At 63.4% G+C, this 57,671-nt stretch carries 49 protein-coding genes and 1 tRNA gene; 16 read left to right on the top strand and 34 right to left on the bottom strand.

Annotated elements, in window-relative coordinates:
- Positions 1–261 precede the first annotated feature (261 nt).
- The 4 genes from AC1ECK_RS19290 to AC1ECK_RS19275 form a co-directional block, all read right to left on the bottom strand.
- Positions 262–3,273 (bottom strand): ribonucleoside-diphosphate reductase subunit alpha, encoded by a 3,012-nt coding sequence (locus AC1ECK_RS19290; RefSeq protein WP_480321659.1) that lies wholly within the window; start codon positions 3,271–3,273, stop codon positions 262–264.
- 505 nt (positions 3,274–3,778) lie between these two features.
- Complete coding sequence (ampD, locus tag AC1ECK_RS19285; RefSeq protein ID WP_480321657.1) at positions 3,779–4,378, bottom strand: 1,6-anhydro-N-acetylmuramyl-L-alanine amidase AmpD; 600 nt, start codon at positions 4,376–4,378, stop codon at positions 3,779–3,781.
- Positions 4,375–4,713: a PP0621 family protein gene (locus AC1ECK_RS19280; protein WP_480321655.1), complete on the bottom strand. Its 339-nt coding sequence runs from the start codon at positions 4,711–4,713 to the stop codon at positions 4,375–4,377. The genes ampD and AC1ECK_RS19280 overlap by 4 nt, the downstream gene beginning before the upstream one ends.
- Before the next feature lie 7 nt (positions 4,714–4,720).
- On the bottom strand, positions 4,721–5,638 hold the full coding sequence (locus AC1ECK_RS19275; RefSeq protein WP_480321653.1) for a cytochrome C assembly family protein: 918 nt from the start codon (positions 5,636–5,638) through the stop codon (positions 4,721–4,723).
- Positions 5,639–5,719: 81 nt separating this feature from the next.
- Between AC1ECK_RS19275 and ffh the strand changes: the two genes are divergently transcribed.
- Positions 5,720–7,087: a signal recognition particle protein gene (gene ffh / locus AC1ECK_RS19270; RefSeq protein ID WP_480321651.1), complete on the top strand. Its 1,368-nt coding sequence runs from the start codon at positions 5,720–5,722 to the stop codon at positions 7,085–7,087.
- Positions 7,088–7,221: 134 nt separating this feature from the next.
- Complete coding sequence (locus AC1ECK_RS19265; protein ID WP_480321649.1) at positions 7,222–7,773, top strand: hypoxanthine-guanine phosphoribosyltransferase; 552 nt, start codon at positions 7,222–7,224, stop codon at positions 7,771–7,773.
- A gap of 114 nt (positions 7,774–7,887) precedes the next feature.
- On the opposite strand, the gene AC1ECK_RS19260 is transcribed toward AC1ECK_RS19265, so the two are convergent.
- Positions 7,888–8,487: a MarC family protein gene (locus tag AC1ECK_RS19260; RefSeq protein ID WP_480321647.1), complete on the bottom strand. Its 600-nt coding sequence runs from the start codon at positions 8,485–8,487 to the stop codon at positions 7,888–7,890.
- 12 nt (positions 8,488–8,499) lie between these two features.
- Positions 8,500–10,236, bottom strand: a complete 1,737-nt coding sequence (locus AC1ECK_RS19255; RefSeq protein ID WP_480321645.1) for a proline--tRNA ligase — start codon at positions 10,234–10,236, stop codon at positions 8,500–8,502.
- 295 nt (positions 10,237–10,531) lie between these two features.
- On the opposite strand from AC1ECK_RS19255, the gene AC1ECK_RS19250 reads away from it, so the two are divergent.
- Together AC1ECK_RS19250 and AC1ECK_RS19245 are read left to right on the top strand one after the other, a co-directional pair.
- Positions 10,532–11,191, top strand: a complete 660-nt coding sequence (locus AC1ECK_RS19250) for an RNA pyrophosphohydrolase (protein WP_480321643.1) — start codon at positions 10,532–10,534, stop codon at positions 11,189–11,191.
- 76 nt (positions 11,192–11,267) lie between these two features.
- Positions 11,268–11,825 (top strand): CNP1-like family protein, encoded by a 558-nt coding sequence (locus tag AC1ECK_RS19245; RefSeq protein ID WP_480321641.1) that lies wholly within the window; start codon positions 11,268–11,270, stop codon positions 11,823–11,825.
- A gap of 198 nt (positions 11,826–12,023) precedes the next feature.
- Here the strand turns inward: AC1ECK_RS19245 and proB are convergent, their stop codons facing one another.
- From proB to rplU, 4 genes are all read right to left on the bottom strand, one after another.
- On the bottom strand, positions 12,024–13,142 hold the full coding sequence (proB, locus tag AC1ECK_RS19240; protein WP_480321639.1) for a glutamate 5-kinase: 1,119 nt from the start codon (positions 13,140–13,142) through the stop codon (positions 12,024–12,026).
- Positions 13,143–13,220: 78 nt separating this feature from the next.
- Complete coding sequence (gene cgtA, locus AC1ECK_RS19235) at positions 13,221–14,354, bottom strand: Obg family GTPase CgtA (RefSeq protein WP_480321637.1); 1,134 nt, start codon at positions 14,352–14,354, stop codon at positions 13,221–13,223.
- 181 nt (positions 14,355–14,535) lie between these two features.
- Positions 14,536–14,799, bottom strand: coding sequence for a 50S ribosomal protein L27 (gene rpmA / locus AC1ECK_RS19230; RefSeq protein WP_480321635.1), 264 nt, complete (start codon positions 14,797–14,799; stop codon positions 14,536–14,538).
- Between the two features lie 24 nt (positions 14,800–14,823).
- Positions 14,824–15,135, bottom strand: a complete 312-nt coding sequence (gene rplU, locus AC1ECK_RS19225; protein ID WP_007180329.1) for a 50S ribosomal protein L21 — start codon at positions 15,133–15,135, stop codon at positions 14,824–14,826.
- A 215-nt stretch (positions 15,136–15,350) separates the two neighbouring features.
- On the opposite strand from rplU, the gene AC1ECK_RS19220 reads away from it, so the two are divergent.
- From AC1ECK_RS19220 to yacG, 9 genes are all read left to right on the top strand, one after another.
- Positions 15,351–16,343 (top strand): polyprenyl synthetase family protein, encoded by a 993-nt coding sequence (locus AC1ECK_RS19220; protein ID WP_480321633.1) that lies wholly within the window; start codon positions 15,351–15,353, stop codon positions 16,341–16,343.
- Between the two features lie 50 nt (positions 16,344–16,393).
- Positions 16,394–16,470: transfer RNA gene (locus AC1ECK_RS19215), tRNA-Pro, on the top strand.
- Positions 16,471–16,708: 238 nt separating this feature from the next.
- On the top strand, positions 16,709–18,016 hold the full coding sequence (locus AC1ECK_RS19210; protein ID WP_480321631.1) for an HlyC/CorC family transporter: 1,308 nt from the start codon (positions 16,709–16,711) through the stop codon (positions 18,014–18,016).
- A gap of 113 nt (positions 18,017–18,129) precedes the next feature.
- Positions 18,130–19,539: a GspE/PulE family protein gene (locus tag AC1ECK_RS19205; protein ID WP_480321629.1), complete on the top strand. Its 1,410-nt coding sequence runs from the start codon at positions 18,130–18,132 to the stop codon at positions 19,537–19,539.
- A 2-nt stretch (positions 19,540–19,541) separates the two neighbouring features.
- Positions 19,542–20,768, top strand: coding sequence for a type II secretion system F family protein (locus tag AC1ECK_RS19200; protein WP_480321954.1), 1,227 nt, complete (start codon positions 19,542–19,544; stop codon positions 20,766–20,768).
- 28 nt (positions 20,769–20,796) lie between these two features.
- Entirely contained in the window at positions 20,797–21,726 is a 930-nt protein-coding gene (locus AC1ECK_RS19195; protein ID WP_480321627.1) for a prepilin peptidase, read from the top strand.
- Positions 21,727–21,729: 3 nt separating this feature from the next.
- A complete protein-coding gene (coaE, locus tag AC1ECK_RS19190; protein ID WP_480321625.1) occupies positions 21,730–22,332 on the top strand; it encodes a dephospho-CoA kinase in 603 nt (200 codons plus the stop codon).
- A 226-nt stretch (positions 22,333–22,558) separates the two neighbouring features.
- Positions 22,559–23,314, top strand: coding sequence for a cell division protein ZapD (zapD, locus tag AC1ECK_RS19185; protein WP_480321623.1), 756 nt, complete (start codon positions 22,559–22,561; stop codon positions 23,312–23,314).
- Between the two features lie 98 nt (positions 23,315–23,412).
- On the top strand, positions 23,413–23,610 hold the full coding sequence (gene yacG / locus AC1ECK_RS19180; RefSeq protein WP_480321621.1) for a DNA gyrase inhibitor YacG: 198 nt from the start codon (positions 23,413–23,415) through the stop codon (positions 23,608–23,610).
- 140 nt (positions 23,611–23,750) lie between these two features.
- Here the strand turns inward: yacG and AC1ECK_RS19175 are convergent, their stop codons facing one another.
- The 4 genes from AC1ECK_RS19175 to secA form a co-directional block, all read right to left on the bottom strand.
- Complete coding sequence (locus AC1ECK_RS19175) at positions 23,751–24,179, bottom strand: NUDIX domain-containing protein (RefSeq protein WP_480321619.1); 429 nt, start codon at positions 24,177–24,179, stop codon at positions 23,751–23,753.
- Complete coding sequence (locus AC1ECK_RS19170) at positions 24,176–25,045, bottom strand: ATP-binding protein (protein WP_480321617.1); 870 nt, start codon at positions 25,043–25,045, stop codon at positions 24,176–24,178. Before AC1ECK_RS19170 ends, AC1ECK_RS19175 begins: the two co-directional genes overlap by 4 nt.
- A gap of 38 nt (positions 25,046–25,083) precedes the next feature.
- A complete protein-coding gene (gene argJ / locus AC1ECK_RS19165; RefSeq protein ID WP_480321615.1) occupies positions 25,084–26,325 on the bottom strand; it encodes a bifunctional glutamate N-acetyltransferase/amino-acid acetyltransferase ArgJ in 1,242 nt (413 codons plus the stop codon).
- 153 nt (positions 26,326–26,478) lie between these two features.
- Positions 26,479–29,277, bottom strand: coding sequence for a preprotein translocase subunit SecA (secA, locus tag AC1ECK_RS19160; protein WP_480321952.1), 2,799 nt, complete (start codon positions 29,275–29,277; stop codon positions 26,479–26,481).
- A gap of 278 nt (positions 29,278–29,555) precedes the next feature.
- Here secA and AC1ECK_RS19155 point away from each other — a divergent pair, with 278 nt between their 5' ends.
- Entirely contained in the window at positions 29,556–30,050 is a 495-nt protein-coding gene (locus tag AC1ECK_RS19155) for a DciA family protein (RefSeq protein WP_480321613.1), read from the top strand.
- A 66-nt stretch (positions 30,051–30,116) separates the two neighbouring features.
- On the opposite strand, the gene lpxC is transcribed toward AC1ECK_RS19155, so the two are convergent.
- The 18 genes from lpxC to coq7 all read right to left on the bottom strand — a co-directional run bounded on the left by lpxC (position 30,117) and on the right by coq7 (position 50,512).
- On the bottom strand, positions 30,117–31,034 hold the full coding sequence (lpxC, locus tag AC1ECK_RS19150; protein WP_480321611.1) for a UDP-3-O-acyl-N-acetylglucosamine deacetylase: 918 nt from the start codon (positions 31,032–31,034) through the stop codon (positions 30,117–30,119).
- Positions 31,035–31,310: 276 nt separating this feature from the next.
- On the bottom strand, positions 31,311–31,814 hold the full coding sequence (locus AC1ECK_RS19145) for a redoxin family protein (protein WP_480321609.1): 504 nt from the start codon (positions 31,812–31,814) through the stop codon (positions 31,311–31,313).
- Positions 31,815–32,078: 264 nt separating this feature from the next.
- Positions 32,079–33,275 (bottom strand): cell division protein FtsZ, encoded by a 1,197-nt coding sequence (gene ftsZ / locus AC1ECK_RS19140; protein ID WP_480321607.1) that lies wholly within the window; start codon positions 33,273–33,275, stop codon positions 32,079–32,081.
- A 111-nt stretch (positions 33,276–33,386) separates the two neighbouring features.
- A complete protein-coding gene (ftsA, locus tag AC1ECK_RS19135) occupies positions 33,387–34,619 on the bottom strand; it encodes a cell division protein FtsA (RefSeq protein WP_074262553.1) in 1,233 nt (410 codons plus the stop codon).
- Between the two features lie 27 nt (positions 34,620–34,646).
- Positions 34,647–35,399: a cell division protein FtsQ/DivIB gene (locus AC1ECK_RS19130; RefSeq protein WP_480321605.1), complete on the bottom strand. Its 753-nt coding sequence runs from the start codon at positions 35,397–35,399 to the stop codon at positions 34,647–34,649.
- Between the two features lie 10 nt (positions 35,400–35,409).
- A complete protein-coding gene (locus AC1ECK_RS19125) occupies positions 35,410–36,351 on the bottom strand; it encodes a D-alanine--D-alanine ligase (protein WP_480321603.1) in 942 nt (313 codons plus the stop codon).
- Entirely contained in the window at positions 36,348–37,754 is a 1,407-nt protein-coding gene (murC, locus tag AC1ECK_RS19120; RefSeq protein WP_480321601.1) for a UDP-N-acetylmuramate--L-alanine ligase, read from the bottom strand. The genes AC1ECK_RS19125 and murC overlap by 4 nt, the downstream gene beginning before the upstream one ends.
- Positions 37,751–38,917: an undecaprenyldiphospho-muramoylpentapeptide beta-N-acetylglucosaminyltransferase gene (gene murG / locus AC1ECK_RS19115; protein ID WP_480321599.1), complete on the bottom strand. Its 1,167-nt coding sequence runs from the start codon at positions 38,915–38,917 to the stop codon at positions 37,751–37,753. Before murG ends, murC begins: the two co-directional genes overlap by 4 nt.
- On the bottom strand, positions 38,914–40,176 hold the full coding sequence (gene ftsW / locus AC1ECK_RS19110; RefSeq protein WP_480321597.1) for a putative lipid II flippase FtsW: 1,263 nt from the start codon (positions 40,174–40,176) through the stop codon (positions 38,914–38,916). The genes murG and ftsW overlap by 4 nt, the downstream gene beginning before the upstream one ends.
- A complete protein-coding gene (gene murD, locus AC1ECK_RS19105) occupies positions 40,173–41,687 on the bottom strand; it encodes a UDP-N-acetylmuramoyl-L-alanine--D-glutamate ligase (RefSeq protein WP_480321595.1) in 1,515 nt (504 codons plus the stop codon). The genes ftsW and murD overlap by 4 nt, the downstream gene beginning before the upstream one ends.
- Before the next feature lie 27 nt (positions 41,688–41,714).
- Positions 41,715–42,884, bottom strand: a complete 1,170-nt coding sequence (gene mraY / locus AC1ECK_RS19100) for a phospho-N-acetylmuramoyl-pentapeptide-transferase (protein ID WP_480321593.1) — start codon at positions 42,882–42,884, stop codon at positions 41,715–41,717.
- 17 nt (positions 42,885–42,901) lie between these two features.
- Positions 42,902–44,326, bottom strand: coding sequence for a UDP-N-acetylmuramoyl-tripeptide--D-alanyl-D-alanine ligase (locus AC1ECK_RS19095; protein WP_480321591.1), 1,425 nt, complete (start codon positions 44,324–44,326; stop codon positions 42,902–42,904).
- Positions 44,323–45,882: a UDP-N-acetylmuramoyl-L-alanyl-D-glutamate--2,6-diaminopimelate ligase gene (locus AC1ECK_RS19090; RefSeq protein WP_480321589.1), complete on the bottom strand. Its 1,560-nt coding sequence runs from the start codon at positions 45,880–45,882 to the stop codon at positions 44,323–44,325. Before AC1ECK_RS19090 ends, AC1ECK_RS19095 begins: the two co-directional genes overlap by 4 nt.
- Positions 45,879–47,747 (bottom strand): peptidoglycan D,D-transpeptidase FtsI family protein, encoded by a 1,869-nt coding sequence (locus tag AC1ECK_RS19085; protein ID WP_480321587.1) that lies wholly within the window; start codon positions 47,745–47,747, stop codon positions 45,879–45,881. The genes AC1ECK_RS19090 and AC1ECK_RS19085 overlap by 4 nt, the downstream gene beginning before the upstream one ends.
- A complete protein-coding gene (ftsL, locus tag AC1ECK_RS19080; RefSeq protein ID WP_480321585.1) occupies positions 47,744–48,100 on the bottom strand; it encodes a cell division protein FtsL in 357 nt (118 codons plus the stop codon). The genes AC1ECK_RS19085 and ftsL overlap by 4 nt, the downstream gene beginning before the upstream one ends.
- On the bottom strand, positions 48,097–49,050 hold the full coding sequence (gene rsmH / locus AC1ECK_RS19075) for a 16S rRNA (cytosine(1402)-N(4))-methyltransferase RsmH (RefSeq protein ID WP_480321583.1): 954 nt from the start codon (positions 49,048–49,050) through the stop codon (positions 48,097–48,099). Before rsmH ends, ftsL begins: the two co-directional genes overlap by 4 nt.
- 15 nt (positions 49,051–49,065) lie before the next feature.
- The gene (mraZ, locus tag AC1ECK_RS19070) at positions 49,066–49,494 is read right to left on the bottom strand and encodes a division/cell wall cluster transcriptional repressor MraZ (protein ID WP_090686778.1); all 429 of its coding nucleotides are present in this window, start codon (positions 49,492–49,494) and stop codon (positions 49,066–49,068) included.
- Positions 49,495–49,882: 388 nt separating this feature from the next.
- Entirely contained in the window at positions 49,883–50,512 is a 630-nt protein-coding gene (gene coq7 / locus AC1ECK_RS19065; protein WP_480321580.1) for a 2-polyprenyl-3-methyl-6-methoxy-1,4-benzoquinone monooxygenase, read from the bottom strand.
- Between the two features lie 302 nt (positions 50,513–50,814).
- Here coq7 and AC1ECK_RS19060 point away from each other — a divergent pair, with 302 nt between their 5' ends.
- Positions 50,815–52,011 (top strand): porin, encoded by a 1,197-nt coding sequence (locus AC1ECK_RS19060; protein WP_480321578.1) that lies wholly within the window; start codon positions 50,815–50,817, stop codon positions 52,009–52,011.
- 349 nt (positions 52,012–52,360) lie between these two features.
- Here AC1ECK_RS19060 and AC1ECK_RS19055 read toward each other — a convergent pair whose 3' ends face one another.
- Both AC1ECK_RS19055 and AC1ECK_RS19050 read right to left on the bottom strand, forming a co-directional pair.
- The gene (locus AC1ECK_RS19055; RefSeq protein WP_480321576.1) at positions 52,361–54,034 is read right to left on the bottom strand and encodes a long-chain-fatty-acid--CoA ligase; all 1,674 of its coding nucleotides are present in this window, start codon (positions 54,032–54,034) and stop codon (positions 52,361–52,363) included.
- Positions 54,035–54,192: 158 nt separating this feature from the next.
- Positions 54,193–56,271 carry a molybdopterin-containing oxidoreductase family protein gene (locus tag AC1ECK_RS19050; RefSeq protein WP_480321574.1) on the bottom strand — a complete coding sequence of 693 codons (2,079 nt, stop codon included), beginning with the start codon at positions 56,269–56,271 and terminating at the stop codon, positions 54,193–54,195.
- A gap of 170 nt (positions 56,272–56,441) precedes the next feature.
- Between AC1ECK_RS19050 and AC1ECK_RS19045 the strand changes: the two genes are divergently transcribed.
- A complete protein-coding gene (locus AC1ECK_RS19045; protein WP_480321572.1) occupies positions 56,442–57,635 on the top strand; it encodes a M20 aminoacylase family protein in 1,194 nt (397 codons plus the stop codon).
- Positions 57,636–57,671: the final 36 nt, after the last annotated feature.

Here is a 57,671-nt window from a genome sequence, read left to right as displayed (position 1 = left end):
GAGCGCTTCATGTCGAGCGCTTCGTGTTGCCTGTTACTGCTTTGCTGCTGCTTTGCTACAGCTTCGCTGCGTTTGCTGGTCAAGCGGTGCGGCTGCGTTCCGCGCCGCCACTCCGCTCACCTGCCTGCTCTACATCTTCTTCTCTCGTCCCGCTCTGCCTTGCTTCGTTCGGGTAACTACCCACCGCAAACCAGGCAGAAGCTCGCGAAGGACGAGTGCCCGGTCGATGCCTGACGAATGCCAGGCATCGACGCGTGCGTGTTACTGACAAGCCTCGCACTCTTCGAAACCCGGATCGCCCGGACGCATCATGCACACCGGACCGTCGGCTTCGGGAGCCGCTTCGACCGCGACCGCCGGCGCCGCTGCTGCCGCTTGCAGACCGCCCGACGCTGCGCCGCCGGCCACGCCGAAGCCGCCTGCCGCGCCGCCGCCGATGCCACCCGCGCCACCCGCACCTTCACCGCCGCCCGAGGACACCGCATTCAGCGCGCCGTGCGCTACCGTCGATTTCTCGACGTGGGTCGCCGCCATCGTGCGGAGGTAGTAGGTGGTCTTCAGACCGCGTAGCCATGCGAGCTTGTAGACCTCGTCGAGCTTCTTGCCCGATGCGCCGCCCATATAGATGTTCAGCGACTGCGCCTGGTCGATCCACTTCTGACGACGCGAGGCCGCTTCGACCAGCCACTTCGGATCGACTTCGAACGCCGTGGCGTAGATCGCGCGCAGGTCGGCCGGGATGCGGTCGATGCGCGAAAGCGTGCCGTCGAAGTACTTCAGGTCGGCGACCATCACTTCGTCCCACAGGCCGCGCGCCTTCAGGTCGCGCACCAGGTAGTCGTTGACCACCGTGAATTCGCCCGACAGGTTCGACTTCACATAGAGGTTCTGGAAGGTCGGTTCGATGCAAGCCGACACGCCGATGATGTTGGAGATCGTCGCCGTCGGCGCGATCGCCACGCAGTTGGAGTTGCGCATGCCGTAGGTGGCGATGCGCGAACGCAGCTCCGTCCAGTCGATCGACTCGCTCGCATCCACTTCCACATAGCCGCCGCGCGCTTCGGCGAGCAGCTTCAGCGTGTCCTGCGGGAGGATGCCGCGATCCCACAGCGAGCCGCGGTAGCTCGAGTAACGGCCGCGCTCTTGCGCCAGCTCGGTGGACGCGTAGTAAGCGTAGTAGCAGACCGCTTCCATCGACGTATCCGCGAACTTGACCGCCTCTTCCGACGCGTACGGCGTGCGCAGCAGATGCAGGCAGTCCTGGAAGCCCATGATGCCCAGACCGACCGGGCGGTGCTTCAGGTTCGAGTTACGCGCCTTGGCGACCGCGTAGTAGTTGATGTCGATCACGTTGTCGAGCATGCGCATGGCCACGCTGACGGTGCGCTTCAGCTTGTCGTGGTCGAGCACCAGCGTGCCGTCGGCCTGCTCCTTCAGATGGGCGACCAGGTTCACCGAGCCGAGGTTGCAGACGGCGATTTCGCTGTCGCTCGTGTTCAGCGTGATTTCCGTGCACAGGTTCGACGAGTGAACGACACCCACGTGCTGCTGCGGCGAACGGATGTTGCACGGATCCTTGAACGTGATCCAGGGATGGCCGGTTTCGAACAGCATGCCCAGCATCTTGCGCCACAGTTGCGCCGCCGGGATCTTCTTGAACAGCTTGATCTCGCCGCGCGCGACCTTGTCTTCGTAAGCTGTGTAAGCTGCTTCGAACTCGGCGCCGAACTTGTCGTGCAGATCCGGGCAAGTGGACGGCGAGAACAGCGTCCAGTCGCCGCCTTCGTGCACGCGCTTCATGAACAGGTCGGGAATCCAGTTCGCCGTGTTCATGTCGTGGGTACGGCGACGGTCGTCACCGGTGTTCTTGCGCAGCTCGAGGAATTCTTCGATGTCCAGGTGCCACGATTCCAGGTACGCGCACACCGCGCCCTTGCGCTTGCCGCCCTGGTTCACGGCCACGGCCGTGTCGTTGACCACCTTCAGGAACGGCACGACGCCTTGCGACTTGCCGTTGGTGCCCTTGATGTGCGAACCGAGCGCACGCACGCGCGTCCAGTCGTTGCCCAGACCGCCGGCGAACTTCGACAGCAGCGCGTTTTCCTTCAGCGCTTCGTAGATGCCGTCGAGGTCGTCGTCCACCGTCGTCAGATAGCACGACGACAGTTGCGAGCGGCGCGTGCCCGAGTTGAACAGCGTCGGCGTGGACGACATGAAGTCGAAGCTCGACAGCACGTTGTAGAACTCGATCGCACGCGCTTCGCGGTCGATCTCGTTCAGCGCCAGGCCCATTGCCACACGCATAAAGAATGCCTGCGGCATTTCGATGCGCACGCCGTCGCTATGCAGGAAGTAGCGGTCATACAGCGTCTGCAGGCCGAGGTAGCCGAACTGCAGATCGCGCCCGGCGTCGAGCGCGGCGCCAAGGCGCTTCAGGTCGTACTGTTGCAGCTTCTCGTCGAGCAGCTCGGCTTGCACGCCGCGCTTGATGAAGGTCGGGAAGTACTCGGCGTAGCGCGTGCTCATCTCAGCCTGCGTGACTTCCTCTTCGAGGATCTCGCGGCGGATCGTGTGCAGCAGGATGCGTGCGGTGACCTGGCTGTACGCCGGGTCTTTTTCGATCATCGTGCGCGCGGCGAGGATGGCCGAGTCGTAGACCTGGCTCATCGGCACGCCGTCGTACAGGTTCTTGACCGTTTCCGCGACGATCGGCTCGGCGCTCACGGCGTCGCCCAGGTTGGCGCAGGCCGACTCGATGATGCCGCGCAGCGCCGCCATATCCAGCGGGCGCACGACGCCGCCGTCCGTCACCGTCAGACCCGGCGCGCCGGCCGGCGCGTCAGCCGCGTCATGGCCGCGCTCCTGAGTGCGCTTCTCGCGATACAGCACGTACGCACGAGCGACGTTGTGCTCGCCGCCGCGCATCAGCGCGAGTTCGACCTGATCCTGGATGTCTTCAATATGGAAGGTGCCGCCGTTCGGACGGCTGCGCAGCAGCGCGCGCACCACGCTTTGCGTGAGCTGCTCGACCAGTTCGCGCACGCGTGCCGACGCCGCGCCTTGACCACCGTTGACGGCCAGAAAGGCCTTCGTCACGGCAATGGCGATCTTCGACGGCTCGAACGACACCACGCTGCCGTTGCGGCGGATCACCTTATAGTCGGCGAAGGTCGACTGCGGCGCGAGCGCCTGTGCGCCCGGCGCCTGGCCGCCGAAGTTCTGGCCAGTGGATGCGCCCTCGTAGCGGGTCGACGCGTTATCGGTGGTTTGCATGTGCAAAGCTCCTGGTCCTGGAAGTGTGCGAAGAGAATTCGCGGATTAATACGAACGCTGCGCCGCCGCGAGCGCAAGCGATGGGGTGCAGGAAAAAGGCCGGCTGAGCCGGGTGGCGGGATGCGGCAGCAATGAAGCCTGGTTCGAATCGTTGGTGGTCTTCATTGTCAGTGTCGCGATCACTTGCTAAGCCTCTTTCCTGAATACTGCTGGATGCTGCCGGCTCTCGACCGGCTGCGCCGCAGGAATGTTTTTTCTCGCCGCCTGGAATGCTTGCGGCGCCATGCCCGATGAGCGAAGCGCCGCCTGACAACACAACATATAGTGTTAAATCGAATCTACGGCACCAAGTATAGTGGAGATTCTGGACGGTGCAAATTGATTTATTTGGCCTTGCGGGGTTGACTTTTCACATCACGCCGCATGACGGCGCTGCCCGGAGAACAAGGCTGTGCCTTGCTCTGCGCATATTTCGTGAAAGTAGGCGAGGTGCCGGGCGGGGCCGCTACGGCGTTTTTCTGGAAAACTTGAGATAGGGGAAATACTGATCGGCGAGCGCGCTGTCGCGCTGCAGGCGCGGCCACTCGAAATGCGGCCCGGGATCGGTCTTGCGACCCGGCGCGATGTCCGAGTGACCAGCGAGCGCCTCGACCGGATAGCGCGCCGCCAGCGTCTTCACCAACGCGCCGAGCGTCTCGTATTGCGCCGCTTCGAACGCGGTTGCGTCGCTGCCTTCCAGTTCGATGCCGATAGAGAAATCGTTGCAACGCTCGCGGCCGAAAAAATTCGACGCGCCGGCATGCCACGCGCGCTGCTCACACGAGACAAATTGTTCGAGCGCGCCGTCGCGGTGGATCACGAAATGCGCCGACACGCGCACGCCGCGCAGATGGGTGTCGTAGTACGGGTGCGCATCGCAATCGAGGCGGTTCTGAAACAGCTCGGCAATCGCGGGGCCGCCGAACTCGCCGGGCGGCAGACTGATGTTATGCACCACGATCAGGCTCGGCACCGCGCCTTCGGGACGCGCCTCGAAGTTCGGCGACGGCAGCTTGCGCGCAGCCGTCACCCAACCCTCGGCGTCGACGGTGAAGCCAACGGTCATCGGGCGTTGCGGCCCGTCGGCCGCGCAGCGTGACGTTGCGCGTGAGCCGCGCAGCAGAACGGCTCGCCGGCGACGACCACCGAATCGCTCGCCGGCGCGTGCACGCCGCACTCGACGCAACGGATCATCGGCTCCGGGAGTTGCGGCCCGTTCGCCGCGCGCGCTTGCGCGCCGGCGCCATGACCTGCGGCCGCGCCGTTGCCGGCGGTACGACCGCTGCCGGGGCCACCGGGAGCGCCGGTACGCTGCGCGTTTTGCGCGTCGGCACGACGCAGCGCCTTCACCAGCCATTGGCCGATGACGAACATCAGGATCAGCAGAAAAATTTGTCGCATGGAACGATCACACCACAGGACGGTGCAACAGCACCTCGAATACGAAACGGCTGCCGACGTACGCGAGCAGCAGCGCCACGAACGACGCCAGCACCCAGCGCAACGCCGCGCGGCCGCGCCAGCCCGAAACCTTGCGGGCCGTCAGGAGCGCCCCGAACATCAGCCACGAGAGAATCGCGAACACGGTCTTGTGATCGAGCTGCAGCGCGCGATCAATCAGTTGTTCGCTGAACAGGATCCCCGACAGCAAGGTCAGCGTGAGCAACACGAAACCCGCGCTGATAAGACGGAACAGCAGCTTCTCCAGCGTGAGCAGCGGCGGCAGCGTGTCGAGCCAGCTCGACAGCCAGCCGTTGCCGGCCGCGGCGCCCTGGCGCTGCAGCACGCCGCCGCGCATCGCATGCAAACGGCGCTCCACCAGCAGCATCAGCACCGCATGGAGCGCCGCGATCGCAAACAGGCCGTAGGCGATGTTGGCGATCAGGAAGTGCAGCTTGAACATCGGAGCGGCCGCATATGACAGCACGCGGACACCGCCGAAGCCGAGCGGCAGCAGCGAGGCCACGCAGGCGAGCGGCAACACCAGCAGGCGCAGGCCGTCGAGCGGGAAGAAAAAGCTCTCGATCCAGTAAATGCCGGCGCCAAGCCAGAACATCGCGGAGAGCGCGAACGCGAAACCGAACACCATGGCGTTCTGCGGGAAGATCGTGGTATGCAGCAGCGCGCCGTGTGCGAGCAGCGCGACGAACAGCAGCAGGCGGCCCGGCGTGCCGAAGGCGGCAACGGCCGGAGCGCCGGATGCAGCCGGCAGGGCCGGCACGCTCTCGAGCACCGGCGCCAAGGCCGTGTGCCGGTGCGAACGCCAGCCCGCGACGGCGAGACCGCCGTACAGGAGCGCAGTGAGGGCATACAGTACAATATCCATATTCGAAGTTTACACTAGGCCCCTGCTCCGCGACGTAACCCGCTTCGCGCTCCGCTCCGGCCGCACTGTTCATCGCTCCCCATGCTCGACAATCTGACTCAACGGATGGCGCGCGTCGTCAAGACGCTGCGCGGCGAAGCCCGGCTCACCGAGGCGAACACCCAGGAGATGCTGCGCGAGGTGCGCCTCGCCCTGCTCGAGGCCGACGTAGCGCTGCCCGTCGTGCGCGAATTCATCGCCAAGGTGAAAGAGAAGGCGCTCGGCGAGGAAGTCATCAGCAGCCTCTCGCCTGGCCAGGCGCTGGTCGGCGTGGTGCAGCGCGAGCTGACTGCGATCATCGGCGGCGACTACGAAGGCAAGGCGGTCGAACTCAATCTCGCCGTCACGCCGCCCGCCGTCATCCTGATGGCCGGCCTGCAAGGCGCCGGTAAAACCACCACGGTCGGCAAGCTCGCCAAGCTCTTGCGCGAGAAGTACAAGAAGAAGGTCCTCACCGTCTCTTGCGACGTCTATCGCCCCGCCGCTATCGCGCAATTGAAGACGGTGACCGAGCAGGTCGGCGCCGACTTCTTCCCGTCGGAACCCGATCAGAAACCGGTGGATATCGCCCGCGCGGCGGTCGACTGGGCCAAGCGCCACTATCACGACGTGCTGCTGGTCGACACGGCCGGCCGTCTCGGTATCGACGAAGCGATGATGCAGGAAATCGCCGCGTTGCACAGCGCCTTGAAACCGGCCGAAACATTGTTCGTGGTCGACGCGATGCTCGGCCAGGACGCGGTCAACACAGCCAAGGCGTTTAGCGACGCGCTGCCGCTCACCGGCGTCGTGCTGACCAAGCTCGACGGCGACTCGCGCGGTGGCGCCGCGCTGTCGGTGCGCCATGTCACGGGCAAGCCGATCAAGTTCGTCGGCGTCGCCGAAAAGCTCGACGGCCTGGAGATTTTCTATCCGGACCGGATGGCGAACCGGATTCTGGGCATGGGCGACATTCTCGCCCTCGTCGAGGAAGCGCAGCGCGGCGTCGACGTACAAGCCGCACAGAAGCTCGCCGACAAGGTCAAGAAAGGCGGCGACTTCGACCTCAACGATTTCCGCGCGCAGTTGACCCAGATGAAGAGCATGGGTGGCCTGTCGTCGCTGATGGACAAGCTGCCCGCGCAGTTCCAGCAGGCCGCGGCGGGCGCCAACATGGGCATGGCCGAGTCGCAGATGCGCCGCATGGAAGGCATCATCAATTCGATGACCCCCGCCGAGCGCGCCAAGCCCGAGCTGATCAAGGCCACCCGCAAGCGCCGCATCGCAGCCGGCGCGGGTGTGCAGGTGCAGGAGGTCAACCGGATGCTGAATCAGTACGAGCAGATGCGCACGATGATGAAGAAGCTGAAGGGCGGCAACCTGCAGAAGATGATGCGCGGCATGAAAGGCATGCTGCCCGGCATGCGCTAGATGATCCGGATCTGCCGGGTCATCTCTTACGCTTACGCCCAAGGCGCGCGTTTCGGGACGCGCGGGTATATGCTGTAGCGCGCGCCGTCGTTCTTTCTCACACTAATGTATACAGCTACCGCCCGCCAGACGTCATGAATCGCGAAGAAGCTCTCCACATATTCCGCCACTCCGAAGAAATCGTGTCGGCCCACGACGTCAACGCGTCGATCAGCGGAATGGCCGCGGCCATCGCTGCCGAAATGAGCGAGGAGTTCCCGCTCGTGCTGTCGGTAATGGGCGGCGCGGCCGTGTTCACCGGCATGCTGTTGCCGCACCTCGATTTCCCGCTCGAATTCGACTACATCCACCTGACCCGCTACCGCAACACCACCAAGGGCGGCAGCGAGATGCAGTGGCGCGTGGCGCCGGCCGAATCGGTGAAGGATCGCGTCGTGCTGGTGCTCGACGACATCCTCGACGAAGGCGAAACCATGGCCGCGATCCGCGACCGTATCCTCGAGATGGGCGCGAAGCGCTTCATGAGCGCGGTGCTGTGCGAGAAGATCATTCCGAAGGCCAAGCCGCTGCGCCCGGACTTCTGCGGCTTCGAAGTGCCGGATCGCTACGTGTTCGGTTGCGGGATGGATGCGAAGGGATACTGGCGCAACCTGCCCACGATTCGCGCGTTGACCGACGGGGCTTGAGCGACGGCACTTACTGCGCTTCGAGGCGTTAAAAAAGCGGCCCATGGGCCGCTTTTTGTTTGCCGCAGCGGCGACGCACTTGCGCTGCGGCGGTGGTAAGTCGCTGCGCACGACTCACAGTTGGTGCACGAACGAGCGGATCCCGCCCAGGATCATCTCCACGGAGATCGCCACCAGCACCAACCCCATCAGCCGCTCGAACGCCATCATCGTGCGCTCGCCGAGCCACTTCTGGATGCGCTCCGCCAGCATCAGGACAATCGCGCAGACCAGCATCGTCACCGTCAGCGCGCCCATCCATTCCAGCGTCTTCCCGGGCGCCTGCGAGGTCAGCAGCATGACCGTCGCCAGCGCCGACGGACCAGCCAGCGCGGGAATCGCGAGCGGTACGATCAGCGGCTCGCCGCCGCGCGTGTCGTTGCCGAACGGGCCGTCCGGATGCGGGAAGACCATGCGGATCGCGATCAGAAACAGCACGATCCCGCCGCCGATCCGCAATGACTGGTCGGTGAGATTCATCATCCGCAGAAAGCGGTCGCCGATCACCATGAACACCAGCAGGATCACGAAGGCGATCGCCACCTCACGGAGGATGACGACCGCGCGCCGCTCCGGCGCCACCCCGCGCAGGCAACTGATGAAGAGCGGGATGTTGCCGAGCGGGTCGGTGATCAGAAGGAGCAGGACGGTCGCAGACAGGAAGTTGTACTCCACCGTCCGCTCCGTTTAGTGCGCCAGTGCTGCGCGAACCTTCTCCGTCACCACAAGCGCGGCGCCTTCGACCGGCAGCAGGGTCGCTTCGGTATCGCGGCGGCCCTGATACTCGATCTTGCCTTCCTTCAAGCCGCGATCGCCGATCACCAGACGGTGCGGCACGCCGATCAGCTCCCAGTCGGCGAACATCACGCCCGGGCGCTCGCCGCGATCGTCGAGGATCACGTCGACGCCCGCCGCGACCAGTTCCGCGTACAGCTTGTCGGCCTGTTCGCGCACGGCTTCGCTGCGGTCGTAGCCCATCGGGCACAACACCACTTCGAACGGAGCGATCGCTTCCGGCCAGATGATGCCCTTGTCATCGAAGTTCTGTTCGATCGCCGCGCCGAGAATACGCGTCACGCCGATACCGTAGCAGCCCATTTCCATCGGCTGCGGCTTGCCCGTCTCGTCCAGATACGTGGCGTTCATGGCTTCCGAATACTTCTTGCCGAGCTGGAACACGTGGCCCACTTCGATACCGCGGCAGATGTCGAGCACGCCCTTGCCGTCCGGCGACGGATCGCCCTTCTTGACGTTGCGGATGTCCGCGACGACCGGCTCCGGCAAATCGCGGCCCCAGTTGACGCCGGTGATGTGGTAATCCACCTCGTTCGCGCCGACCACGAAGTCGCTCATGTTCGCGACCGTGCGGTCTGCGACCACCTTGACCGGCTTCTTCGTGTTGATCGGGCCGAGATATCCCGGCGGCGTACCGAAGGTCTCGACGATCTCAGCTTCCGTCGCCATGCGGAACTCGGCGAGACCCGGCAGCTTGCCCGCCTTGATCTCGTTCAGGTCATGGTCGCCGCGCAGCATCAGCAACCAGATGGTCGGCTCGGCGCCTTCGTTTTCCGTGGCGAGCACGATCGACTTGATGGTGCGCTCGAGCGGGATGTTCAGCAGCTCAGCCACCGCCTCGCACTTGGCCTTGCCCGGCGTCGCCGTTTTTTGCATCGGCTCGGCCGCGGCCGCGCGCCCGGCGCTCAGCGGCAACGCTTCGGCCGCTTCGACATTGGCCGCGAAATCCGAAGTCGGGCAATAGGCGATCGCGTCTTCACCGGTGTCGGCGATCACGTGGAACTCATGCGAACCGCTGCCGCCGATCGAGCCGTTGTCCGCCGCCACTGCACGGAAGTCGAGACCGAGGCGCGTGAAGATCCGCACGTAGGCGTCGTACATCTTGCGATACGACTCCTTCAGGCCGTCCTGATCCTTGTCAAACGAGTACGCGTCTTTCATGATGAACTCGCGGCCGCGCATCACGCCGAAACGCGGACGGATCTCGTCGCGGAACTTCGTCTGGATCTGATAGAAGTTCACCGGCATCTGCCGGTAGCTCTTGATCTGGTTGCGGGCGATGTCCGTCACCACTTCTTCGTGCGTCGGTCCGATCACGAAATCAGTCTGCTTGCGGTCCTTGAAGCGCAGCAGTTCCGGCCCGTATTTCTCCCAGCGGCCCGACTCCTGCCATAACTCGGCAGGCTGCACCGCCGGCATCAGCAGTTCGATGCCGCCTGCCCGGTTCATTTCCTCACGCACGATGGCTTCCACCTTGCGGATCGAGCGCAGACCGACCGGCAGGTAGTTATAGATACCGCCGGCCACGCGGCGGATCATGCCGGCGCGCACCATGAGCTTGTGACTGACGATTTCGGCGTCGGCAGGGGCTTCCTTCAGGGTGCCGATAAAGAAACGGGTGGCTTTCATTCAGAATTTTCCAAAAGCGGCGGCGCCGGAGCGACCGCCCGAAAGGTGAAAACGGTGGGGAATTCGACAAAGGCGCGACAAAGACGTCACGAACGCGCGGCAAACCTGCGGAAAAACCCTTAGGCTGAAGCCGTCGCCATACCTGCCACGGCGATGCCGCTACGCCGGATGGCCGACAGGCTACCGCAAACGCGCGCCCTTTGCGGCAAATCGTTCCAATCCGGTGCGATTCGGTGCGTCAGGCCCGTTATCTGTTTATAATCAAAGCAATTTTAAAGGATTCGAAGGTGGTTGTATGCTGGATCGTGAAGGCTTTCGCCCGAACGTCGGCATCATCCTCTTGAACGCGCACAACGAGGTGTTTTGGGGCAAACGGCTCCGTGAACATTCCTGGCAGTTTCCGCAAGGGGGCATCAAGTATGGTGAGACCCCCGTGCAAGCGATGTATCGGGAGTTACACGAAGAAACCGGCTTGCTTCCGGAGCACGTCAAGATCATCGGTCGCACGCGCGACTGGTTGCGCTATGAGGTGCCGGACAAGTTCATCAAGCGTGAAGTACGCGGTCACTACCGCGGCCAGAAACAGATCTGGTTCCTGCTTCGGATGGTTGGGCGCGACTGCGATATTTGCCTGCGCGCCTGCGATCATCCGGAGTTCGATGCATGGCGCTGGAACGAGTACTGGGTGCCGCTCGATTGTGTGATCGAGTTCAAGCGGGATGTGTATCAGTTGGCGTTGACGGAGTTGTCCCGTTTTCTGCGCCGTGCTGCGCCGCGTACGGAAAAACCCGGTGGCCATCACGGGCCTCGCTATCCCCGGATAGCGTCGACCGTGACGGAATTGCAGGAGGTGTCTGCCACGACCGTCACGGTCGAGACTACGATTCGCACGACGATCGAGTCCGACTGCGGGGCCGTCGACAACGCCCTGACCCAGCCGGGTCTGCGCGATTAAACCCGGTGCGGCTTTCAATGCCGCATCTGCCGGAGCGGCTCATGAGGAGCCGCTCCGGCGTTTCGAGGAAATCATATTGAAAGCACTTGCTCTCGTCGTGGCGTGCGCCGCCACCGGCGCCCTGCTGGCTGGTTGTTCGGGCACACCCAAACCTTCCAACAAGGATGACAGCGCGTTTACGTATCTGTTAGACCGCAAACCCAACTGGACGGAAAACAAGGTCGACACGCTGCCCTCGCTGCCGTTGGCCGGCAATCTGATCCCGTTCGATGTCTCGGGCAACACCCCGCTCACGTTCGCAGTCGACGGCAAGTCGCTGAGCGTCGGCGACGACGGCGTGGTGCGCTATACGGTGGTCGTGACGAGCCCGAGCGGCGCGCACAACGTGAACTACGAAGGGATCCGCTGCGATACGTACGAGTGGCGCCAGTACGCGGCCCTCAACGCAGATCACGACGGCTGGGACGACACGGTCGCCACGCCGTTCGCACGGATCGAGAACGGCACACTGAACGCGTACCAGGCATCTCTCTATCAGGACTACTTTTGCGCGAACAAGATTCCGACTGGCACCGCCAAGCAGATCCTGGAGAACTTGCGTTATAAAAAGACTGCCACCTCGCTGATTCGGTGAGCGGGCCTCGCAGACTCGCTGGATATTCTTTCAGCGAGTTTTCTTTGAGTCATTGAGTCTTGCCGCCCGGCGCGTGCCGTTCGGTCGGCGTCAGGTTTAAAAAAAGCCGTTCCAACCTGGGTTGGAACGGCTTTTTTGTCAGTGTCTTTTGCGTTCGTCTTTTGCGTTCGTCTTTTGCGCCCGCGCAGAGCACCCGCCTCAGACCAACACGAGGTTGTCCCGGTGGATCAACTCCGGCTCCAGCATGTAGCCGAGCACGCCTTCAATCTCACCGCTCGGGCGGCGCTGAATCAGCTTGGCTTCGGCGCTGCTGTAGTTCGTCAGGCCGCGCGCGACTTCGCGCCCTGCCGCGCTCAGGCAGGCAATCACCTCACCACGCGCAAACGCACCCTGCACGCCGATCACACCGATCGGCAAAAGGCTCTTGCCGCCTTCTGTCAGCTTCTCGACCGCACCATCGTCGATCACCACGTGGCCGCGCACTTGCAGGTGGTCGGCCATCCACTGCTTGCGCGCCGCCATCCGCGCAGTGCGAGCGATCAATTGCGTGCCGATCGCCTCGCCCGTGGCCAGACGCGCCAGCACGTCGGACTCGCGGCCGCTCGCGATCACGGTGTTGGCGCCGCTATGTGCTGCGCGTTTGGCCGCGAGAATCTTGGTCAGCATGCCGCCGCGACCGAGGCTCGAACCCGCGCCACCGGCCATCGCCTCGAGTTCCGGCGCGCCGGCGTCGGCCTGCTGGACTAGCGTGGCCGATGGGTCCTTGCGCGGATCCGCAGTGAAGAGACCTTGCTGATCGGTAAGGATAATCAGCGCATCGCCTTCGATGAGATTGGCTACTAGCGCGCCCAGTGTGTCGTTATCGCCGAACTTGATTTCGTCCGTGACGACCGTGTCGTTCTCGTTGATGATCGGCACCACACCCAGACGCAGCAACGTCAGCAAGGTGGAGCGGGCGTTCAGGTAACGTTCGCGATCGGCCAGGTCGGCATGGGTCAGCAGGATCTGCGCGGTGCGAATCGAATGCTCGGCAAAGCGGCTCTCATACACCTGCGCGAGCCCCATCTGCCCGACCGCAGCCGCGGCCTGCAACTCGTCGATTTCGCGTGGACGTTTGGTCCAGCCAAGCCGCTGCATGCCTTCGGCAATCGCCCCTGAACTCACCAGCACGACCTCTTTGCCCTGCGCGCGCAACGCGGCGATCTGCGCCGCCCAGCGGCCGATCGCGGCATGATCGAGGCCCCGCCCGTCGTTGGTGACGAGGCTCGACCCGACTTTCACTACCAATCGCCTGGAGTCTGCGATGACGGAACGCATTGTGCGCGGTCTCCCAAGATAATCCGTGATGCCGGCCGGCGGCCCGATGCGGACGCGCCGGCGCTCAAGCCATGCCAGTTATTCCTGCGGCCGGACCGGCTCGCCCTGCTCGCCCGAACCGCTCGAAGCTGCCCCTTGCTGCTTCTCACGGAAGCGCACGTCCGCGGCCAGATCTTCGGCCTCGGCCTGGCGCTGCGCGTCCGAGTGGGCGGCGATATGGTCGTACACCGCGTAGACCAGTGCTTCGCAACCTTGACCCGTCAGGGCCGAGATTTCGAACACCGGGCCGTCCCAGCCGAAGCCCTCGAGGAACGCCGCGACACGCGCTTCACGCTCGTCTTCGGGGACCATGTCGAGCTTGTTCAGGACCAGCCAGCGGGTTTTCTCGAACAGCAGCTCGTCGTACTTGCGCAGCTCGTTGACGATCGCCCTCGCTTCGGCCACCGGATCGACCGCCTCGTCAAACGGCGCGATATCGACGATGTGCAGCAACAGGCCCGTACGCTGCAAATGGCGCAGGAACTGGTGCCCGAGGCCCGCGCCTTCTGCGGCGCCTTCGATCAGGCCAGGAATGTCGGCGATCACGAAGCTGCGGCTCGGGCCCACGCGCACCACACCCAGATTGGGCGCGAGTGTGGTGAACGGGTAGTCGGCAATCTTCGGCTTCGCGTTCGAAACCGAGGAAATGAAGGTGGACTTGCCCGCGTTCGGCATGCCGAGCAGTCCGACATCGGCCAGCACCTTCAGTTCGAGACGCACCATGCGGCGCTCGCCTGGCTTGCCGTCGGTCTTCTGACGCGGCGCGCGGTTCGTACTGGACTTGAAATGCAGATTACCAAGACCGCCCGCGCCGCCCTGGGCGATCTGGACGCTCTGGTTGTGCTCGGTCAGATCGGCGATCAACTCGCCGGTTTCCATGTCCGAAATGATCGTGCCGACCGGCATGCGCAGCGTCACGTCATCGCCGCCCTTGCCGTAGCAATCCGCGCCGCGGCCGTTTTCGCCGTTGCGCGCCATATGCTTCTTCGCGTAGCGGTAGTCAATCAGCGTGTTGATGTTGCGGTCCGCCACAGCGTAGACGCTACCGCCGCGGCCGCCATCGCCACCATCCGGACCCCCGAACGGGACGAATTTCTCGCGGCGCATCGACGCGCTGCCATCCCCTCCGTCGCCGGCGATGACTTCAATCCTCGCTTCGTCAATGAACTTCATGCGTAACTCCGTCCCGTGTTTTATCGCTATTTTGCCGTGCCCGCTGTGCGTTGGCCAATCGACCGATCGGCTATCCGCGCGGGCTCACGGCAACAATTTCAGCCATGAATCTGCAATGAAAAAGGCCCCGCCAACTTCGCGGGGCCTTTGTTCCGGTCCTGAAGCCCGTGCCTGGATAGACTCAGACTGCTGCCGGGACAACGTTGACCATGTGCTTCTTTGCTGCGCCCTTGGTCGAGAACTGGACGTGGCCGTCCGTCAGCGCGAACAAGGTGTGATCCTTGCCGATGCCGACGTTCTCACCCGGGTGCATACGCGTGCCGCGTTGACGCACGATGATGCCGCCAGCGTTGATGGCTTGACCGCCGTAAACCTTCACGCCGAGACGCTTCGACTCGGAGTCGCGGCCGTTACGTGACGATCCGCCTGCCTTTTTGTGTGCCATTTGATAGCTCCTTAACCGGTGCGCTTACGCGTTGATCGCGTCAATGCGCAGTTCGGTGTAGTTCTGGCGGTGGCCGCCATGCTTCTGGTAGTGCTTCCGGCGACGCATCTTGAAGATAGTCACTTTTGCGTGACGACCTTGCGACACGACGGTAGCCTTGACGGAAGCCCCACTGACCAGCGGCGTACCGAACTTAATCGATTCGCCTTCGCCCACTGCGAGAACCTGGTCGAGCGTGATTTCAGCGTCAATGTCTGCCGGTATCTGTTCTACTTTAAGTTTTTCGCCGACGGCAACTTTATACTGCTTGCCACCGGTTTTTATGACCGCGTACATTGAGAACCTCACTCTGTGTTCATTTTCCCCACGCACCACGCGCGGAAACCCGTGATTATACATAGAGTTAGCTGCGCGGTCAAAACTCATTGACAGGCGCGGCGAGTCCTCGTAGAGCCCCGCCAGACGGGCGGCCGCGCCTCGATCCCGCAGCCTGCGGCCCGGAACTGTCGCGATTCGCCTTATAATTCGCGGCACTACCCAATTCAGCCATCATGTCGTCGACTGCCACCCCCTCTCCCAACGCCGCCAGCCTGCTCGCTCCAATTGCCGAAGACATGGAGCAGGTGAATCGCGTCATCCGGCACCGCCTGGCGTCCGAGGTGATGCTGATCAACCAGATTTCCGAGTACATCATCAGCGCCGGCGGCAAACGCCTGCGTCCCGCGCTGCTGTTGCTGGTGGCCGGTGCGCTGGGCGAAACCACCGGGCACCGGCACGAACTGGCTGCCGTGGTCGAATTCATCCACACGGCCACCCTCCTGCACGACGACGTGGTCGACGAATCCGACCTGCGGCGCGGCCGGCAGACCGCGAACGCCCTGTTCGGCAACGCGGCGAGCGTGCTGGTGGGCGATTTCCTGTACTCGCGCTCGTTCCAGATGATGGTCGGGGTCGGCAAGATGCGGGTGATGGAAATTCTGTCCGAAGCGACCAACATCATCTCCGAGGGCGAAGTCCTGCAGTTGCTGAACATGCATGACGCCGACGTGGACGAAGCCCGCTACATGCAGGTGATCCGCTACAAGACGGCCAAGCTGTTCGAGGCGGCAGCCCAGCTCGGCGCGGTGCTGGCGGGGGTCGACGCGACCACCGAAGCCGCTGCGGCGGAATTCGGCCGGCGCATCGGCACGGCCTTCCAGATCATGGACGACTGGCTCGACTACACCGGCACGGCGGAATCCATGGGCAAGAACGCCGGCGACGACCTGCGTGAAGGCAAGCCCACGCTGCCGCTTATCTATCTGATCGAACGCGGCACGCCGGAGCAGTCGGCGCTCGCCCGCGAGGCCATCGAGCAAGGCGGCACGGACCGTTTCGAAACGATTTTCGAGGCGATCACCCGCTCCGGCGCGCTGGATCACACGCTGGAGTGCGCGAAACAGGAAGCGCAGGCAGCGGCCGCTGCAATTTCTTCGTTTCCTGATTCCATTTTCAAAGATAGCCTGCTAGAATTATGTTCTTACTCGACGGCGAGACAGTCTTGAACGGGACTGAAACGCCGGATTAGTCTGAATCGAGTCACTGCAGTACAAATCGGGGTGTAGCTTAGCCTGGTAGAGCGCTACGTTCGGGACGTAGAGGCCGGAGGTTCGAATCCTCTCACCCCGACCAGATTTTGAAAAACCGCGCAGCGTTGTGCGGTTTTTTTTCGCCCGTCGTTTTTGTACTCGTTGTCCGGTTGCGTTATCCCGTTTTGGCCGTCCCGCTGTTTTTCTGAGTCGCCCCAGTTCGCAGCACTGACGCACCGATGTACCGTGAACCGGAACCGCCCTAAGCCTTTTGGCCAGGCGGGCGCTCGCGGCCCCCTCTGCTATATTCTCCCCATCCGGCCCCTACCAGTTCGCGACACGTGGAACAACTACCCTTATGGGCGCAGATAGGCGCCGTCTTCCTGCTGCTTATCTGCTCCAGTTTCTTTTCTATTTCCGAAACGGCGATGATGGCGCTCAACCGCCACCGCCTGAAGCATCTCTCCAACCAGGGCGCACTCGGCGCCAAGACCACGCAAGGACTGCTCGCGCGCACCGACGAGTTGCTGAGCGTGATCCTGATCGGCAACAACCTGTTCAACACGATCATCCCGGTGCTGACGACCTCGGTGGCGCTGCATACGTTCGGCCGCAACAATCTGGTGCTGTCGATCGCCACAGGCATTGTCGCGTTCCTGATCATCGTGTTTGCGGAGATCACGCCGAAGATCGTCGGCGCCACCTTTCCGGAAAAAATCGCGCTGCCGGCCAGCCTGCTGATCGCACCGCTGATGCGCGCGACCAAGCCGATCGTCTGGTTCGTCAACCTGTTCGCCAACGGCATCCTGCGCATCCTGCGCATCAATACAAAGGGGGGCGCACACGACCAGCGCCTTTCGACTGAGGAGCTGCGCACCATCGTGCTGGAGTCCGGCAGCTTCATGCCGACCAAGCACCGCAGCATCCTGTTGAACCTGTTCGATCTGGAGAACATCTCGGTCGACGACGTGATGATTCCGCGCCGCCGGATCGAGGCGCTCGATTTCGATGCGCCGTTCGAGCAGATCCTGCATCAGCTCGAAACCTGCTACCACAACAAGCTGATCGTGTATCAAGGCGACATCGACCGCGTGCTCGGGGTCTTGCATGTGCGCAAGACGCTCTCGGCACTGCACAACCAGGAACTCGAGCGGGAGACGCTGCGTGAGCTGCTCGCCGAACCCTACTTCGTGCCGAGCGGCACGCCCGTGTTTCAACAGTTGCAGTACTTCCAGGAGAGCCGCCACCGTACGGCGCTGGTCGTCAACGAATACGGCGAGCTGCAGGGGCTGGTGACGCCGGAAGACATCATCGAGGAGCTGATCGGTGAGTTCACCACGTCGATCCCGCGAGGCGCGAATTCCCGCGGCGGCTGGAATGAAGACGGCGAGTGCATCGTCGCCGGCAGCATGCCGCTGCGCGAACTGAACCGGTGGCTGCAGCTCACGCTGCCGACCGATGGACCGAAGACGCTCAATGGGCTGATCCTCGAAGTGCTCGAAGAGATTCCAGATGGCGACGTGTGCGTGCAGATCGGCGAGATCAAACTCGAGGTGATGCGCAGTGACGATCAGGCGGTTCGGACCGTCAAGGTTTTCAAGCCGGGTTCGCGCTCGGGAACGAAGAGCAGCAAGGCACTGCGGAGTTGACGAGGCGGGCGCCCTGCGCAGCAGACCAGGCCATCCGGCCGAATAGCGCTGGCAGCCGGCGTGACGGATGATGGAGTCGTCATGTTCTACAGGCGGCTCCTGGCCGGTTTCCGATGTCATCCTCCCGCCGTTACACGCCGGCCGCTCCCGCGCAGCACCTCGCAGATCCAGTCACCCCGGGGCGTACAGCGTATCGCGCTAGCGCAGTTGAAGCCGACGTAGTTGAGTCCGGGCTGACCGCTACACCAACTCCATCGGCACCATCATCTGCCGCATCCTCAATCAGCCCATTTGCCGGTGCAATCCGCGACGATCTGTCCGGGCGCAACGCCGCGCCCGGCCTCGCCGACGCCGACAACACACCCGCCGTCCGTCTGCTCAGCGATACGCTGCGCGAAGCCACCCGCCGCAACGCATCGGATCTGCATATCGAACCCGCGGAGCAGGGCTGGCGCATGCGTCTGCGCATCGATGGCGTACTGCATGCCATCGCCCAACCGCCCGCTCATCTGCGCGACGCCTTCATCACGCGCGTAAAAGTGCTGGCACGCATGGACATCGCCGAGCGGCGCGTACCGCAAGACGGCCGCCTGCGCATTGCGACCGGCCCCGGACACTTCGAGGACTATCGCGTCAACTCGCTGCCCACACTGTTCGGCGAAAAGCTGGTGCTACGTCGGCTCGATGCGCTGCCCGCCACGCTCTCACTCGATTCACTCGGTCTCGACCCCGTTCAACGCGCCGCGCTCGAGGCAGCCATCGCCGCGCCACACGGACTTGTGCTCGTGACAGGCCCGACGGGCAGCGGCAAGACGCTGTCGCTGTACTGCTTCCTGCAGATGCTGAATGCCGAGTCGCGCAATGTCTGCTCGGTCGAAGACCCGGCGGAAATCCAGTTGGCCGGCATCAACCAGGTCAGCGTGCGCGAGAAGGCCGGTCTTACCTTTGCGGTGGCGCTCCGCGCGTTCCTGCGCCAGGATCCGGACGTGATCATGGTAGGCGAGATTCGCGATGAAGAGACCGCCGACGTCGCCGTCAAAGCAGCGCAGACCGGCCACCTGGTTCTCTCTACGCTGCACACCAACGATGCGCCCGCAGCCATCGCCCGGCTGATCGACATCGGCGTCGAGCCCTACAACCTCGCCGCGGCGTTACGCATGGTGACGGCGCAACGGCTCGTGCGGCGACTCTGCCTGGCGTGCCGAACCCCGGCGCCGCAATCGGTAGCCGTGCTGCGTTCAGCCGGCTTCGCCGAGGACCAGCTCGAAGGCTGGCAACCGTACCAGGCGGCGGGCTGCGAGGCGTGCCACGGCATCGGTTTTCGCGGGCGGGTCGGCATTCACCAGGTGATGCCGGTCTCGGACGCGATGCGCGAGCTGATCGTCGCGAGCGCAGGTACCCATGAGCTCGCCCGTCTCGCGCAAGCCGAGCAGGTGATCACCCTGCGCGATGCCGCACTGGCGCGGGTACGTGACGGCACGACCAGCCTCGCCGAAGCGCTGAGCGCCACAGAGGTCGCATGACCATGACGCTTCGTGCAACCGGAACCGAAGCGCCCGAGCTGCGCTTCGCGTGGCGCGGCGTCGATGCGGCAGGCACGCCACGCAGCGGCACGCTCATTGCCCCCGATGCCAATACCGTGCGGGCCGTGCTCAAGCGCGACAAACTATTCGTCGCCGAACTCACGGTGCGCGGGGCGGCGCCACGTCCTCAGGCACGCGCGGCCGAGGTGACGCGCTTCACGCGTCAGTTGGCCAGCCTGCTGCGCGCCGGATTGCCGCTCGCGCCCTCGCTGGAGCTGCTGGCGCAAGCCCCGGCGCCGCGCCGGCAGGGCATGTCGCGCATCGTCGCCGCCTTGGCGCGCGACATTACCGGCGGTCTGAGCTTCTCGGCGGCAATGGCGCGGCATCCCGCCCAATTCAATGCGCTGTATTGCCAGCTTGTCGCGGTCGGCGAGGCGGCCGGCGCACTGCCGGCGGTGCTGGCCCGCATCGCCGACGACCGCGAGCGGAGCGCCGCACAACGCGCCAAGGTGAAGGCCGCGCTCACCTATCCGGTTGCCATTCTGCTGCTGGCGCTCGGCATCACCGCGGCGCTGCTGGTCTGGGTGGTGCCGACGTTCAAACAGATCTTCGATGGCTTCGGCGCGCGCTTGCCGGCGCCGACCCAGCTCGTCATGGCGCTGTCCGCCGCCACTGCGCGATGGAGCGTACCGGCGCTCGCGCTGGCGGTAGTGGCCGGGTTCGCGCTGAGCTATCTGCTGCGGCATTCGGACAAGGCACGCGTGGCAATGGCGCATCTGTCGCTGCGCGTGCCGATCGCCGGCCCGCTGCTCGCTACCTTGTGTGCCGCCCGCTGGAGCCGCGCGCTCGGCACGCTGCTTTCAGCCGGCACACCGCTCGCCGACGCCTTCGACTCGCTGACTCACGCTACAGGCAACGCCTACTTCGACCGTGCGACCGGCGACATCGCCGCCCGCCTGCGGCGCGGCGAGCGCCTTGCCGCGGCGATGCGCGCCGTGCATTGTTTTCCCGCCGAAGTGGTTCAGCCTGTCGCCGTCGCAGAGGAGTCCGGTGCATTGGATACCATGCTGATCGACGTGGCGTCGCTCAGCGATCGTCAGGTTGACGAAAAGATCGGCACGCTTGCGAGCCTGTGCGAGCCGCTGGTGATCATCGTATTGGGGACGCTGGTCGGCGGCCTCGTTGTTGCGATGTATCTTCCCATCATTCAACTCGGCAACGTGGTGTAGCATCGCAGCCGAATCCCACTCATTCGCCATGCCGGCTAACTACGCAACCGTGTCAGAAACTTCCTTCAGCGCGCTTCATGGCAACTTTGCGGCCAGCCTTGGCGCCACCTTTGGCGCCTTGCCGGCGGGCGTGCAACTCACGTTTGCAATCGTCTTCGGCCTGGTCATCGGCAGCTTTCTGAGCGTGGTCGCCCACCGCTTGCCCATCATGCTCGAACGGGCCTGGCGCGAAGAAGTCTGCGATGCCACCGGCCAAACGCTCGAGGACGACGGCCTGCCGATCCGTTATAACCTGTGGCTGCCGCGCAGCGCATGCCCGCACTGTGGCCACGTGCTGCGGTCGTGGGAAAACATTCCGCTGGTGAGCTACCTGTTACTGCGCGGGCAGTGCTCCGCATGCAAGGCTCGCGTATCGGCCCGCTATCCGTTGCTCGAGATCGCCAGTGCCGCCTGCGCCGCGGGTGCGCTTGCCGTGTTCGGCCCTGACGCCATGGCGCTCGCCGCATTCGGCCTGTGTGCGGCCTTGCTCGCCATGAGCGCCATCGACATCGACACGCACCTGCTGCCCGACTCGCTGACCCTGCCGCTGCTGTGGGCCGGCCTGATCGTCAATTTCAACGGCATGTTTGCGAGCCTGCACGCTGCGGTGGCGGGCGCGATTGCCGGCTATCTTGTACTGTGGGTGGTCCACTGGCTGTTCAAGCTCGTGCGCGGCGTCGAAGGCATGGGTTACGGCGACTTCAAGCTGCTCGCCGCGCTCGGCGCCTGGCTCGGCTGGGCGGCGTTACCGCAGATCGTATTGATCGCGGCGGTGGCCGGCGCGGTCGTGGGACTCGCGGCAACGTGGCGCGGCCGCATGCGCTTCGAAGAGCCGCTGCCGTTCGGTCCGTTCCTTGCGGCCGGCGGCGCGCTCACCCTGTTTCTCGGCACCCCGCTCTATCTGGCATTCGGAGGCTGACGCATGTTTGCTGTGGGACTGACGGGCGGTATCGGCAGCGGCAAATCGACCGTCGCCGATCTGTTTGCCGCGCACGGTGTGGCGATCGTCGACACCGACCTGATCGCCCATCGGATCACCGCTCCCCACGGTGCGGCAATGGCGCAGATCGCCGGCGAATTCGGTGCTGCGTTCGTTGCAGCAGACGGTTCGCTGGACCGCGCTCGCATGCGCACGCTGATCTTCAGTGACGAAGACGCGCGCCGGCGTCTTGAAGCGATCACGCACCCGTTGATCCGAACCGAGACCGAACGCGCGAGGCGGGACGCAACCGGCCCATACGTGATGCTGGTGGTGCCGCTGCTAGTCGAATCAGGCACATGGAAAACACGCGTGGACCGGGTATTGGCCGTGGACTGCAGCGTCGAAACGCAGATCGAGCGGGTCATGCGCCGCAACGCCTTCAGCCGCGAGCAGGTGCTGGCGATCATTGCACGTCAGGCGACCCGCGAGGCGCGTCTGGCCGCCGCCGACGACGTCATCGTCAACGACAACACCTCGCTGGAAGAACTCAGCGCGCAGGTAGAGACCCAGCATCGTCTCTACCTGTCGCTGGCGGGCGCATGAGCGCTGAGCGTGGCGAGGGTGCGGCAAACGAAGCGCCACAATCCGTAGCGCCAACGCAGCGCGCCCAAGCTGTCACAATCAAGAATGGAGAGCACACTCAAACAGCCGCAAAACACGCGGAAAAACGTGCAGAAGCACGCCCAAAAAGTGTGTGATTGCTAGGGTAGTCTCACGGCATTAGAATGTTCTGCATTCCCGTCACCGACCACGCCCGAGGCGAGCCCGCTTGATCCTTTACGAGTATCCCTTCAACGAGCGAATCCGGACGCTATTGCGCCTCGAAGACCTCTTCGAGCGCTTCACGTTCTTTCTGACTCAGGAAGATCCCAGGGAACATCATGTCGCGCTGACGACGTTGTTCGAAATCTCTGAGGTCGCCGGTCGCGCGGATCTGAAGTCGGATCTGATGAAGGAACTGGAGCGGCAACGTCAAACGCTTGCGCCGTTCCGCGGCAATCCGGGCATCGAGCAGAACGCGCTCGAGGCAGTGCTAGGCGAAATCGAGCAAACGCTCGCAGGGCTCTCGCAGATGCAGGGCAAGACTGGCCAGCATCTTGCAGACAATGAGTGGCTGGCCAGCATCCGCAGCCGCGCCATCATCCCGGGCGGCACCTGCAAGTTCGACCTGCCGTCTTACTATGCCTGGCAGCAAACGCATCCTGATCAACGCCGCCAGGACATCGCCAAATGGGTCACGCCCCTGCTGCCATTGCGCGACGCCGCAACCATCGTGTTGCGTCTGGCGCGCGAGTCGGGTCAAGCCTCGAAGGTCATGGCCATGCAGGGAAGCTACCAGCAGATGCTGTCGGGCCGCTCGTATCAGTTGATGCAGGTGCGTGTCGCGCCGGAGTTGCGGGTCATTCCCGAGGCGAGCGCCAACAAGTACATGCTGTGGGTCCGGTTCACGGTGCAGGACGGCGACTTGCGGCCGCGCGCGGTAGATGTGGATGTGCCGTTCCAGCTCACCCTGTGCAGCCTGTAACGCCACATTCGCGCCTTGTGCCGCGGGGGCGCCTTTCATGCAGCGAAAATGCCCCTATATTAGAGACTTGTCCCGTTTTCGATTGAACGCCTGACCGAATGATCACTGTCGTTAAATGCCCAACCTGCGCGAAGGAAGTCCGCTGGACGCCTGAAAACCGCTTCCGCCCCTTCTGCTCCGAACGCTGCAAGCAGATCGACCTCGGTGCATGGGCCGCTGAGAAGTACAAGATCGGCAGCACAGATGAGGAAGCGCCGTCAGACGACGAGCCGACGGGCGACTACAACCCGCACTAAACGTAGCTCGCGAGCCGTGTGGCTCGGCTGACGCGCCGCGCGAGTTCCGGCAGCTTGCTGCACTGTCAGCCGCGCCCGCACCACCACTCAAGCGCTCAAGGCGCGGCCTCAGGCCGCACCCCGCTCAACCTTGTTCGCCGCTATTCCGCGGCCAGCCACTCAAGCACCGGAATCGTTGCCGGCAACAACGGCGACACGTCCGCAGGCAATGACTGCCAGACAAACGCCTGGCCTTCCCGCCCGTGCGGCTCGCCGGTCCAGCGCGTGACCTTGCAGAAGTAGAGCCGCACGTAGGCATGCGGATAATCGTGCTCGAGCGTATGCCAACGGTGGCTCGCCGTGACCTCGATGCCCAGTTCCTCATGCAGTTCCCGAGCCAGCGCCGCCTCGACCGATTCACCCGGCTCCAGCTTGCCGCCCGGAAACTCCCAATATCCCTCATAAGGCTTACCGGCCGGCCGCTGGGCCAGCAGGTAACGCCCGTCCGGCTGCACGAGCACGCCGACGGCCACTTCCGTGACCGGCCGGCCCTGAGGGTTGACAGTAGCCGCGTGGGTCGTGTCCGTCATGCCTGCGCCTTCCGGCCGGACCAGTCGCGGGCAAACTGCCATGCCACGCGTCCCGAGCGCGAACCGCGTTCGAGCGCCCATACGAGCGCATCGCCGCGAGCCGATTCGATTTCCGCAGCGTCGCAGCCGAAGTGCTGCAGCCAGTGCGCGACGATCGACAGATAGTCGTCCTGCTTGAACGGATAGAAGCTGACCCACAGCCCGAAGCGCTCGGACAGCGAGATCTTTTCTTCGACCACCTCTCCCGGATGAATCTCGCCATCGGACGTATGTTTGTACGTCTCGTTGTCGCTCATGTATTCGGGCAGCAGATGGCGCCGGTTCGAAGTAGCGTAGATCAGCACGTTATCGGACTGCGCCGCCACCGAGCCGTCGAGCGCCACTTTCAGCGCCTTGTAACCGGACTCGCCTTCTTCGAACGAAAGATCGTCGCAGAACACCACGAAGCGCTCCGGACGCTGCGAGATCAGGTCGACGATGTCGCCCAGATCGTGCAGGTCGTCCTTGTCCACTTCGATCAAACGCAGGCCGTCTTTGGCGTACGCGTTCAGACACGCCTTGATCAGCGAAGACTTGCCGGTGCCGCGTGCGCCCGTCAGGAGCACGTTGTTGGCGGGTTGCTTGAGGACGAATTGACGAGTGTTCTGCTCGATCAGCCCTTTCTGGCGATCGATGTTCTGCAGGTCGTCGAGTGTGATGTCCGAGATGGCCGGCACCGGTTGCAGGTAGCCGCGCCCCTGGCGTTTGCGCCAGCGGAACGCCACCGCCGCCGACCAGTCCACCTCCGGCGTCGCAGGCGGAAGCACGGCTTCCAGGCGGCCGAGCAATGCTTCGGCGCGGGTCAGAAACTGTTCGAGTTTATCCATGACGAAAAATAAGAGCGAAGCGGCAGGTCGGGGGACGCTTACGAACGATAGTCGGCGTTGATGCTCACGTATTCGTGCGACAGATCGCACGTCCAGATCGTAGCTTGCGCGTCGCCACGGCCCAACACGACGCGAATCAGGATTTCCGCCTTTTTCATCACGCGCTGTCCGTCTTCCTCACGGTACTCCGGATTGCGGCCGCCGGCCTTCGCCACCAGCACGTCGTCCAGATACAGGTCGATCTTGCCGACATCGAGATCCGTCACGCCGGCATAACCAATCGCCGCGAGAATCCGGCCGAGGTTGGGGTCCGAAGCGTAGAACGCCGTCTTGACCAGCGGCGAATGGCCGATCGCATAGGCGATCTGGCGGCATTCGGCCACATTCGAGCCGCCTTCCACCTGCACCGTCATGAACTTGGTGGCGCCTTCGCCATCACGGATGATCAACTGCGCGAGCGTCTGCGCAAGCTCGGTCACCGCATCGCGCAGCGCCGCGTAGGCGGGCGAATCGGTGGACGTCACGGCCGGCAGGCTCGACTTGCCCGAGGCGATCAGGATGAACGAGTCGTTGGTCGAGGTATCGCCGTCGATCGTGATGCAGTTGAACGAGCGGTCCGCGACATGCTTGACCAGCGCATCGAGCACCGGCTGCGAAACCGCTGCATCGAAGGCGAGGAAACCGAGCATGGTTGCCATGTTCGGCTTGATCATGCCCGCGCCCTTGCTGATGCCGGTCATCGTCACCATGTGGCCGTCGATCGTCACCTGACGCGAGGCTGCTTTAGGCAGCGTGTCGGTGGTCATGATCGCCTGCGCGGCGTCGTACCAGTGCGCGGCCTGGCGGTTCTCCAGCGCAGCGGGCAGGCCAGCCTTCAGACGGTCGACGGGCAGCGGCTCGAGAATCACGCCGGTCGAGAACGGCAGCACCTGTTCGGCTGCGATACCGGCCAGACGCGCCAGCTCGACACAGGTTTCGCGCGCGTGCGCGAGGCCCGGCTCACCGGTGCCCGCGTTGGCGTTGCCGGTATTCACCACCAGCGCGCGAATTGCCTTGCCGCCGGTGCGAACGTGCTCGAGATGCTCACGGCAGACGGTCACGGGCGCCGCACAAAACCGGTTCGACGTGAACACGCCACTGACCGTCGCGCCTTCTTCGACGGAAATGACCAGCACGTCCTTGCGGTTCGGCTTACGAATGTTCGCCTCAGCCCAGCCTAGCGTAACGCCGGCGACGGGGTGAAGTTGGGTGGGATCGATCGAGGGGAAATTGACAGCCATGGTCGCGACCTGTCTAAGTTGAAAATGCCGGCATGGAGCCGGCATCGGGAAATCACAAGAGGGTGGGACGGCGCACGCCCCACCACCGGGGAATCACCAGCAGACGCTGGGTAAAACGACGCGGCGCGCTTGACGCGCGCCGCTGGTTCAATCTCAAGCAATCTTGCCGTGGCACTGCTTGTACTTCTTGCCGCTGCCGCACGGGCAAGGGTCGTTGCGGCCCACCTTCGGCACGCCGTCGCCAAGCGGCTCGACCGGCGCATGCGCACCGTGGCTCATCGCGTCGCCGATCATCGCGGCCGCCGCTGCCTCGGCCGTCACCGGAGCCGCAGCCTCGGCAAATTCGGCGTGGCGGAACTCGACATGCTCGAGATGGCTGCCCTGCTCCTCATATTCCTCGGCCGCCTGCTCGAGCTGCTCCGGCGACTGGATCTGCACGTTCATCACCACCCGCGTGACTTCGAGCTTCACCGCATCGAGCATGGCCGCGAACAGTTCGAACGCCTCGCGCTTGTACTCCTGCTTCGGGTTCTTCTGCGCATAACCGCGCAGGTGAATGCCCTGGCGCAGGTGGTCGAGCGCGGCGAGATGTTCGCGCCAGCTACGGTCCAGCGTCTGCAGCATGATCGAGCGTTCGAAGCCGCTGAAGTTTTCGCGGCCGACCTGCGCCACCTTCGACTCGTATGCTTCGTCCGAAGCGGCGATCACCGCTTCGAGGATTTCGTCGACGCTGATCGACGACGACTCGTTGATCATTTCCTGAATCGCCAGATCGAGCTGCCATTCGTTGCGCAGCACTTCTTCCAGCTCAGGCACGTCCCACTGCTCTTCGATACTGCCCACCGGCACGAACTGGTGAACGATGTCCGTAATCACGCCATGACGCATCGCGCCGATGGTTTCCGTGATGTCATTCGCCTCGAGCAATTCATTGCGCTGCTGATAGATCACCTTGCGCTGATCGTTCGACACGTCGTCGTATTCGAGCAATTGCTTACGAATATCGAAGTTGCGCGCCTCGACCTTGCGTTGCGCCGATTCGATCGAACGCGTGACGATGCCCGCTTCGATCGCCTCGCCTTCCGGCATCTTCAGGCGGTCCATGATGGAGCGGACGCGGTCGCCCGCGAAAATGCGCAGCAGCGGATCTTCCAGTGACAAATAGAAGCGCGACGAACCGGGGTCGCCCTGACGGCCCGCACGGCCGCGCAACTGGTTGTCGATCCGGCGCGATTCGTGGCGCTCGGTGCCGATGATGTGCAGCCCGCCCGCAGCCTTCACCTGATCGTGCAGCGCCTGCCATTCGTCATGCAGCTTCTGGATACGGCGTTGCTTTTCTTCCTCCGGAATCGCCGGATCGGCTTCGACGAACGCCGCCTGCTTCTCGGCGTTGCCGCCCAGCACGATGTCGGTACCGCGGCCGGCCATGTTGGTCGCGATCGTCACGCGCTTCGGACGGCCCGCTTCCGCCACGATCTCCGCTTCACGTGCGTGCTGCTTGGCGTTCAGCACTTCGTGCGGCAGACCGGCCTGCTTGAGAAGATGCGACAGCAACTCGGAATTTTCGATCGAAGTCGTACCCACCAGCACCGGCTGGCCACGGTCGTGACAGTCGCGGATATCGCGAATCACCGCGTCGTAGCGTTCCTTCGCCGTCTTGTAGATCTGATCCTGCTTGTCGATCCGCTTCGGCGGACGGTTGGTCGGGATCACGACCGTTTCCAGCCCGTAGATCTCGTTGAATTCGTACGCTTCCGTATCCGCCGTACCGGTCATGCCGGACAGCTTCGCGTACATGCGGAAGTAGTTCTGGAACGTGATCGACGCGAGCGTCTGGTTTTCGCTCTGGATCTTGACGTGTTCCTTCGCCTCGACAGCCTGGTGCAGGCCGTCCGACCAGCGGCGGCCCGACATCAGGCGGCCGGTGAATTCGTCGACGATCACGACTTCGTTGTTCTGCACCACATAGTGCTGGTCTTTGTAGAACAGCGTGTGTGCGCGCAAGGCGGCGTACACGTGGTGCATCAGCGTGATGTTCTGCGGCGCGTACAGGCTTTCGCCCTCGCCGATCAGGCCCCACTCCGAGAGCAGGCGCTCGGCCTTTTCGTGCCCGGATTCCGTCAGGAACACCTGACGACCCTTTTCGTCCAGCGTGTAGTCACCCGGCTTTTCAACGCCCGTGCCGTCGGCTTTTTCCTCGCCGATCTGGCGCTCTAGCAGCGGCGGCAGCGCATTCATGCGCACGTACAGTTCGGTGTGGTCTTCGGCCTGGCCCGAGATGATCAGCGGCGTACGCGCTTCGTCGATCAGGATGGAGTCCACTTCGTCGACGACCGCGAAATTCAGCGACCGCTGCACCCGCGCGTCGGTCTCGTAGACCATGTTGTCGCGCAGGTAATCGAAGCCGAATTCGTTGTTGGTGCCGTAGGTGATGTCCGACGCGTACGCCTGCTGCTTCATGGCGTGGTCCATCTGCGACAGGTTGATGCCGACCGACAGACCGAGGAAGTTATACAGACGCGCCATCCATTCGGCGTCGCGTTGTGCGAGGTAATCGTTCACCGTCACGACATGCACGCCGCGCCCGGCCAGCGCGTTCAGATACACCGGCAGCGTGGCGACCAGCGTCTTGCCTTCGCCGGTGCGCATTTCGGCGATCTTGCCGTAATGCAGCACCATCCCGCCGATCAGCTGGACGTCGAAGTGGCGCATCTTCAGGACGCGCTTGCTGGCCTCCCGGCAGACCGCGAAGGCCTCCGGCAGCAGCTTGTCGAGCGACTCGCCGCTGGCAATGCGCTGGCGGAATTCACCCGTTTTGGCGCGCAGTTGGTCATCCGTCAATTGCTCGATCTGCGGCTCGAGCGCATTGATCGCCGTGACGGTCTTTTGATATTGCTTGACTAGCCGCTGGTTGCGGCTGCCAAAAATCTTTTGTAGAAAACCGGTGGTCATCGGATCGGTGTCTGCGTCGCGGCTTCGGCTGGTTCTCGGCATGCGGTCTGGCCACATGCGGATGCGGAGTCGGAAGTGCCTCGGCGGCTTAGTCCAAGAGTGAATTCGAATCAGGGATTTTAGCACGCGCCCCAGCGCGCGCCTGTGACACAGGCGCGACGCAGCGGCGCCGCGCTCAGCCCCGGCCGCCGCCCATCGGAGCCGGCCGGAAGCAGATCCCGCGCGGTACAATCCCGGCGTGAGTGCGCATTGGGTGCACTCACGCCCTACTATCCTACATGAGCCGCTCCCCGTCGTTTTCAAGGCCGCCGCAGCAGTTCAAGGCGCGCCGTCCGCAGCCGCTCGCCGAGGTGCTCAACCGCACCGATGCGTTTGCCGCCCTGCGTGCCGGCGTGGAGCAGATCGCCGCGCTCGAGCGGGACCTGCGTCAGTTGCTGCCCGACTACCTGGCCTCAAGCGTGGAACCTGGATTCATCAAGGACGGCGTACTGGCACTATTTGCTGCGCACAACGCGCTGGCGGCCCGCTTGCGTCATCTGGAACCGCGTCTGCTGGCCGATTTGCAGCAGCGCGGCTGGCCGGTCAACTCATTGCGCATCCGGGTGCGGCCGCAAGCGGTGAAAGAACCGCCCCCCACCAAGCAGGCGCGCATGACGCCGGCGGGCGCCGACGCGTTGCACGCGCTGAGCGAATCGCTCGCGCCTTCGCCCTTGCAGGCGGCGCTCGCGAGGATGGCCGCACGGCACCTGCGCAATCGCGAACCCAAAAAATAAACGGCCCCGCAGGGCCGTTTATTTTTCATACATCTGAAGCATGCGCCACGCGGCGCGCCCCAAGAATCAGGCAAACGCCGTTTGCGTGTCGAACGCGAAACCGCGCGGGGCTTTCTGCTTGTCTTCGAAGGTCACGATTTCGTAAGCGTCCTCGTGCTTCAACAGCTCGCGCAGCAGCGCGTTGTTGAGCCCGTGGCCCGACTTGTACGCCGTGTACGAGGCGAGCAGCGGATGGCCGATCACGTACAGGTCGCCGATCGCGTCGAGCATCTTGTGCTTCACGAACTCGTCGTCGTAGCGCAGGCCGTCGTTGTTCAAGATGCGGTACTCGTCCAGGGCGATGGCATTGTCCAGGCTGGCGCCGCGGGCGAGACCCAGTTCGCGCAGCATTTCCACTTCATGCGCATAGCCGAACGTGCGGGCCCGGGCGATATCGCGCACGTAGGAAGTATGCGCAAAGTCCACTTCCAGCGCCTGGCCGGTCTTGTCGACTGCCGGGTGACGGAAATCGATCGTGAACTTCAGCTTGAAGCCGAAAAACGGCTCCAGGCGGGCGAACTTGTCGCCTTCGCGGATTTCGACCGCCTTCTTGACCTTGATGAACTTCTTCGCCGCGTTCTGTTCCTCGACGCCCACCGACTGGATCAGGAACACAAACGTAGCGGCGCTGCCGTCCATGATCGGAATTTCTTCGGCGGTGACATCGACGTACAGGTTGTCGATGCCGAGGCCCGCGCAGGCCGACATCAAATGCTCGATGGTCGAAACGCGCACGCCGTCCTTCTGGAGCACGGAGGCAAGGCGCGTGTCGCCAATCGACGTCGTAGCCGCAAGAATATCCACCGGCGTCGGCAGGTCCACTCGCGTGAACACGATTCCCGTGTCAGGACCGGCCGGGCGAAGCGTCAACTCAACCTTGCGGCCCGAGTGCACGCCGATACCGACAGTCTTGACAATCGATTTGATAGTGCGCTGCTTCAACATGGTGATCTTCTATTCGATTGAAAATCCCAATCGGGACTTTTTATTCCATAGCGCGGAGTATACTCCATTACCCTAAGAAGCGTCGTTGCACGGAAGGTATCAATCTGTTTCGCTGCATTACCCAATTTTCCGAATGGGCAAAGCGTGACGGGCCGATGCCCGGAATGGAGGCGTTTCCGGTCATCAGCCCGCGTTACGGCTTGTCACACGAATGCCTTCTGGCCGTTGCCCTGGCACAACGAAACACCGGGAAAAGGGCCGTTCAGCACTCCAGAACTAGCTCAACGTAGCGAGGATACTCCCTGCATCGCTGACTTCGAACTTGCCGGGCGCCTCGACGTGCAGCGTCTTGACCACGCCGTCGTCGACCACCATCGCGTAGCGCTGGGAACGAATCCCCATGCCGCGCGCCGACAGATCCTGCTCCAGACCGAGCGCCCGCGTGAAAGCCGCACTGCCGTCCGCCATCATGCGCACCTTGCCCGAGGTGTGCTGATCGCGTCCCCACGCGCCCATCACGAACGCGTCGTTGACGGACACGCACCAGATTTCGTCGATGCCGGCAGCGCGCAACTGCTCGGCGTGTCCGACATAACCCGGCACATGTTTGGCCGAACAGGTTGGGGTGAACGCGCCCGGCAATCCGAAGATCACCACGCGTTTGCCCGCCGTCTGTTCGCGCACGTCGAAGCTGTTTGGTCCGATCGTGCAGCCCGCACGCTCGTCCTCGATCAATTCGAAGACGCTTGCGTCGGGTAGCTTGTCACCCACCTTGATCATGCTCAGTCCTTCACATCGATGCGGAGCGTGCCCGCACGTTGTCGTGCCGCAGTGGATCGTGCAGTCGCGCATCCACCCCAACTTTTTGCGCTATCTGCCGGCGACAGCCACCCCTTCCGCTTCGCGAATCCGAAGAGGGCACCTGTCCTTGCCGCATTTCCGACGAAAATACGGCCTGCCTGGTCGTTCCACCCGCCACGCTCGTGCACTTCCCTGCTGGCACGCAGCCATTGCCGTGCCGCAGCGAAAGCCTGCTCGTGCGCGTCAGTCCGCCTGCTTGCGCAGGAATGCCGGAATATCGTACGTGTCGACGCCCTTTTCCTGCAGCGCCTGCACGTGCGAAGCCGCCGTGTCACGCGAAGTGCGCCACACTGCCGGCGTATCCAGCGCGCCGTAGTCTGCCGTGCTTGCGTGATGTTGCGGAGCGTACGCGTGTTGCATTGCGCCGATCGGCTGGTTGTCCGTGCCGGTACGCAGCAGCGTCATCGGTGCCGATTGCTGCTTCTTCGCCGCACGGCCCAGACCCGTTGCCACCACCGTCACGCGCAGCGCGTCGCCCATTGCATCATCGTATACCGCGCCGAAAATCACAGTTGCGTCTTCCGCCGCGTAGCTCTTGATGGTGTTCATCACTTCGCGGGTTTCCGACAGACGCAGCGAGCGACTCGACGTGATGTTGACCAGCACGCCACGTGCGCCCGACAGATCCACGCCTTCCAGCAGCGGGCTGGCCACAGCCTGCTCGGCGGCCAGACGCGCGCGATCGACGCCGGCAACCGTCGCCGTGCCCATCATCGCCTTGCCCTGCTCGCCCATCACCGTCTTCACGTCTTCAAAGTCGACGTTCACCAGACCGTCGACGTTGATGATTTCGGCGATGCCTGCAACTGCGTTGTTCAGAACGTCGTCTGCGCACTGGAAGCACTTGTCCATCTCGGCGTCATCGCCCATCACCTCGAACAGCTTGTCGTTCAGAACGACGATCAGCGAGTCGACGTGATCCTCCAGTTGCTGCGAACCGGCTTCTGCCACACGCATGCGCTTGCCGCCTTCGAATTCGAACGGCTTGCTGACCACGCCAACAGTCAGGATACCCATTTCCTTGGCGATCTGCGCCACGACCGGAGCTGCCCCCGTGCCGGTGCCGCCGCCCATGCCTGCGGTGATGAACACCATGTGCGCGCCGCGCAGTGCGTCTGCGATGCGCTCACGTGCTTCTTCTGCTGCCGCGCGGCCCATTTCCGGCTTGGCGCCAGCACCGAGACCGGTGTTGCCGAGCTGGATCACCGCGGAAGCGCGCGAACGCGACAGAGCCTGCGCGTCCGTGTTCATCACGATGAAGTCGACGCCTTGCACGCCTTTGTTGATCATGTGCTGAACGGCATTGCCGCCAGCGCCACCGACTCCGATCACCTTGATGATGGTGCCGTTGGTTTCGGTTTCCAGCATCTGGAATTCCATGTTGCCTCCGTCAAGATAAAAAATTGCAGCCACTCGGCCGTTATTCGGCAGGAGATCGGGCAACCCCCTGTCGCGCGCCAGCCGCCGGCACCAGCGCGTATTTCGAAATCGTTAGAAGTTGCCGAGAAACCAGTCCTTCATGCGGGTGAAGACCTGGCCCATCGAACCGGATTGCACCGCCACCTTGCGGCCGCGCATCCGTTGCGAACGTCCTTCCACCAAGAGGCCCATCGCCGTCGAGTAGCGCGGGTTGCGCACCACGTCCGCGAGACCGCCCGCGTACTCGGGTACGCCGATGCGCACCGGCTTCAGGAAGATGTCCTCACCGAGCTCGACCATGCCGATCATCATCGACGCACCGCCGGTCAAGACCACGCCGGAGCTCAGCAGTTCCTCGTAACCCGACTCGCGCACCACCTGCTGCACGAGCGAAAACAGTTCTTCGACGCGCGGCTCGATCACCGCCGCCAGCGCCTGGCGCGACAGCGTGCGCGGACCGCGCTCGCCCAGCCCCGGCACTTCGATCATCTCGTCCGGATCGGCCAGGGCCTGCTTGGCGATGCCGTAGTCGACCTTGATGTCTTCCGCGTCCGGTGTCGGCGTGCGCAGCGCCATGGCGATATCGCTCGTGATCTGGTCGCCGGCAATCGGAATCACCGCGGTATGGCGGATTGCGCCTTCGCTGAAAATCGCGATGTCCGTCGTGCCGCCGCCGATGTCGACCAGCACCACGCCGAGTTCCTTCTCGTCCTCGGTCAGCACCGCCAGCGACGACGCCAGCGGCTGCAGGATCAGGTCGTTCACTTCGAGCCCGCAGCGGCGCACGCACTTGACGATGTTCTGCGCCGCACTCACCGCGCCCGTCACGATATGCACCTTCACTTCGAGGCGGATGCCGCTCATGCCGATCGGCTCGCGCACGTCTTCCTGGCCGTCGATGATGAATTCCTGAGTCAGGATGTGCAGCACCTGCTGATCGGTCGGGATGTTGATCGCCTTGGCCGTCTCGATCACGCGCGCGACGTCCGCCTGCGTGACTTCCTTTTCCTTGATCGCCACCATCCCGCTCGAATTGAACGAGCGGATATGGCTGCCGGCGATTCCGGTAAACACGTTCGTGATCTTGCAGTCGGCCATCAACTCGGCTTCTTCGAGCGCGCGCTGAATGGACTGCACGGTGGCCTCGATGTTCACCACCACACCTTTCTTGAGCCCCTTCGATTCGCTCTGGCCGAGGCCGATCACCTCGTAGTGACCTTCGCCTTTCAGCTCGGCGACGATGGCCACGACCTTCGACGTCCCAATGTCGAGGGCGACCAGCAGATCTTTGTAGTCTTTACTCATAGCGTGCTCATTGCGTGTGATGTTCCGTTACTTCTTGCCTTTGTCGGGTTCGCTGATAAAGCGCATACCTGCTGCGCGAATCGCGAAACCGTTCGGATAGCGCAAGTCCGCATACTCGATATCCTTCCCCCAACGTTGCGTCACTGCTGCCCACGCCGCCGTCAGGCGCCGGCTGCGATCGAACAGCGTTTGCTGGTTGCGCTCGCGCCCCAGTTCCACCTGCATCCCGTTCGACAGCTTCACCGTCCAGGCGTAACGCGGCGACAGCGTCACTTCTTCCGGCGTCGCGCCCAGCGGCGCAAACCACTTCTTGAAATCGCGATAGCGCGCGACCACTTCCTGCGCCGTGCCGTCGGGACCGTCGAAGGCCGGCAGATCCTCTTCGAGTTCACCCTGGTTCGCCGTGAACAGCTCGCCGTCCACGCTCACCAGTTGATCGCTGCCCCACGTTCCAAGCGGTTTGTACTCTTCCAGCGTGACAGCCAGCGCATTCGGCCAGACGCGCCGCACACTCGCGTGACGCACCCACGGCATCTGCTCGAAGGCCTGGCGCGCCGCGTCCAGATCCACGGTGAAAAAATTGCCCTTCAGGCGGCCCACGACCCCGGCGCGCACCGTCGGCGAGTTGATGTGCTCGGTGTCGCCGTCAATGCGGATTTCGCGCAACGCAAAGTTCGGCCGCTGCACCACCCAGATACCGCCTGCCGCCAGCAGCACGAGCACCAGCAACGCATGCAGCGCGTTGGCGGCGAAATTGAGCTGGCGAACGTTGTTCCACATAGCGATAACGTCAGTCCTTCAGCGTGAGCGCCAACACGCTCACGACCAGTTCTTTGTAGCTGATGCCGACCGCGCGCGCCGCCTTCGGCGGCAGCGAGTGATCGGTCATGCCCGGCGCCGTATTCACTTCGAGGAAATACGGGTTGCCGTCCGCGTCCAGCATGAAGTCGGCACGGCCCCAGTCGGTACAGCCGAGCACGTCGAAGGCGCGGCGCGCCAGCGCCTTCAGGCGGGCTTCTTCGGCCGGCGCCACGCCGCACGGAATCAGATACTGGGTGTCGTTGGCGACGTACTTCGCGTGGTAGTCGTAGAACTCGCCCGCCGGCACGATACGGATCACCGGCAGATCCAGCTCGCCCGCGATGCACGCGGTGTACTCGCCACCGCCTTCGATGCTCTTTTCCACCACCACGATCTTGTCGAACTTCGCGGCTTCTTCGAGCGCGGCCGGCAAGGCGTCGGCGCGCTTCACCTTGATGACCGCGACGCTCGAGCCTTCGCTCGCCGGCTTCACAAAGAGCGGCAAGCCGAGCTTGGCGACGATCTCCGCCGCACGCGCCGCATAGTCGTCACCGCGCAGCACCGCTTCGAACGGCGGCGTCGGCACACCGAGTTGCTGCCACACGAGCTTGGTGCGGAACTTGTCCAGACCGAGCGCCGAGCCCAGCACGCCGCTGCCGGTGTAGCGAATGCCGTAAAAGTCGAGCGCACCCTGGATCTGGCCGTTCTCGCCGTAGCCGCCGTGCAGCGCGTTGAACGCGCGCACAAAACCCTCTTCTTTCAACGCCGCGAGCGGACGCTCAGCGGGATCGAACGGATGAGCGTCGATGCCGGCTTCGCGCAGCCCTTGCAGCACGAGGCGTCCCGAGTTGAGCGACACTTCGCGCTCGGCGGATTCACCGCCGAGCAGGACTGCCACTTTGCCGAACATTTTCGGATCGATACTGCTCATTTCGCACCTTCGTTTTGCGCGAGACGACCCGGCACACCGCCGATCGAACCCGCACCCATCGTGATCACCACGTCGCCTTCGCGCACGAGCGCCGCGAGCGCGTCCGGCACTTCGTCCACCGTTTCGACAAACACCGGCTCGGTCTTGCCCGCCACGCGGATTGCGCGGGCGAGCGCCCGGCCGTCGGCGGCGACGATCGGCGCTTCGCCCGCCGAATAGACTTCCGTCAACACCAGCGCATCGACGGTGGACAGCACCTTCACAAAATCTTCGAAACAGTCGCGCGTACGCGTGAAGCGGTGCGGCTGGAACGCCAGCACCAGACGCCGGCCGGGGAATGCGCCGCGTGCGGCGGCAATCGTCGCGGCCATTTCCACCGGGTGATGACCGTAGTCGTCGACCAGCGTGTACGTACCGGCCGCTTTACCCTCCGCTACGACCGGCACCTCGCCGTAGCGCTGGAAGCGCCGGCCTACGCCGTTGAAATCCGCCAGCGCTCGCTGGATATCGGCATCTTTCACTTCAAGTTCAGTCGCAATCGCAATCGCGGCCAACGCGTTCTGCACGTTGTGCGTGCCAGGCAGGTTCAAGACAATGTCGATCGGCGCCGCGTCTTCGCGCATCGCCGTGAAATGCATCTTGCCGTCGCGGGCTTCCACGTTCACCGCGCGCACCTGTGCATCCGGCGCAAAACCGTAGCGGATGATCGGCTTCGAGACGAACGGCAGGATCTCCTTGACGTTCGGATCGTCGACGCACAGCACCGCGATGCCGTAGAACGGCAGACGGTGCGTGAACTCGATGAACGCCTGCTTGAGCCGCGCAAAGTCGTGGCCGTAGGTGTCCATGTGATCGGCGTCGATGTTCGTGATGACTTCGATCACCGGGAACAGATTCAGGAACGACGCGTCCGATTCGTCCGCCTCGGCGACGATGAAGTCACCGGTGCCAAGGCGCGCGTTCGCGCCGGCGCTGATCAGCCGGCCGCCGATCACGAAGGTCGGATCGAGCCCGCCCGCGGCGAGCACGCTCGCCACCAGCGAGGTGGTCGTGGTCTTGCCGTGGGTGCCGGCAATCGCGATGCCCTGCTTCAGGCGCATCAGTTCCGCGAGCATCACCGCGCGCGGCACGATCGGAATGCGGCGATGGCGCGCGGCCAGCACTTCCGGGTTATCGCTGCGCACGGCCGTCGAGACGACCACGGCGTTCGCGCCTTCGATGTTGCCGGCATCGTGACCGATCGCGATGCGCGCGCCGAGCGCGGCAAGCCGGTCGGTCACGGCGTTCTTCGCCAGGTCCGAGCCGCTCACCTGATAGCCGAGGTTCACCAGCACTTCGGCGATGCCGCTCATCCCTGCGCCGCCGATACCGACGAAATGAATATGTTTGACGATGTGTTTCATTGTTGCCTTCCTTCTGTGCTCGGGCTCCGGCTCGGGACTACGCCTGCCACGTTCGCGCAGATCTGCGCGACCTGTTCCGTGGCATCGGGTTTCGCGAGCGAGCGCGAACGCTCTGCCATGTCCGCGAGGCTCTCGCGGGTCTGGCTGCGCAACCAGGCGGCGAGACCATCCGCCGTCAGTTCGCGTTGCTGCACGACCAGCGCCGCGCCGTGCTCGGCGAGGAACGCTGCGTTGGTGGTCTGGTGATCGTCGACCGCGTGTGGGAACGGCACGAACAGCGCCGCCACGCCCACTGCCGCAATCTCGGCGACGGTCATCGCGCCCGAACGGCAGATCACCAGATCCGCGTTCGCGTAGGCGCTCTTCATGTCGTCGATGAACGGCACGAGTTGCACGTTCGCTTCTGCGCTCTGTTCATTCGCTGCGCCCGTTTCACCATCGACGCCCAGCAAACCCGCTTCCGCGTAGTTCGCTTTCAGCGCATCGATATGCTTCGCGCCGGCCTGATGCACCACGTGCGGACGTTCCTGCGGTTTCAGCAAAGCCAGCGCACGCGGCACGACTTCGTTCAAAGCTGCGGCCCCCAAACTGCCGCCTACAACCAGCAGATTCAACGGACCGCTGCGTTGGGCGTAGCGTGCTTTGGGTGGCAATGTGCGCGCAAGTTCCTCACGAATCGGATTTCCGGTCCATTCGGCGTGCGGCAACGCGTTCGGGAATGCCACGAGCACACGCTTGGCGACTTTCGCCAGCACCTTGTTCGCGAGGCCGGCGATCGAATTCTGTTCATGCAGCACGAGCGGACGGCCGCTCAACGCGGTCATCAAACCAGCCGGGAACGTGATGTAACCGCCCATGCCGAGCACGACGTCGGGCTTCACGCGCCGCAGCACGCTCAAGCTCTGGGCGCAGGCACGCAGCAGATTGACCGGCAGCATTAGCTTGGTCTTCAGCCCCTTGCCGCGCAGACCGCCAAAGCGCACGTACTCCATAGGAATGCCGTGTTTGGCGACAAGCGAAGCTTCCATGCCCGCGGGATTGCCGAGCCACACGACTTTCCAGCCCCACGCCTGCATCAGGTGGGCGACCGCGAGCCCCGGGAACACGTGTCCCCCGGTGCCGCCGGCCATCACCATCAGCGTGCGCTGTTGCGTGGGCGTCATACTTTCCCTCCACGCATCAAGACCCGGTTCTCGTAATCCACGCGCATCAGCACCGCGACGGCCACGCAGTTCAGCAAGATGCCCGAGCCGCCGTAGCTGACGAGCGGCAACGTCAAACCCTTGGTCGGCAGCAAGCCGAGGTTCACGCCCATATTGATGAAGGTCTGCGCGCCGAACCACAGGCCCATGCCCTTCGCCACCAGGCCCGCAAACGTGCGATCCAGCGCCAGTGCCTGACGGCCGATTTCGAACGAGCGGCGCACGATCCAGTAAAACATCAGGATCACCACCAGCACGCCCACAAAACCCAGTTCCTCGCCGATCACGGCAAGAATGAAGTCGGTATGCGCTTCCGGCAGGTAGTTGAGCTTTTCGACGCTGCCGCCAAGGCCCACGCCAAACCACTCGCCGCGCCCGAAGGCGATCAGCGAGTGCGTCAATTGATACGCCTTGCCCTGCGCGTAACGGTCGTCCCACGGATCGAGGTAGGCGAAGATCCGCTCACGACGCCACGGCGAGGCCCACACGAGCAGGCTGAAGGTGCCGACCGCAGTCGCCACGAGGCCGCCGAACAGCTTGCCGTTCACGCCGCCGAGGAACAGCACGCCCATCGCGATCGCGGCAATCACCATGAACGCGCCCATGTCGGGCTCGAGCAGCAGCAGCGCGCCGACCACGCCCACGGCAAAGGCCATCGGCAAAAAGCCCTTGGCGAAGCTATGCATGTATTCCTGCTTGCGCACCGTGTAGTTCGCCGCGTAGATCGTCACGGCGAGCTTCATGATTTCCGACGGCTGCATGTTCGTGATGCCGAGCGGAATCCAGCGGCGCGCGCCGTTCACACCCTTGCCGATGTGCGGAATCAGCACGATCACGAGACTCAGCAAGGCCAGCAGAAACAGCTTTGGCGCGTACTTGTCCCACGTCGAAACCGGAATCCGGAACGCGATCACGCCGACCACCGAGCCCATGACCACGAAGATGATCTGGCGCACGAGAAACGCCCAGTCGCGATACGACGAGTACTTCGGCGAGTCCGGCATCGCAATCGACGCCGAGTACACCATCACGATGCCGAGGCCGAGCAGCGCGATCACCACCCACAGCAGCGAGTGGTCGTAATCGAGCATGCGCGAGCGCAGCGGACGCACGCCGTTGACGGCGCTCGCGAGGCCGCTCGTGGTGCGGCCCGCGCTGGCATTACCGACTGAGCCGCGCTGTCTGGCGAGGCGCGAACCGAAGCGTTCCGACCAGCTCATATCATCGTCCCCCGTTCGGCAGCGATGTCTTCGACCGTGCTGCGGAACACCGCGGCACGATGCGCGTAACCCTTGAACATGTCGAAACTCGCACAGGCCGGCGACAGCAGCACCACGTCGCCCGGCTGCGCAAGCGCCGCCGCGGCGCGCGTGGCTTCTTCGAGCGTGACGTGATCGGTCATGGCGATGCCGGTGTCGGCGAGCGCGGCACGAATCAGCGGCGCATCGCGGCCGATCAGCATGACCGCACGGCACCAGCGCATCACCGGTGCGGCGAGCGGTTCGAATTCCTGGCCCTTGCCGTCACCGCCCGCAATCAGCACCGCGCGCTGCGCGAGGCCGTCGAGCGCCGCGACGGTCGCGCCGACGTTGGTGCCCTTGCTGTCGTCCACATAGTCGATGCCGTCGATCGAGGCAATCAGTTCCACGCGATGCGGCTCGCCGCGGTACTCGCGCAAGCCGTGCAGCAGCGGTGCGCCCGGCAGGTCGATGGCCCGCGCCAGTGCATACGCGGCGAGCGCATTGGCGGCATTGTGCAGGCCGCGGATGCGCAACGCGTCAGCCGGCATCAGGCGCTTGAGGGCGATGTTTTGCGGCGCGGCCGTCTCGTGCTTGCGACGGCGGGTCGGCGCGGGTTCGTCAGTGGCGTCACGGTCATGCGCTTCGACGAGCCAGATAATGCCGTTGTCGCGCATCAGGCCGTAGTCGCCCGGGCGGGTCGGCTCGGTGACGCCGAAGGTGACGATCGGTACCGTCGCGTCGCCCGCGGGCGCGAGCGCCATCACGCGAGCGTCGTCGCGGTTCAGCACACGCACGGTCTGTGCTCCGAAGATCCGGCCCTTCGCCGCAGCGTAAGCGTCGAGACCACCATGCCAATCGAGATGGTCCTGCGTGATATTGAGAACGACCGCCGCGTCCGGTGCAAACGTATGCGCCGTTTCCAACTGGAAGCTCGACAGTTCGAGCACCCAGACATCGGGCAGTGCGGTGTTGTCGATGGCTTCCGTGAGTTTGTCGAGCGCGGCCGGGCTGATGTTGCCCGCCACCGCGACCTTCTTGCCGGCGCGTTCGCACAGCAGGCCAGTCAGGCTCGTCGTGGTGGTCTTGCCGTTGGTGCCGGTGATCGCAATAACCTTCGGCGCATAGCCGCTCTCGCCGAGCGTCTTCAGCGCCTGGGCGAAAAATTCGAGCTCGCCCCACACCGGGATGTCCTTTTCGCGCGCTTCGGCGATCAGCGGCAGCAGGTCGGCGGCGAGCGGCGACAGGCCGGGGCTGATCGCCACCAGTTCGACACCGTCGAGGAGCACAGGCGAAAACGGCCCGCCGACAAACTCGGCATCGATGCCATGCGCTTCCAGCCCGGACAGGTTCGGCGGCACCTCGCGCGTGTCAGCCACGCGCAGCCGACACCCGTGCCGCGCGCACCAGCGCGCCATCGCGAGACCCGATTCACCGAGTCCCAGCACAAGCACCATCGGCTTTTGCCGATCCCGAAACTTCTCGCCAAACATTGCTTTCCCTTTTACTTCGTCAACGGCTTAACGCAACTTGAGCGTGGACAAACCGAACAGACACAGCATCAACGTGATGATCCAGAAACGCACGACAACTTGCGTCTCCTTCCAGCCGGACAACTCGAAATGGTGATGCAGCGGCGCCATCTTGAAGAGGCGCCGGCCTTCGCCGTAACGGCGCTTGGTGAACTTGAACCAGGTCACCTGCAGCATCACGGAGAGCGTCTCCGCCACGAAGATGCCGCCCATGATGAAGAGCACGATTTCCTGGCGCACGATCACCGCGACCGTGCCGAGCGCGCCGCCCAGCGCGAGTGCGCCGACGTCGCCCATGAACATCTGCGCAGGGTGCGTGTTGAACCACAGGAACGCGAGCCCCGCCCCGCCCATCGCGGAACAGAAAATCAGCAGTTCGCCGGCGCCGGCGATATGCGGAAACAGCAGGTATTTCGAGTACACCGAGCTGCCCATCACATACGCGAACACACCGAGCGAAGCGCCCACCAGCACGACCGGCATGATCACCAGACCGTCGAGGCCGTCGGTCAGATTCACGGCGTTGCTGGCGCCGACGATCACCAGATACGTCAGCACGATGAAGCCCCACACGCCGAGCGGATAGCTGATCGACTTGAAGAACGGCAGCATCAGGTCGGCGTGCGGGGGCAGGCCCATCGACAGGCCGCTGCGCACCCACGCCATGAACAGGTCGAACACGCGCACATTGCTCGCTTCGGACACGCTGAAGGCGAGATAGACAGCGGCGAACAGACCGATCACCGATTGCCAGAAATATTTTTCACGCGACGACATGCCGCGCGGGTCCTTGTAGACCACCTTGCGGTAATCGTCGACCCAGCCGATCACGCCGAAACCGAACGTCACGAGGATCACGATCCAGATGAAGCGGTTGGTCAGGTCGGCCCACAGCAGCGTCGACACCGCGATGCCGAGCAGGATCAGCACGCCGCCCATGGTCGGGGTGCCGGATTTGACGAGGTGGGTTTGCGGACCGTCTTTGCGAACGGCCTGCCCCACCTTCATGGCAGTCAGCTTGCGGATCACCGCCGGGCCGCAGACGAGCCCGATCAACAGCGCGGTGATGGTCGCCGCGACAGCCCGGAAAGTCAGATAACTGAACACGCGCAAGAAGCTTGCGTCATTCTGCAGCCATTGCGCCAGCGCCAGTAGCATGCTTCGGTCCTTCTATTTCAATGTGCGCCGGGCGCTGCGCCCGGTGCGATGGGTTGTGGACTCGTTACGGCGTCCACCACGCGTTCCATTTTCATGAAGCGCGAGCCTTTCACGAGAAGCGTTGCCGCAGCGCCGTTTCCGGATAACGGCACGGCCTGCAGCAGTTGTGCGACGAGCGTGGCGACGTCGTCGACGTGATGCGCGTCCGCGCCATAGGCGGTGCAGGCATCGCGCGACGCATCGCCGAGCGCGTACAGCGCGTCGATGCCGCGCTCTTTGGCGTAGGCACCGATTTCGCGGTGAAACGCCGGACCGTTGTCGCCGACTTCGCCCATGTCGCCCATCACCAGCACGCGCGGGGACGGCCGGGAGGCGAGCACGTCGATCGCGGCACGCATCGAATCGGGATTGGCGTTGTAGGTGTCGTCGATCACCGTGGCGCCGGCAAGCGCGCCGAGCACCGCGCGCTTGACCTGCAGACGGCCTTTCACCGCACCGAACGATTCGAGGCCGCGCCGGATGGCGTCGAACGACACGCCGGCGGCGAGCGCGGCCGAAGTGGCCGCCAGCGCGTTGTGCGCGTTGTGGTCGCCGAGCACCTGCAGCGTGACATCGAGATGGCCTTGCGGCGTATCGATGCTCAGCAGGTTGCCGGTGAAGGTGCCCGTCACGGCGGCTTCGGTCACGCGGTCCGCGGCATTCAGTGCGAAGTCGACGATGCGGTTGCCGGTTGCCGCGACGCGCCAGATGCCTGCGTAGGCGTCGTCAGCCGGAAACACCGCGACACCGTCCGGTGACAGCGCGTGGATCACGCTCGCGTGTTCCAGCGCGACGGCTTCCACGGTCGCCATGAATTCCTGGTGTTCGCGCTGCGCGTTGTTCACCACGGCCACCGTCGGCTCGGCGATCTTGCCGAGCAACGCGGTTTCGCCGGGATGATTCATGCCCAGCTCGACCACCGCAAGCTGATGCGCGGCGGTGAGACGGAACAGCGTCAACGGCAGACCGATGTCGTTGTTGAAGTTGCCGGCGGTAGCCAGCCGGGCGTCCGCACCGACCGCCGCGGCAAAGATCGACGCGATCATTTCCTTGACCGTCGTCTTGCCGTTGCTGCCCGTCACGGCGACGAGCGGCATCGCGAAGCGGCGGCGCCAGCCGCGTGCGAGCGCGCCGAGTGCGGCCCGCGTGTCGGCCACCTTCAAGGCGGGCACTTGCCAGTCAGCCGGCAAGCGCGTGACCAGTGCCGCTGCGATGTTGCGGGTGGCCACCTCGGGCAGGAAGTCGTGCGCGTCGAAACGCTCACCTTTGAGCGCCACGAACAGATCGCCCGGGCCGGCGTTGCGGCTATCGGTCGAGACGCGCTCGAACCCGACGCTGTCGTCGCCCAAAACGGTCGCGCCCGGAATCAGCGCGGCGGCTTCGCGCAGGGAAAACATCGTCATTCGCCACCTCCGCGAGCGTGCGTCGCACGGGCGGCCAGCGCCAGACGTGCGTGATCCTGGTCGGAGAAAGCGCGTTTCTTGCCCATGATTTCCTGGGTTGCTTCGTGCCCCTTGCCGGCCAGTACGATCACGTCTTCACGCGCCGCGCTGCGGATCGCCTGCAGGATGGCGCTCGCGCGATCTTCAATGCGGCGGACCTTCGATGCGTCTTTCATGCCGGCGGCAATCTGGTCGAGAATCTTCTGCGGGTCTTCGCTGCGCGGGTTGTCGCTCGTCACGACCACGCTGTCCGCCAGTTTTTCCGCAATTGCCCCCATCAGCGGACGCTTGGTCGCATCGCGATCGCCGCCGCAGCCGAACATGCAGATCAGCTCGCCGCCGCGTGCCTCCGCCATTGGACGCAGCGCCAGGAGAGTCTTTTCCAGCGCGTCCGGCGTGTGAGCGTAGTCGATCACGACGAGCGGTTCGTCGTTCTGCAAGCGGCCGCCCAGGCGTTGCATGCGGCCGTTGACCGGCTCGAGCTTCGCCAGTTCGGCCAGCGCCGCGTCGAACGGCACGTCGGCGGCGAGCAGCGCGCCGAGCACGCCCAGCAGGTTGCTGACGTTGAAGGCGCCAAGCGTCTGGACTTCGACTTCGGCGTCGCCCCAGTCGGAAGTGGTCAGATAAAACGCCGTGCCGGTGGCGGTCGCGCGCACATCGGTTGCGTGCAGCCAGGCGTCGGCTTGCGGCGCGGCGGTGTCCGGCGCCTCGGTGCGTGTGCCGAGACCGTAGGCGATGGTGCGGGCATGGCCCTGGGTGCTGGCAAGCAGTCGCTGCCCGGCTGGGTCGTCGTGATTGATCACCGCGCAACGCAGTTCCGGCCATGCGAACAGGCGCGCCTTGGCGGCCTCGTACGCGGCGAAGGTGCCGTGGTAGTCGAGGTGGTCCTGGGTGAGATTGGTGAACACGGCGATCTCGAACGCCGTGCCGTTCACGCGTCCCTGGTGCAGCGCATGCGACGACACTTCCATCGCCACTGCTCTCGCGCCCGCATCGTGTAGCTGCGCGAGACTGCGCTGCAATTGCGGCGCGTCCGGCGTCGTGAAGCCGGTGTGCACAAGGTGACCAGGCATGCCGCTGCCGAGCGTGCCGATGATCGCGCAGGGCGTACCGAGCGCGCTCAGCGCGGCGGCAATCCACTGGCTGCACGAGGTCTTGCCATTGGTGCCCGTGACGCCAACCATCCGCATCGCGTCGCTCGGGTCGCCGTACCAGCTACTGGCGATCGAACCCGCCAGCTCGTTCAGCGCGGGCACGGCGAGCGCCATTGCGGGATCCGGCGAGCCCGTGAAATTTTCAGGCTGGAACAGCACCGCGGCCGCGCCGCGTTCGATCGCGCTGTCGATAAACGGGCGGTTATCGGCACCGTCGACGGCATAGGCGAGAAACACGTCACCCGCCGCGAGCGAGCGCGTATCGGCGTGCAGATGAGCGCCTGGCTGCACGCGAGCGCGCAGCCAGGTGAGTGCGTCGGCGATTTGCCGGTGCGCTGGATGCTTCGAACGTAGCGCACTCATCGAACGACTCCCGGATGGCTTTTCGCGTTGGCCGCGATGGTCAATTTTTTGGCGCCGCCACCTGTAGCCAGTTTCCTGGCGGCCGCCGGCGGCAGGGTCGGAGCGGCGGGCGCGACCGGCGCCGAATCATCCGATACCACCATCTGCTTGACCGGCATGTCCGGCGGGATATTGAGCGAGCGCAGCGTGTCGCCCGCGATTGCCGAGAACACGGGACCCGACACCTGACCGCCGAAGTGGCTGCCGGCGGTCGGCTCATCCACCGAGACGGCGACCACGATGCGCGGATTGGGCATCGGCGCCATACCGACGAACGAAGCGCGGTACTTCGATTTGTCGTAGCCGTGCGCGCCGTGCTTGTACGCGGTGCCGCTCTTGCCGCCTACGCGGTAACCGGGCACGGCCGCATCCGGCGAGGTGCCGCCGGGCGCGACCACGGTTTCGAGCATCGCGCGCACTTCGCGGGCGGTAACCGGCGAGAAAATCTGCGGCCCGTTGACCGGCTGATCGCCCGGGTTGCGGAAAATCGTCACCGGCAGGATTTCGCCGTCGTGAGCGATGGCGGTGTACGCGCGCGCCAACTGGAACAGCGAGGCCGACAGGCCGTAGCCGTACGACATCGTCGCCTGCTCGATGCGGCGCCAGCTCTTCCACGGCCGCAAATGCCCCGCGGTCGCGCCGGGGAAGCCGATTTTCGGCGCCTGGCCAAGACCGATGCTGGTATACATATTCCACATCTCTTCGGGCTTGAGCGTCATCGCGATCTTCGTCGCGCCGATGTTGCTCGATTTCTGAATCACGCCGCCGACCGTCAGCACGCCGAACGCGCTGTCGTCGGTGATCGTCGCGCCATCGAGACTAAAGTGGCCCGGCCCCGTGTCTACCAGTGTAGTCGGCGCCACGCGATGCAGATCGAGCGCGAGCGAGATCGTAAACGGCTTCATGATCGAGCCCGGCTCGAACTCGTCGGTCAGCACGCGGTTGCGCAACTGGTCGCCGGTCAGGTGCGAGCGGTCGTTCGGGTTGAAGGTCGGATAATTGACGAGCGCCAGCACTTCGCCGGTACGCACGTCGATCACCATGGCCGCGCCCGCCTTGGCCTTGAATTTTTCGACCGCGGCTTTCAGGTTCGTATACGCGATGTACTGGATCTTGCTGTCGATCGCCAGATCCACGTCCTGGCCGTTGTGCGGCACGACCTGTTCGTCGACGTCCTCGATAATGTGCCCCATCCGGTCCTTGATGACGCGGCGGATGCCCGGCATGCCCTCGAGCTGCTTCTGGTCGCCGAGCTCGACGCCTTCCTGGCCCTCGTCCTCGACGTTGGTGAAGCCGATCAGGTGGGCTGCAATTTCGCCTTCCGGATAGAAGCGCTTGTATTCGTCACGCTGATAGATACCGGGAATGTCGAGAGCCGCCACCTGCGCGGCGACGTCGACCGGCACCTGGCGTTTCACATAGACGAAGTTCTTGTCTTCGGAAAGCTTGGCGCGCAGTTCCGTATTCGTCATACCGAGCAGCTTGCCGAGCGCGGCCAGCTTGTCTGCGCCGAGATCGTCGGGCACGGCTTCAGGAATCGCCCAGATGGCGCGCACCGGCAAGCTCGTGGCGAGCACGAGACCGTTGCGGTCGAGAATCTTGCCGCGCGTAGCCGGCAACTCCAGCGTACGCTGGTAGCGGCTTTCGCCCTGCTTCTGATAGAAGGCGTTGCCCGGACCCTGAATCCAGAAGGCGCGTCCGGCGAGCGCGACGAACGCCATGAACAGCATGAACACGACGAGCTTCGAGCGCCACATCGGCAGGCGCACAGACAGAATCGGGTTCGAGGCGAACGGGACGCTCTTGCGACTCGACGTCTTTTTCATCGCGCGCCCCCATGACGGTTGGTGAGCGGGGTCGATGCCGGAACCGGCGCCGAAGTGGGCACCGGGGCGTCTTCAGCCGTGGCGGCGCCCGGGTCGAGCGTCAGGTACTGGGTGCGGCCGGTCGTAACGGCCTGCATTTTCAGCGAATCCGTCGCAATCTGCTCGATGCGCGAGGTCTTCGACAGCGCGCTCTGCTGATATTGAAGCTGCGAGTAGTCCTGCTGCAGTTGGCGCTCCTGAGATTGCGCCCGCTGCAACTGGATGAAGATCTGACGCTGCTGATTTGTGGCGTTGACTACAGACAATGCACAACCCATTACAACAATCAGCAGAAAGATATTGAGGCGGCTCATGGCGCGATACGCTCCGCCACGCGCATCACAGCAGAACGGGCGCGCGGGTTGGCGGCGACTTCTGCGTCACTCGCGAACACGCGGCCAATGATCTTGAGCGGCGGGCTGGGCAGATCGACCGCACGGATCGGCAGGCGACGGTCGACCGCGGGCGTACTGGCGTGCGCCTGCATGAACCGTTTGACGATCCGATCCTCGAGCGAATGAAAGCTGATCACCACCAGCCGCCCCCCTTGCTCCAGCAGCGCTAACGCTGCTTCTAAAACGACTTGCAGCTCCGCAAGCTCTTGATTGATGTGAATCCGTATAGCCTGAAAGGTGCGGGTTGCCGGATCCTTGCCCTTCTCACGGGTCTTGACGACGTTAGCCACGATTTGGGCAAGCTCGCCCGTGCTGACGAGAGGCCCAAGACGGTCGGACTCTGCCCGGCGAGCAACAAGCGCCTTTGCAATCTGAAAAGCAAACCGTTCTTCCCCATAATCTCGTATTACCTCCGTCAGTTCCTGCACCGTGGCCCGCGCCAGCCAGTCAGCGGCAGACTCGCCGCGCGTCGGGTCCATCCGCATGTCGAGCGGGCCGTCGGCGCGGAAACTGAAGCCCCGCTCCGGATCGTCGACTTGCGGCGACGACACGCCCAGATCCAGCAACACCCCCGACACCCGCCCTACCCCGCGCTCCGCAATCGCGTCGCGCAGTGAAGCAAAACTCTCGTGCACGATCTCAAAGCGCGGATCGACGATCTTCTGGGCCGTGGCGATGGCGAGCGGGTCTTTGTCGAACGCGATCAGCCGTCCCGACTCAGCCAGCTTGCCCAACACCGCACGGCTATGACCGCCGCGCCCGAACGTGCCGTCCACATAAACACCGTCCGGGCGCTTGACCAACGCCTCGACCGCTTCTTCCAGCAGCACCGTGCGATGCTGCAATTCGTTTCCCATCGCAGGTGCCATATATGTAAACCGCGATCAGAACGTGAAATTCTTCAACGCATCCGGCATGCCCTGCGCCATCGCCGCCTGTTCCTTGGCTGCGTAGGTTTGTGCATCCCACAACTCGAAGTGACTACCCATACCCAACAACATCACTTCCTTTTCCAGCGAAGCCGCCATCCGCAATTCAGGAGAGACCAGCACGCGGCCGGCGCCGTCAAGATCGACATCCGAAGCATTGCCAAGGAAAATCCGGCGCCACCAGTGCGCGTCCATCGGCAAGGCGGCGATCTTGGTGCGGAAGACTTCCCATTCCGGGCGCGGAAACAGCAACAGGCAGCCGTCCGGGTGCTTGGTGATCGTCACCCGGCCCTCTGCCTGTCCTTGCAGCGCATCCCGATAGCGAGCCGGGACGGACATCCGCCCCTTCGCATCGAGTGTCAGCGCCGACGCCCCTTGGAACACTTCCGCTCTCCCCTGTTACGGCGCGACGCGCCGCTCGCCTGTTCTCGAAAATTTACCCGAATACCCCTCGGGAATCACACAAAAATACACTTTCTCACACTGTCTCCCACTTTAGAGGAAGGCCAAACGGGGGTCAAGGGAGAAGCGCGGATTTTTAACGAAATTTGTTTGTTAGAACAAGGACTTAGCGCGACTCCTTCACGTCAGACCTAAAACGGAAAACCGTTATAAATGAATGCACTAGTGCAACTTGTGAAGGTGATACGTGAAAAGTCCGGGCGAAAGGCGTGGAATCTAAGCGATCTGCGGCGGGGGATCAGACGAATCAGCGGAGGGTTTGAGGCGATTAAGCGGACGGCACGCGCGGCGCCGTCCCACTTCGGAGCAATTAGACGTAGTAAGCAGTGCGGGTCATGATTTTCGACGCGGCGCGCATGAGCGCACGCGCGGGAAACGGCAGCTCGACTCCGCCGGCGTCAAGCGCGGCTTTGCCATGCGCGGCTTCATCAGCACGCATCTGTTCGACGATGGCGCGCGACTCGAGATCCGCCTCAGGCAGCTTCTCCAGATGGCCGTCGAGATGCTGCTCGACCTGACGTTCGGTTTCCGCCATGAAGCCGAGGCTCACCCGGTCGCCAAAACGGCCGGCTACCAAACCCACTGCGAGGGCGCCCGCGTACCACAGAGGATTCAGCAGGCTCGGCCGTGAGTCCAGTGCTGCGAGACGACGCGCGGTCCACGCCAGGTGATCTTCCTCTTCGCGGGCCGCATGCTCGAATGCCTCTTTCAGCGTGGGTGAACGGGTGGCGAGCTTTTGCGCCTGGTAGAGCGCTTGTGCGCAGACCTCGCCGACGTGGTTGACCCGCATCAGGCCAGCCGCATGCTCGCGCTCCGCCGGCGACAGTTCCGGCGCCTCGGCCGACCCAGGCGGCACCGGCACCGGACGGCTCATCCGCGACACACCCGTCATCGAGCGTAAACCCCGATCCAGCTCGGTAATCAATTCATCCAAAACCATCCAGCCCTCCCGGTTCGACACACCAGCCCGGATCCCCCAAAGCTCCGTGTGGCGCGCGTTTGCGGTGCAAAATCGCGCGCCGGGAACCCCGGTTAAGGGCTGATTTCATGGCCAATTTTCAATTTTAGACCATGTTGCGTAAACGAAACAGGAGCGTTCGAAGCAACCTGCTTTTTCTTTGTGCACGGTATGCCTTTTGTTACATTACCTGCAACTTCTCGCGAAGTTAGATAACAAGGCCCCGGAAGCACCAAAAATATTCGCCTTGTACAAAAAATTCGCATTTCCTTGGAGATCATTCGATGAAAAAGTCGCTTCTCGCTCTCGCAGCATTGGGCGCGTTTGCTGGTGTCGCTCATGCGCAGAGCAGCGTGACCTTGTACGGCATCATTGACGAAGGTTTCAACGTCAACACGAACTCGGGTGGCAAGCACCTGTACAACCTGTCGGCTGGTGTACTGCAAGGTAGCCGTTGGGGCCTGCGTGGCACTGAAGACCTCGGCGGTGGCCTGAAGGCAATCTTCGTGCTGGAAAACGGTTTTGACGAGAACACCGGCAAGCTGAATCAAGGCGGTCTCGAGTTCGGCCGTCAAGCTTATGTCGGTCTGTCGAGCGGCTACGGCACGGTTACCGCAGGTCGTCAGTACGACTCCGTGGTTGACTATGTCGGCCCGCTGGAAGTCGGTGATCAGTGGGGCGGCTACATCGCCGCTCACCCGGGCGACATCGACAACTTCAACAACTCGTACCGCACCAACAACACCATCAAGTACACGAGCGCGAACTACAACGGCCTGACGTTCGGCGGCACGTATAGCTTCGGTGGCATCGCGGGCAACATCTCGTCGAACCAGATCTGGTCGTTGGGCGCTGGCTACAACAACGGTCCTCTCATTCTCGGCGTCGGTTACCTGAACGCACGCACCCCGGCAGCGTCGGGCGGCCTGTTCAACGACGGCGGCACGATCGCAACCAACACGCCGAAGACGGCTACGGCAGCTGCTAACTATGCAGTGACTTCGACGGTTTACAGCGGCTTCGCATCGGCTAACACGTACCAGGTGATCGGTGCGGGTGGTGCATACACGTTCGGCGCAGCAACGATCGGCGCAACGTACTCGAACATCCGTTTCGGCAACCTGGGCAAGACGTTCTCGTCGCCGTACACTGGCCAGTCGGCTACGTTCAACAATGCGGAACTCAACTTCAAGTATCAGTTGACCCCGGCACTGCTGATCGGCGCTGCATATGACTACACGCGCGGCGTCCAGATCGGTAACGCCTCGCGTGCTCAGTACCACCAAGGCGCACTGGGCGTGGACTACTTCCTGTCCAAGCGCACCGACGTGTACCTGACGGGTGTGTATCAACATGCTTTGGGCGAAACGCTGAATTCGTCGGGCGCTACGGTCGCAGCAACGGCAGACATCAACGGCCTGTCGGCTTCGTCGAACCAGAACCAGTTCACGGCTCGCATCGGTATCCGTCACAAGTTCTAATAAGTCGTAATAAAGCAGTACGCCTCAAAGGCGCCTTCGGGCGCTTTTTTCTTGGCTGTAGCCTTTGGCTGCCGCGTGAGTGGCACGTGCGACGGCTGCCCAGAACCGGCGACCCGGCTCCACGGTGCTCGGCCCGCAGCCCGAATCCGGACCGCAAAACGACAAAAAGCCCAACAGGCGTGATCCTGTTGGGCTTTTTTACAGATCGCTCCGGCTTGGCGGAACCTTACTTGCGGCGGCTCGCAGCCAGGCGACTCAGCGTGGGCCTCACGCGACTAATTCGGCTTCGCCGCTATCAACCTGGCAGCTACGTCAATCAACCCGATGTTCCCGCAAGGGCGGGCTCGAGCTACACCCGGCCGTCGCGCAATTCCCGTCGCAAGATCTTGCCAACGTTGCTCTTTGGCAGTTCGGTGCGAAACTCGATAATCTTGGGCCGCTTGTAACCGGTGAGCTGCTCCTTGCAAAACGCGAAGATGTCCGCATCGGTCAGCGCCTGATCCTTCTTGACCACGAAGAGCTTCACCGCTTCGCCCGAATGCTGGTCAGGCACGCCGACCGCCGCGACTTCGAACACGCCCGGCAGCTTGGCAACCACATCCTCGACCTCGTTCGGATACACGTTGAAGCCGGACACCAGAATCATGTCCTTCTTGCGATCGACAATCTTTACATATCCAGCGTCGCTCACAATGCCGACGTCGCCCGACTTGAAGAAGCCATCCGGCGTCATCACCTTGGCGGTTTCATCCGGCCGGTTCCAGTAGCCGGCCATCACCTGCGGACCGCGAATGCAGATTTCGCCTGGCTGGCCGAGCGGCACCTCGTTGTTGTCGTCGTCGCGAATCGAGATTTCGGTCGACGGCAGCGGCAGGCCGATCGTACCGCTGTATGAGGTGACTGTCACCGGGTTGCAGGTCACGCACGGCGAAGTCTCGGACATCCCGTAACCTTCGACGATCGGGGTATGGGTCTTTTCATACCAGCGCTTGGCCACCGCTTCCTGCACCGCCATCCCGCCGCCGTTCGCGACAAGCAGATTCGAGAAGTTGAGCTTGTCGAAATCAGGATGGTTGAGCATCGCGTTATAGAGCGTGTTGACCGCGGGAATGGTGGTGATCGCGTAACCCTGCAGTTCCTTGATCATGCCGCCGATGTCGCGCGGGTTCGGAATCAATACGCCGAGACCACCGGTGCGAACGGTCAGCAGGCCGCAAACCGTCAACGCGAAGATGTGATACAGCGGCAGCGCGACAACCGTGATGAACTGGTCGATGTCGCCTCGTCCCGCGCGAGCCGGATCAAGCCATATTTGCGACTGCAAGACGTTGGCGATCAAATTGCGATGCGTCAGGGTTGCGCCTTTCGCAACGCCGGTCGTGCCGCCCGTATACTGCAGGAACGCCACGTCCTCCGGTCCTTGCTTGACCGGCCTGAATTCGTGATGCACACCTTCAGCAATCGCGGCGTTGAACTTGATGTGGCCGGGCAAGCTCCACGCCGGCACCATCTTTTTCACGCGGCGCACGACGAAGTTGACGATGAGCCCTTTCGCGCCCATCAGATCGCCCATTGCGGCGACGATCACGTGCTTGATCGCCGTATTGCGCACGACCGCCTGCAGCGTCACCGCGAAATTCTCGAGCAGGATGATCGCTTCGGCGCCGCTGTCCTTGAGCTGATGTTCGAGCTCGCGCGGTGTGTACAGCGGGTTCACGTTCACCACCACGTAGCCGGCACGCAGAATCGCCGCAATCGCGACCGGATACTGCAGCACGTTTGGCATCATGATGGCGATGCGAGCGCCGCGTGCAAGGCCCTTCGACTGGAACCAGGCCGCGAGCTTGCGCGACAAGGTGTCGAGCCCACCATACGTGATCTGCTTGCCCATGCAGACGAACGCCGGCTTGGCGCGATATTCACGGAAGCTTTCTTCGAACAGGTCTGCAACGGACGAGTACTGACTCGTATCGATCTCTGCTGGAACGCCGGGCGGATATGATTTCAGCCAGATTTTTTCCATGCGGCGTCTCCTCCTTTATTTTCGAATGGTCGTGCTAAAAACGCATCGTAGCATGCGACTCACTCCACTATCCGCGAAATGGGCATGGGTTAGACGCCCCCCTCGAACGCGGTTCGCACTGGATGGCGCGCGGTCTGCGCGGTAAGTGAGCGGGGGTTTCAAATGCGCTCGACTTCGACGAGGCAGTCATAAAAAGTAGCCGAGCCGCCCAGGTCGGTCAGCGCCTGGCTCGTCACCTGGTTCGCATTGCGACCGTCGGGCGCAAGTTTCTTCCACCAGATGGACAAGCCAACCACGAGACCTTCGCGCGCCTTGTCGGTGACGCGCGCGCGTGCCTGCATCGAACCGCGATCGTTAAAGATACGGACAAGATCGCCGTCCATCACGTCACGAAGCTGCGCATCGGCGGGATGAATGTCGAGATGAGGTTCGCCTTCCGTCGAGCGCAAACTTTCGACGTTGACGAACGTGCTGTTCAGGAAGTTACGGGCCGGCGGCGAAATCATCGCTAATGGATAACGGGCTGCGAGTTCCGGGTCGCCGTCGGCGGACTCGTAAGGCGGCAAATAGTCGGGCAGCGGATCGAGCCCCTGCTGCGCCAGACGCTCGCTGAAAAACTCACACTTGCCCGAGGGCGTGCGGAATCTCCCTTCGGCAAACGGGGCGTCGGGGAGATCGAGTTTCACCCATCCGCTGCGCTTTAACGATTCCCAGTCGGTACCGCCATAAACCGCGTCGTTCCAATGTAACGCGTGCGCCGCCACGGTCTCGTCGCTCTCGAACAATGCGGGCTCTTGAAGGTTCATATGGCGGGCGATGCCACGGAAAATTTCGGTGTTGGGCCGTGCCTGCCCCACCGGCTGGATAGCCGGGAGGTTCACCATCACGTGTGTGTGGCCGTAGGATTTGTGCAGGTCAAGGTGCTCGAGCTGGGTGGTCGCGGGCAGCAACAGGTCGGCGTAGTCTGCGGTATCGGTCTGGAAATGTTCAAGGACGATCGTGAACAGGTCCTCTCGCGCAAAGCCCGCAGCAACCCGCTCCGAGTCCGGCGCAACTGCGACAGGATTCGAGTTATAGACGATCACCGCCTCGACCTTGGGACCGAATTGCGCGTCGCCAGGATGCAGCAAGGCGTCGCCGATTGCGTTCATGTTAATGACGCGCGGCTCCATGGCCGGCCATCCGGGAATCAGATCGGGACGTTGCAAGGCGTGAGAATCAACCGGCGTCCACCCCGAGGAGGAAAGCAAGGCTCCGCCGGACCGTTCGCGCCAGGCGCCGGTCAGCGAGGGCAGACAGGCGATCGCACGCACTGCGTTGCCGCCGCCGCGCACTCGCTGCAAGCCGTAATTCATGCGAATCGCGGCCTTGCGGGTTGTGCCGTAGAGGCGGGCAAGATCGACAATCGTTTGTTCGTCGATTCCGCAGATTTGCGCGACGCGAGCGGGTGTATACGTCAGCGCCCGAGCCTTCAATGCCTCAAAACCCAGCGTATGGTCGGCAATATAGGCATGATCGAGCAGATCTTCGGTGATCAGCACGTTCATCATCCCGAGCGCGAGTGCCCCGTCGGTGCCTGGCTTGAGCGCGATATGCTGATGGCACTTTTCCGCCGTCAACGAACGATACGGGTCGATCGCGATAAGGCGCGCGCCGTGACGTTTGGCCTCCTGGGCCCGGGTCCAGAAATGCAAATTCGACGCGATCGGATTCGCCCCCCAGATCAGGATGAGCTCGCTTTCGGCGAAAAACTCCGTCAGCATGCCGAGACTCGCACCATAGGTGTATTTGAGTCCGGCGGCGCCAGCTGCCGCACAAATCGTGCGGTCGAGTCGGGACGCGCCCAGCTTGTGGAAGAACCGTTGGGCGATGCTATCGCCTTGCACCAGACCCATCGTGCCCGCATAGCTGTATGGGACGATCGCCTCGGGCGCACGCGCTGCGATCTCCGCCAGGCGCGTCGCCGCTAACTGCAGCGCTTCATCCCAGCCGATTGGCTCGAAACGGCCCTCGCCCTTTGCGCCGACGCGACGCATCGGCGTAGTCAGCCGGCGCGGATGATGAACGCGCTCGGCATATCGGCTGACCTTGGTGCACAACGCACCTTGGGTCGGTGGATGATCAGGATCGCCTGCCACCTTGACCGCCCGTCCGTTCTCGATGGTTACACGCATCGCACAGGTGTCCGGGCAGTCGTGCGGGCAAACTGCGCGGGCAAATTCAGTTGGGGCATTCATTGAGGCGATCCGGGAAAGGGCGATTTGTCGCGAAATGCGATTTTATTACTTCCCCAATCACCTGCACGCGACCGTGTCGCCAAAAATGCCGGGGGGCGTAGAATTGATTATTACCGAGCCCGGGCAAAGATGCCTCGAGCAACTCACTGCACAGCGAAGTACACCCCATCATGAAACTGATCCCCGAAATCCAGGCCGCTCACGGCGAAATACAAACCCTCCGACGAACGATTCACGCACACCCAGAGCTGCGCTATGAAGAAACCCAGACCTCCGATCTGGTCGCGAAGAGCTTGAGTGACTGGGGTATCGAAGTGCATCGTGGGCTCGGTAAAACCGGGGTCGTGGGCATTCTGAAGTGTGGCAGCAGTGCGCGCTCGATCGGCTTGAGGGCCGACATGGACGCCCTTCCGATTCACGAGCTCAACAGCTTCGAGCATCGCTCGCGCCATGAAGGCAAGATGCACGCCTGCGGTCACGACGGCCATACGGCGATGCTGCTGGGCGCGGCACGGCACCTGGCGAAGCGCGGCGAGTTCGACGGCACGATCGTCTTCATTTTCCAACCGGCGGAAGAAGGTGGCGCGGGCGCACAGGCAATGATCGACGACGGACTGTTCACCCGCTTTCCGGTCGATGCAGTCTTCGGCATTCACAACTGGCCGGGTATGCCAGCAGGGCATTTTGGCGTAACCGAAGGCCCGATCATGGCGTCGAGTAACGAATTTCGCATCAAAATCAAAGGCGTAGGTTCGCACGCTGCGCTGCCTCACAACGGACGCGATCCGGTGTTCACGGCGGTGCAGATCGCCGGTGGGCTCCAAAGCATTATTACGCGCAACAAGAAACCGCTCGATACCGCGGTGCTGTCGATCACGCAGATTCACGCCGGCGATGCGGTGAACGTGGTTCCAGACGAGGCGTGGATGGCAGGCACTGTCCGCACATTCACCACTGAAACGCTCGATCTGATCGAGACACGTATGCGCAAGATTGCGGAGAATACCGCCGCTGCATATGACTGCTCGGTGGATGTCGTTTTCCATCGTAACTATCCGCCGACCGTGAATAGCGGTGAAGAGACGCGTTTTGCCGCTTCCGTCATGAAAGAGGTCGTGGGCGCGGAAAACGTCGACGAGGCCGTTGAACCCACGATGGGCGCCGAAGACTTTTCGTTCATGCTGCTGGCGAAACCCGGTTGTTATGCCTTTCTCGGGAATGGCGAGGGTGGGCATCGAGATGCTGGGCACGGTGCAGGCCCGTGCATGCTGCATAACGCGAGTTACGACTTCAACGATGAGCTTTTGCCGATTGGATCGACGTATTGGGTCAGATTGGCGCAGCGTTTCCTCGCGCAGGCATAGCCTGTCTCGGTCGTGTTGGTAAACGCGGGGCGGGAG

The organism is Paraburkholderia sp. SSBN10T, from assembly GCF_056619545.1.
The sequence above is the reverse complement of the archived record's forward strand: the minus strand, read 5'-3'. Positions and strand labels throughout refer to the sequence as shown.

Bases quoted from the DNA above. Each gene is read 5' to 3' on its own strand.
- AC1ECK_RS19290 (WP_480321659.1), bottom strand. From the start codon at position 3,273: ATGCAAACCACCGATAACGCGTCGACCCGCTACGAGGGCGCATCCACT.
- ampD (WP_480321657.1), bottom strand. From the start codon at position 4,378: ATGACCGTTGGCTTCACCGTCGACGCCGAGGGTTGGGTGACGGCTGCG.
- AC1ECK_RS19280 (WP_480321655.1), bottom strand. From the start codon at position 4,713: ATGCGACAAATTTTTCTGCTGATCCTGATGTTCGTCATCGGCCAATGG.
- AC1ECK_RS19275 (WP_480321653.1), bottom strand. From the start codon at position 5,638: ATGGATATTGTACTGTATGCCCTCACTGCGCTCCTGTACGGCGGTCTC.
- ffh (WP_480321651.1), top strand. From the start codon at position 5,720: ATGCTCGACAATCTGACTCAACGGATGGCGCGCGTCGTCAAGACGCTG.
- AC1ECK_RS19265 (WP_480321649.1), top strand. From the start codon at position 7,222: ATGAATCGCGAAGAAGCTCTCCACATATTCCGCCACTCCGAAGAAATC.
- AC1ECK_RS19255 (WP_480321645.1), bottom strand. From the start codon at position 10,236: ATGAAAGCCACCCGTTTCTTTATCGGCACCCTGAAGGAAGCCCCTGCC.
- AC1ECK_RS19250 (WP_480321643.1), top strand. From the start codon at position 10,532: ATGCTGGATCGTGAAGGCTTTCGCCCGAACGTCGGCATCATCCTCTTG.
- proB (WP_480321639.1), bottom strand. From the start codon at position 13,142: ATGCGTTCCGTCATCGCAGACTCCAGGCGATTGGTAGTGAAAGTCGGG.
- cgtA (WP_480321637.1), bottom strand. From the start codon at position 14,354: ATGAAGTTCATTGACGAAGCGAGGATTGAAGTCATCGCCGGCGACGGA.
- rpmA (WP_480321635.1), bottom strand. From the start codon at position 14,799: ATGGCACACAAAAAGGCAGGCGGATCGTCACGTAACGGCCGCGACTCC.
- rplU (WP_007180329.1), bottom strand. From the start codon at position 15,135: ATGTACGCGGTCATAAAAACCGGTGGCAAGCAGTATAAAGTTGCCGTC.
- AC1ECK_RS19220 (WP_480321633.1), top strand. From the start codon at position 15,351: ATGTCGTCGACTGCCACCCCCTCTCCCAACGCCGCCAGCCTGCTCGCT.
- AC1ECK_RS19205 (WP_480321629.1), top strand. From the start codon at position 18,130: ATGTCATCCTCCCGCCGTTACACGCCGGCCGCTCCCGCGCAGCACCTC.
- AC1ECK_RS19200 (WP_480321954.1), top strand. From the start codon at position 19,542: ATGACGCTTCGTGCAACCGGAACCGAAGCGCCCGAGCTGCGCTTCGCG.
- AC1ECK_RS19195 (WP_480321627.1), top strand. From the start codon at position 20,797: ATGCCGGCTAACTACGCAACCGTGTCAGAAACTTCCTTCAGCGCGCTT.
- coaE (WP_480321625.1), top strand. From the start codon at position 21,730: ATGTTTGCTGTGGGACTGACGGGCGGTATCGGCAGCGGCAAATCGACC.
- yacG (WP_480321621.1), top strand. From the start codon at position 23,413: ATGATCACTGTCGTTAAATGCCCAACCTGCGCGAAGGAAGTCCGCTGG.
- AC1ECK_RS19175 (WP_480321619.1), bottom strand. From the start codon at position 24,179: ATGACGGACACGACCCACGCGGCTACTGTCAACCCTCAGGGCCGGCCG.
- AC1ECK_RS19170 (WP_480321617.1), bottom strand. From the start codon at position 25,045: ATGGATAAACTCGAACAGTTTCTGACCCGCGCCGAAGCATTGCTCGGC.
- argJ (WP_480321615.1), bottom strand. From the start codon at position 26,325: ATGGCTGTCAATTTCCCCTCGATCGATCCCACCCAACTTCACCCCGTC.
- secA (WP_480321952.1), bottom strand. From the start codon at position 29,277: ATGACCACCGGTTTTCTACAAAAGATTTTTGGCAGCCGCAACCAGCGG.
- AC1ECK_RS19155 (WP_480321613.1), top strand. From the start codon at position 29,556: ATGAGCCGCTCCCCGTCGTTTTCAAGGCCGCCGCAGCAGTTCAAGGCG.
- lpxC (WP_480321611.1), bottom strand. From the start codon at position 31,034: ATGTTGAAGCAGCGCACTATCAAATCGATTGTCAAGACTGTCGGTATC.
- AC1ECK_RS19145 (WP_480321609.1), bottom strand. From the start codon at position 31,814: ATGATCAAGGTGGGTGACAAGCTACCCGACGCAAGCGTCTTCGAATTG.
- ftsZ (WP_480321607.1), bottom strand. From the start codon at position 33,275: ATGGAATTCCAGATGCTGGAAACCGAAACCAACGGCACCATCATCAAG.
- ftsA (WP_074262553.1), bottom strand. From the start codon at position 34,619: ATGAGTAAAGACTACAAAGATCTGCTGGTCGCCCTCGACATTGGGACG.
- AC1ECK_RS19130 (WP_480321605.1), bottom strand. From the start codon at position 35,399: ATGTGGAACAACGTTCGCCAGCTCAATTTCGCCGCCAACGCGCTGCAT.
- AC1ECK_RS19125 (WP_480321603.1), bottom strand. From the start codon at position 36,351: ATGAGCAGTATCGATCCGAAAATGTTCGGCAAAGTGGCAGTCCTGCTC.
- murC (WP_480321601.1), bottom strand. From the start codon at position 37,754: ATGAAACACATCGTCAAACATATTCATTTCGTCGGTATCGGCGGCGCA.
- murG (WP_480321599.1), bottom strand. From the start codon at position 38,917: ATGACGCCCACGCAACAGCGCACGCTGATGGTGATGGCCGGCGGCACC.
- ftsW (WP_480321597.1), bottom strand. From the start codon at position 40,176: ATGAGCTGGTCGGAACGCTTCGGTTCGCGCCTCGCCAGACAGCGCGGC.
- murD (WP_480321595.1), bottom strand. From the start codon at position 41,687: ATGTTTGGCGAGAAGTTTCGGGATCGGCAAAAGCCGATGGTGCTTGTG.
- mraY (WP_480321593.1), bottom strand. From the start codon at position 42,884: ATGCTACTGGCGCTGGCGCAATGGCTGCAGAATGACGCAAGCTTCTTG.
- AC1ECK_RS19095 (WP_480321591.1), bottom strand. From the start codon at position 44,326: ATGACGATGTTTTCCCTGCGCGAAGCCGCCGCGCTGATTCCGGGCGCG.
- AC1ECK_RS19090 (WP_480321589.1), bottom strand. From the start codon at position 45,882: ATGAGTGCGCTACGTTCGAAGCATCCAGCGCACCGGCAAATCGCCGAC.
- AC1ECK_RS19085 (WP_480321587.1), bottom strand. From the start codon at position 47,747: ATGAAAAAGACGTCGAGTCGCAAGAGCGTCCCGTTCGCCTCGAACCCG.
- ftsL (WP_480321585.1), bottom strand. From the start codon at position 48,100: ATGAGCCGCCTCAATATCTTTCTGCTGATTGTTGTAATGGGTTGTGCA.
- rsmH (WP_480321583.1), bottom strand. From the start codon at position 49,050: ATGGCACCTGCGATGGGAAACGAATTGCAGCATCGCACGGTGCTGCTG.
- coq7 (WP_480321580.1), bottom strand. From the start codon at position 50,512: ATGGTTTTGGATGAATTGATTACCGAGCTGGATCGGGGTTTACGCTCG.
- AC1ECK_RS19060 (WP_480321578.1), top strand. From the start codon at position 50,815: ATGAAAAAGTCGCTTCTCGCTCTCGCAGCATTGGGCGCGTTTGCTGGT.
- AC1ECK_RS19055 (WP_480321576.1), bottom strand. From the start codon at position 54,034: ATGGAAAAAATCTGGCTGAAATCATATCCGCCCGGCGTTCCAGCAGAG.
- AC1ECK_RS19050 (WP_480321574.1), bottom strand. From the start codon at position 56,271: ATGAATGCCCCAACTGAATTTGCCCGCGCAGTTTGCCCGCACGACTGC.
- AC1ECK_RS19045 (WP_480321572.1), top strand. From the start codon at position 56,442: ATGAAACTGATCCCCGAAATCCAGGCCGCTCACGGCGAAATACAAACC.